Source organism: Acinetobacter sp. YH12201 (genome assembly GCF_013418145.1).
GTDB lineage: Bacteria > Pseudomonadota > Gammaproteobacteria > Pseudomonadales > Moraxellaceae > Acinetobacter.
Genome location: NZ_VPCP01000011.1, coordinates 1 through 56,474 on the forward strand (window position 1 = coordinate 1; position 56,474 = coordinate 56,474).

The 56,474-nt window shown below is 42.1% G+C and carries 49 protein-coding genes and 4 pseudogenes; 30 read left to right on the forward strand and 23 right to left on the reverse strand.

Annotated features, from left to right (window positions below; all coding sequences use genetic code 11):
- From FTU91_RS03845 to ychF, 8 genes and pseudogenes are all read left to right on the forward strand, one after another.
- Nucleotides 1-521: pseudogene (locus FTU91_RS03845) on the forward strand (IS4-like element ISAba33 family transposase); the annotation flags it as partial.
- Nucleotides 522-633: 112 nt separating this feature from the next.
- Nucleotides 634-1,836, forward strand: a complete 1,203-nt coding sequence (locus tag FTU91_RS03850; protein ID WP_180081035.1) for an SfnB family sulfur acquisition oxidoreductase — start codon at nt 634-636, stop codon at nt 1,834-1,836.
- 11 nt (nt 1,837-1,847) lie between these two features.
- Nucleotides 1,848-3,071, forward strand: coding sequence for an SfnB family sulfur acquisition oxidoreductase (locus FTU91_RS03855; protein ID WP_180043501.1), 1,224 nt, complete (start codon nt 1,848-1,850; stop codon nt 3,069-3,071).
- Nucleotides 3,071-4,492, forward strand: coding sequence for an LLM class flavin-dependent oxidoreductase (locus FTU91_RS03860; protein WP_180043503.1), 1,422 nt, complete (start codon nt 3,071-3,073; stop codon nt 4,490-4,492). Before FTU91_RS03855 ends, FTU91_RS03860 begins: the two co-directional genes overlap by 1 nt.
- Nucleotides 4,493-4,507: 15 nt before the next feature.
- On the forward strand, nt 4,508-5,338 hold the full coding sequence (locus FTU91_RS03865) for a MetQ/NlpA family ABC transporter substrate-binding protein (RefSeq protein ID WP_180081037.1): 831 nt from the start codon (nt 4,508-4,510) through the stop codon (nt 5,336-5,338).
- Nucleotides 5,339-5,348: 10 nt separating this feature from the next.
- Entirely contained in the window at nt 5,349-6,419 is a 1,071-nt protein-coding gene (locus tag FTU91_RS03870) for a methionine ABC transporter ATP-binding protein (RefSeq protein WP_180081039.1), read from the forward strand.
- On the forward strand, nt 6,400-7,059 hold the full coding sequence (locus tag FTU91_RS03875) for a methionine ABC transporter permease (RefSeq protein ID WP_180081041.1): 660 nt from the start codon (nt 6,400-6,402) through the stop codon (nt 7,057-7,059). The genes FTU91_RS03870 and FTU91_RS03875 overlap by 20 nt, the downstream gene beginning before the upstream one ends.
- Nucleotides 7,060-7,172: 113 nt before the next feature.
- A complete protein-coding gene (ychF, locus tag FTU91_RS03880; RefSeq protein WP_086195044.1) occupies nt 7,173-8,264 on the forward strand; it encodes a redox-regulated ATPase YchF in 1,092 nt (363 codons plus the stop codon).
- A gap of 66 nt (nt 8,265-8,330) precedes the next feature.
- Here ychF and FTU91_RS03885 read toward each other — a convergent pair whose 3' ends face one another.
- On the reverse strand, nt 8,331-8,864 hold the full coding sequence (locus FTU91_RS03885; protein WP_180043511.1) for a DUF962 domain-containing protein: 534 nt from the start codon (nt 8,862-8,864) through the stop codon (nt 8,331-8,333).
- Nucleotides 8,865-8,965: 101 nt separating this feature from the next.
- Between FTU91_RS03885 and FTU91_RS03890 the strand changes: the two genes are divergently transcribed.
- Complete coding sequence (locus tag FTU91_RS03890; RefSeq protein ID WP_180043513.1) at nt 8,966-9,667, forward strand: Crp/Fnr family transcriptional regulator; 702 nt, start codon at nt 8,966-8,968, stop codon at nt 9,665-9,667.
- A gap of 133 nt (nt 9,668-9,800) precedes the next feature.
- On the opposite strand, the gene FTU91_RS03895 is transcribed toward FTU91_RS03890, so the two are convergent.
- Both FTU91_RS03895 and FTU91_RS03900 read right to left on the reverse strand, forming a co-directional pair.
- On the reverse strand, nt 9,801-9,980 hold the full coding sequence (locus FTU91_RS03895; protein WP_180043495.1) for a hypothetical protein: 180 nt from the start codon (nt 9,978-9,980) through the stop codon (nt 9,801-9,803).
- A gap of 224 nt (nt 9,981-10,204) precedes the next feature.
- Nucleotides 10,205-10,684: a hypothetical protein gene (locus tag FTU91_RS03900; protein ID WP_180043515.1), complete on the reverse strand. Its 480-nt coding sequence runs from the start codon at nt 10,682-10,684 to the stop codon at nt 10,205-10,207.
- Between the two features lie 104 nt (nt 10,685-10,788).
- Between FTU91_RS03900 and FTU91_RS03905 the strand changes: the two genes are divergently transcribed.
- The 5 genes from FTU91_RS03905 to dapC all read left to right on the forward strand — a co-directional run bounded on the left by FTU91_RS03905 (nt 10,789) and on the right by dapC (nt 17,158).
- Nucleotides 10,789-11,544 (forward strand): AzlC family ABC transporter permease, encoded by a 756-nt coding sequence (locus FTU91_RS03905; protein WP_086195040.1) that lies wholly within the window; start codon nt 10,789-10,791, stop codon nt 11,542-11,544.
- Nucleotides 11,534-11,881, forward strand: coding sequence for an L-valine transporter subunit YgaH (gene ygaH, locus FTU91_RS03910; protein ID WP_180043517.1), 348 nt, complete (start codon nt 11,534-11,536; stop codon nt 11,879-11,881). The genes FTU91_RS03905 and ygaH overlap by 11 nt, the downstream gene beginning before the upstream one ends.
- Before the next feature lie 170 nt (nt 11,882-12,051).
- Complete coding sequence (purT, locus tag FTU91_RS03915; RefSeq protein WP_180043519.1) at nt 12,052-13,266, forward strand: formate-dependent phosphoribosylglycinamide formyltransferase; 1,215 nt, start codon at nt 12,052-12,054, stop codon at nt 13,264-13,266.
- 30 nt (nt 13,267-13,296) lie between these two features.
- Nucleotides 13,297-15,963, forward strand: coding sequence for a [protein-PII] uridylyltransferase (glnD, locus tag FTU91_RS03920; protein ID WP_180043521.1), 2,667 nt, complete (start codon nt 13,297-13,299; stop codon nt 15,961-15,963).
- Between the two features lie 25 nt (nt 15,964-15,988).
- Entirely contained in the window at nt 15,989-17,158 is a 1,170-nt protein-coding gene (gene dapC / locus FTU91_RS03925; RefSeq protein ID WP_180043523.1) for a succinyldiaminopimelate transaminase, read from the forward strand.
- A gap of 185 nt (nt 17,159-17,343) precedes the next feature.
- On the opposite strand, the gene FTU91_RS03930 is transcribed toward dapC, so the two are convergent.
- Together FTU91_RS03930 and msrB are read right to left on the reverse strand one after the other, a co-directional pair.
- The gene (locus FTU91_RS03930) at nt 17,344-17,826 is read right to left on the reverse strand and encodes a glutathione peroxidase (RefSeq protein ID WP_180081043.1); all 483 of its coding nucleotides are present in this window, start codon (nt 17,824-17,826) and stop codon (nt 17,344-17,346) included.
- Nucleotides 17,823-18,242 carry a peptide-methionine (R)-S-oxide reductase MsrB gene (gene msrB, locus FTU91_RS03935; RefSeq protein WP_180081045.1) on the reverse strand — a complete coding sequence of 140 codons (420 nt, stop codon included), beginning with the start codon at nt 18,240-18,242 and terminating at the stop codon, nt 17,823-17,825. Before msrB ends, FTU91_RS03930 begins: the two co-directional genes overlap by 4 nt.
- A 228-nt stretch (nt 18,243-18,470) precedes the next feature.
- Here msrB and FTU91_RS03940 point away from each other — a divergent pair, with 228 nt between their 5' ends.
- Nucleotides 18,471-19,901, forward strand: coding sequence for a pyridoxal phosphate-dependent aminotransferase (locus tag FTU91_RS03940; RefSeq protein WP_180043527.1), 1,431 nt, complete (start codon nt 18,471-18,473; stop codon nt 19,899-19,901).
- Nucleotides 19,902-19,976: 75 nt separating this feature from the next.
- On the opposite strand, the gene FTU91_RS03945 is transcribed toward FTU91_RS03940, so the two are convergent.
- Nucleotides 19,977-21,953: an acyltransferase family protein gene (locus FTU91_RS03945; RefSeq protein ID WP_180081047.1), complete on the reverse strand. Its 1,977-nt coding sequence runs from the start codon at nt 21,951-21,953 to the stop codon at nt 19,977-19,979.
- 230 nt (nt 21,954-22,183) lie between these two features.
- On the opposite strand from FTU91_RS03945, the gene FTU91_RS03950 reads away from it, so the two are divergent.
- Entirely contained in the window at nt 22,184-23,362 is a 1,179-nt protein-coding gene (locus tag FTU91_RS03950; protein WP_180081049.1) for a YbfB/YjiJ family MFS transporter, read from the forward strand.
- Between the two features lie 274 nt (nt 23,363-23,636).
- Here FTU91_RS03950 and icd read toward each other — a convergent pair whose 3' ends face one another.
- Entirely contained in the window at nt 23,637-24,890 is a 1,254-nt protein-coding gene (gene icd / locus FTU91_RS03955; RefSeq protein ID WP_166170251.1) for an NADP-dependent isocitrate dehydrogenase, read from the reverse strand.
- A gap of 194 nt (nt 24,891-25,084) precedes the next feature.
- Between icd and FTU91_RS03960 the strand changes: the two genes are divergently transcribed.
- Nucleotides 25,085-25,876 carry an rRNA large subunit pseudouridine synthase E gene (locus tag FTU91_RS03960; protein ID WP_166170249.1) on the forward strand — a complete coding sequence of 264 codons (792 nt, stop codon included), beginning with the start codon at nt 25,085-25,087 and terminating at the stop codon, nt 25,874-25,876.
- 249 nt (nt 25,877-26,125) lie between these two features.
- Here FTU91_RS03960 and FTU91_RS03965 read toward each other — a convergent pair whose 3' ends face one another.
- Complete coding sequence (locus tag FTU91_RS03965) at nt 26,126-27,829, reverse strand: M61 family metallopeptidase (protein ID WP_180043532.1); 1,704 nt, start codon at nt 27,827-27,829, stop codon at nt 26,126-26,128.
- Nucleotides 27,830-28,009: 180 nt separating this feature from the next.
- Between FTU91_RS03965 and FTU91_RS03970 the strand changes: the two genes are divergently transcribed.
- Nucleotides 28,010-29,320, forward strand: coding sequence for a D-alanyl-D-alanine carboxypeptidase PBP6B (locus FTU91_RS03970; protein WP_180043534.1), 1,311 nt, complete (start codon nt 28,010-28,012; stop codon nt 29,318-29,320).
- Between the two features lie 446 nt (nt 29,321-29,766).
- The gene (gene slyD / locus FTU91_RS03975; RefSeq protein WP_092819263.1) at nt 29,767-30,249 is read left to right on the forward strand and encodes a peptidylprolyl isomerase; all 483 of its coding nucleotides are present in this window, start codon (nt 29,767-29,769) and stop codon (nt 30,247-30,249) included.
- A 121-nt stretch (nt 30,250-30,370) separates the two neighbouring features.
- Here slyD and FTU91_RS03980 read toward each other — a convergent pair whose 3' ends face one another.
- From FTU91_RS03980 to rnk, 3 genes are all read right to left on the reverse strand, one after another.
- Nucleotides 30,371-31,069 carry a Crp/Fnr family transcriptional regulator gene (locus FTU91_RS03980; protein ID WP_180081051.1) on the reverse strand — a complete coding sequence of 233 codons (699 nt, stop codon included), beginning with the start codon at nt 31,067-31,069 and terminating at the stop codon, nt 30,371-30,373.
- Nucleotides 31,070-31,218: 149 nt separating this feature from the next.
- A complete protein-coding gene (locus FTU91_RS03985) occupies nt 31,219-32,190 on the reverse strand; it encodes a TauD/TfdA family dioxygenase (RefSeq protein ID WP_180081053.1) in 972 nt (323 codons plus the stop codon).
- Nucleotides 32,191-32,598: 408 nt separating this feature from the next.
- Entirely contained in the window at nt 32,599-33,003 is a 405-nt protein-coding gene (gene rnk / locus FTU91_RS03990; protein WP_180043788.1) for a nucleoside diphosphate kinase regulator, read from the reverse strand.
- 24 nt (nt 33,004-33,027) lie between these two features.
- Here rnk and FTU91_RS03995 point away from each other — a divergent pair, with 24 nt between their 5' ends.
- Nucleotides 33,028-33,195 (forward strand): hypothetical protein, encoded by a 168-nt coding sequence (locus tag FTU91_RS03995; RefSeq protein ID WP_171263132.1) that lies wholly within the window; start codon nt 33,028-33,030, stop codon nt 33,193-33,195.
- On the opposite strand, the gene glyA is transcribed toward FTU91_RS03995, so the two are convergent.
- The gene (glyA, locus tag FTU91_RS04000) at nt 33,170-34,423 is read right to left on the reverse strand and encodes a serine hydroxymethyltransferase (protein ID WP_086195022.1); all 1,254 of its coding nucleotides are present in this window, start codon (nt 34,421-34,423) and stop codon (nt 33,170-33,172) included. The two genes, FTU91_RS03995 and glyA, sit on opposite strands and share 26 nt — an antisense overlap.
- A gap of 154 nt (nt 34,424-34,577) precedes the next feature.
- Nucleotides 34,578-35,828: an alpha/beta fold hydrolase gene (locus FTU91_RS04005; RefSeq protein ID WP_180081054.1), complete on the reverse strand. Its 1,251-nt coding sequence runs from the start codon at nt 35,826-35,828 to the stop codon at nt 34,578-34,580.
- Between the two features lie 617 nt (nt 35,829-36,445).
- Here FTU91_RS04005 and FTU91_RS04010 point away from each other — a divergent pair.
- The 3 genes from FTU91_RS04010 (at nt 36,446) to FTU91_RS04020 (ending at nt 38,422) form a co-directional block, all read left to right on the forward strand.
- Entirely contained in the window at nt 36,446-37,144 is a 699-nt protein-coding gene (locus FTU91_RS04010) for a DUF3820 family protein (protein ID WP_180081056.1), read from the forward strand.
- A gap of 85 nt (nt 37,145-37,229) precedes the next feature.
- Nucleotides 37,230-37,856, forward strand: coding sequence for a hypothetical protein (locus FTU91_RS04015; protein WP_180043794.1), 627 nt, complete (start codon nt 37,230-37,232; stop codon nt 37,854-37,856).
- 212 nt (nt 37,857-38,068) lie between these two features.
- Nucleotides 38,069-38,422 carry a hypothetical protein gene (locus FTU91_RS04020; protein WP_257221646.1) on the forward strand — a complete coding sequence of 118 codons (354 nt, stop codon included), beginning with the start codon at nt 38,069-38,071 and terminating at the stop codon, nt 38,420-38,422.
- Nucleotides 38,423-38,519: 97 nt separating this feature from the next.
- Here the strand turns inward: FTU91_RS04020 and FTU91_RS04025 are convergent, their stop codons facing one another.
- The 5 genes from FTU91_RS04025 to FTU91_RS04045 all read right to left on the reverse strand — a co-directional run bounded on the left by FTU91_RS04025 (nt 38,520) and on the right by FTU91_RS04045 (nt 43,290).
- Entirely contained in the window at nt 38,520-38,738 is a 219-nt protein-coding gene (locus FTU91_RS04025) for a hypothetical protein (RefSeq protein WP_180043796.1), read from the reverse strand.
- Between the two features lie 1,072 nt (nt 38,739-39,810).
- On the reverse strand, nt 39,811-40,611 hold the full coding sequence (locus FTU91_RS04030; RefSeq protein WP_180043798.1) for a sulfite exporter TauE/SafE family protein: 801 nt from the start codon (nt 40,609-40,611) through the stop codon (nt 39,811-39,813).
- Between the two features lie 44 nt (nt 40,612-40,655).
- Nucleotides 40,656-41,150 (reverse strand): flavin reductase family protein, encoded by a 495-nt coding sequence (locus FTU91_RS04035; protein ID WP_086195015.1) that lies wholly within the window; start codon nt 41,148-41,150, stop codon nt 40,656-40,658.
- 97 nt (nt 41,151-41,247) lie between these two features.
- On the reverse strand, nt 41,248-42,276 hold the full coding sequence (locus tag FTU91_RS04040; RefSeq protein WP_180081058.1) for a methionine synthase: 1,029 nt from the start codon (nt 42,274-42,276) through the stop codon (nt 41,248-41,250).
- Between the two features lie 27 nt (nt 42,277-42,303).
- Nucleotides 42,304-43,290 (reverse strand): DUF1852 domain-containing protein, encoded by a 987-nt coding sequence (locus FTU91_RS04045; protein WP_180043802.1) that lies wholly within the window; start codon nt 43,288-43,290, stop codon nt 42,304-42,306.
- Between the two features lie 647 nt (nt 43,291-43,937).
- Here FTU91_RS04045 and FTU91_RS04050 point away from each other — a divergent pair.
- The 3 genes and pseudogenes from FTU91_RS04050 to FTU91_RS16535 form a co-directional block, all read left to right on the forward strand.
- Nucleotides 43,938-44,951, forward strand: a pseudogene (locus FTU91_RS04050) (transcriptional regulator); the annotation flags it as partial.
- 496 nt (nt 44,952-45,447) lie between these two features.
- Nucleotides 45,448-47,067, forward strand: coding sequence for an oleate hydratase (locus FTU91_RS04055; RefSeq protein WP_180043804.1), 1,620 nt, complete (start codon nt 45,448-45,450; stop codon nt 47,065-47,067).
- A gap of 109 nt (nt 47,068-47,176) precedes the next feature.
- Nucleotides 47,177-47,599 (forward strand): annotated as a pseudogene (locus FTU91_RS16535) (monooxygenase); the annotation flags it as partial.
- A gap of 149 nt (nt 47,600-47,748) precedes the next feature.
- On the opposite strand, the gene FTU91_RS04070 reads toward FTU91_RS16535, so the two are convergent.
- Nucleotides 47,749-49,005, reverse strand: a complete 1,257-nt coding sequence (locus tag FTU91_RS04070) for an acyl-CoA dehydrogenase family protein (RefSeq protein WP_180081059.1) — start codon at nt 49,003-49,005, stop codon at nt 47,749-47,751.
- A gap of 13 nt (nt 49,006-49,018) precedes the next feature.
- Nucleotides 49,019-50,269 carry an SfnB family sulfur acquisition oxidoreductase gene (locus FTU91_RS04075; protein ID WP_180081061.1) on the reverse strand — a complete coding sequence of 417 codons (1,251 nt, stop codon included), beginning with the start codon at nt 50,267-50,269 and terminating at the stop codon, nt 49,019-49,021.
- A gap of 638 nt (nt 50,270-50,907) precedes the next feature.
- Between FTU91_RS04075 and FTU91_RS04080 the strand changes: the two genes are divergently transcribed.
- Nucleotides 50,908-52,311 carry an LLM class flavin-dependent oxidoreductase gene (locus FTU91_RS04080; RefSeq protein ID WP_180081063.1) on the forward strand — a complete coding sequence of 468 codons (1,404 nt, stop codon included), beginning with the start codon at nt 50,908-50,910 and terminating at the stop codon, nt 52,309-52,311.
- A 229-nt stretch (nt 52,312-52,540) separates the two neighbouring features.
- Here FTU91_RS04080 and FTU91_RS16770 read toward each other — a convergent pair whose 3' ends face one another.
- Nucleotides 52,541-52,897, reverse strand: a complete 357-nt coding sequence (locus FTU91_RS16770) for a hypothetical protein (protein WP_306423187.1) — start codon at nt 52,895-52,897, stop codon at nt 52,541-52,543.
- Complete coding sequence (locus FTU91_RS16775; protein ID WP_306423186.1) at nt 52,875-53,201, reverse strand: SDR family oxidoreductase; 327 nt, start codon at nt 53,199-53,201, stop codon at nt 52,875-52,877. The genes FTU91_RS16770 and FTU91_RS16775 overlap by 23 nt, the downstream gene beginning before the upstream one ends.
- A 94-nt stretch (nt 53,202-53,295) precedes the next feature.
- Here FTU91_RS16775 and FTU91_RS04090 point away from each other — a divergent pair, with 94 nt between their 5' ends.
- The 3 genes and pseudogenes from FTU91_RS04090 to FTU91_RS04100 form a co-directional block, all read left to right on the forward strand.
- On the forward strand, nt 53,296-53,658 hold the full coding sequence (locus tag FTU91_RS04090) for a MerR family transcriptional regulator (RefSeq protein ID WP_180043817.1): 363 nt from the start codon (nt 53,296-53,298) through the stop codon (nt 53,656-53,658).
- A gap of 348 nt (nt 53,659-54,006) precedes the next feature.
- Nucleotides 54,007-55,749 (forward strand): gamma-glutamyltransferase, encoded by a 1,743-nt coding sequence (gene ggt, locus FTU91_RS04095; protein ID WP_180081065.1) that lies wholly within the window; start codon nt 54,007-54,009, stop codon nt 55,747-55,749.
- A gap of 101 nt (nt 55,750-55,850) precedes the next feature.
- Nucleotides 55,851-55,943 (forward strand): annotated as a pseudogene (locus FTU91_RS04100) (IS1 family transposase); the annotation flags it as partial.
- A 244-nt stretch (nt 55,944-56,187) separates the two neighbouring features.
- Here FTU91_RS04100 and FTU91_RS04105 read toward each other — a convergent pair.
- The coding region (locus FTU91_RS04105) for an IS256 family transposase (protein WP_033845313.1) at nt 56,188-56,474 on the reverse strand (287 nt) is incomplete at its 5' end.

Here is a 56,474-nt window from a genome sequence, read left to right on the forward strand (position 1 = left end):
CCAAGAATCATAAAATTAGTGATTTATTTCGTCATCTTCAAGTTGGTCAAACTGAATGTCGTAAACGACGTATTTGGGTTGGTCGAGTGAAACTGTATATTAGTGCGCTACGATTAGAAGATGGAGAGCTTTTACTTGTTGTTTCTCCTATGTTTAATGCTTCTGCTATTCGTGATTATGCATTACGCTGGGAAATCGAAACGTTATTTAGTTGTCTCAAAGGACGTGGATTCAATCTTGAAAATACTCGTTTAACAGACCCTAGACGAGTCAAGAAATTGATAGCAGTGCTAGCTATCGGTTTCTGTTGGTGCTATTTAACAGGTGAATGGCAACATGATCGGAAAAAAGCGATAAAAATAAAGAAGCATGGACGACTTTCAGTAAGTTTATTTCGCTACGGTTTGGACTATGTTCAAATGGCTATTCTACGTTTGATTGGTTTTGGAAAAAAAGAAGAATTTAAGAAAGTGCTAGCAATTTTAAGAAAGAAAAAGCCTGATAGGACAAGGATCCTATGAAATTTGTCGTGTACAGAGCTTAAACAGGATTTTTCATAAGCTTTGCAAAAGCAATTGCTTAATTTTGAACTGAATTACTTGTAGCGTTCTGATATCGATTTAAGGTGTCATTATGTTTCGTTTAATTTCTGAAAATGTTCATGTAATTGAAAACGATCTTGAAGCTATTCATGCTGCGTATCATGTCGCAGATTTTGCTTTGGAAGGTCGCAATGAACGTGATCAACAGCGTTTATTGCCTTTTGCTGAAATTGATCTATTCAGCCAGAAAGGCTTAGGTGGTATTCGTATTCCAAAGCAATTTGGTGGTGCTTTCGTTTCCAATAAAACATTGGCACATGTATTCCGCATTCTGAATAAGGCCGATTCCAGTGTAGGACAAATCCCACAAAATCAGATTGCGCTGTTGAATATGATCCAAATGATGGGTACAGAGCAGCAAAAACAGTTTATTTATCAAGAAATTTTACAAGGTAAACGCTTAGCCAATGGTGGGCCGGAACGTAATACCAAAGATACCAAAACCCTGGCAACCACATTAACTTTTGAAAATGGGCGTTATTTTGTCGACGGCGAAAAATTCTATTCAACGGGCAGCAGTTTTGCTCACTGGCTCGCGATTAAAGCTATTCATCCAGAAGGTTATGTAGTACTGACTATCGTCAATGCTCAGGCCAAAGGCGTGAAAGTGATTGATAACTGGAATGGCTTTGGGCAGCGTACCACTTCAAGTGGCACAGTTAGACTTGAGCATGTTGAAGTTGATCCGCTACTGATTTTTGATGAACGCCTGCTTTCCAGTCAGCCCAATTACCGCGGCGCGTATTCACAGTTATTACAGGTTGCCATTGATGTCGGTATTGCTGAAGCGGCCTTTGCTGATACCGTGACGGCGGTGCATAAAGCACGCCCGATTGTCGATGCACAAGTGGAAAAAGCCAGCTTTGAACACTATACCTTGCAGGAAGTCGGCAAGTCTGCGGTGCTATTGGATGCTGCCATTTTGCTGCTTGATGAAGCAGCTGAATATCTGGATGAACTGGATCGGCTTGAATCAGTCACTGATGAACAGGCGGCCAAAGCCTCTATTTTAGTCGCTGAAGCCAAGATTTATGCCAATGATGCTGCACTGCATATCTCGGAAAAATTACTGGAACTTGGCGGTAGCCGTTCCAGTCTGAGTCAGCACAACCTGGACCAGCACTGGCGCAATGCCCGTGTGCATACCCTGCATGATCCGGTGCGCTGGAAATTGCATGCGCTTGGGGATTATTACCTCAATCACACCCTCCCTGCCCGCCACGCCTGGATTTAAGGATATTTGTCATGACTTCATATCAAAACATTATTTCATTTCATCCCGAGCAATTGGCGCATGCACATATTATTCAATCCGATGCAGAAGCGCTGGAAATTGCACGCAATCTAGCGCAACAGTTCAAAGCTGGAGCCATTCAGCGCGATGCCGAGCGCATTCTGCCTTTTGAAGAAATCGAAGCCTATAGCCAGTCTGGGCTCTGGGCCATTACCGTCCCAAAACAGTATGGTGGTGCAGAGGTCTCTAGCTATACCGTAGCGCAAGTGATTGCACTGATGAGTGGTGTAGATGGTTCCATTGGCCAGATTCCGCAAAATCATTTTTATGGCCTGGAGATCCTGCGCAATAGCGGCACCGAACAGCAAAAACAAAAACTCTATAGCGAAGTGCTAAAAGGTGCGCGTTTTGGCAATGCCCTGGCCGAGTTTAAAACCAAAACTGCTGCACAGCGTCAAACCGCGATACGCAAAACTGATCAGGGCTATGTGATTAATGGCGAAAAGTTTTATTGCACCGGCAGTTTATTTGCCCATCGCATTCCAACACTGGTGGTCGATGAACAAGATCAGCAGTTCCTAGCTTTTGTTCCGCGTAATAGCCAAGGTTTGACTTTAATCGATGACTGGAGTGGTTTCGGGCAACGTACCACAGGCAGCGGCACAGTGAAATTCAATAATGTGCAAGTGCTGGCTGAAGATGTAGTGCCATTTGATATTGCCTATTCAGAGCCAACCATCTCCGGCCCGTTTGCGCAATTGCTGCATGCCTCTATTGAAACCGGTATTGCCCGTGCCGCCTTTGAAGAAACTTTAAACCGTGTGCGTCAGGCCCGTCCGTGGATTGATTCTGGCGTAGATCAAGCCACCGATGACCCACTGACAAAGTTCGAACTGGGACGGATTGTCGCCGATGTACGTGCCTCTGAAGTTTTACTGAAACAGGCCGCCCGTTCAATTGATGCCGCCAGACCCGCACCGACCGCAGAAAATATCGCCAAAGCATCATTAGATGTGGCCAAAGTACGTGCACACAGTACCGAAACTGCCTTAAAAGCATCATCCAAACTGATTGAACTGGCCGGTAGCCGTGGTAGCCAACGCGAAGATGGTCTGGACCGCTTCTGGCGCAATGCCCGCGTGCACACGCTGCATGATGCTTCGCGCTGGAAATATTATTTCATAGCCAATCATATTTTAAATGGCGTATTGCCACCGCGCCGAGGGACATTGTAATGACAACAGCATCACAATCTGTACCCAAGAAAATCTTGTTAAATGCTTTTGATATGAACTGTGTCGGCCATATCAATCACGGATTATGGACCCATCCGCGTGATGAGTCGCAGCGTTTTAATGAGCTGAGCTACTGGACAGATTTAGCCCAAACCCTGGAACACGGCCTGTTTGACGGCCTGTTCATTGCCGACATTACCGGGGTGTATGATGTCTATCAAAACAATATTGACCTGACTTTAAAAGAATCAATTCAGTTGCCGAGTCATGACCCCAGTACTCTGGTTTCTGCCATGGCAGCGGTGACCCAGCATCTCGGCTTTGGGGTCACAGTCAATTTAAGTTATGAGTCGCCTTATCAGTTTGCCCGCCGTTTCGCCAGTCTGGACCACCTGACTCAGGGCCGTATTGGCTGGAATATTGTCACTGGGTATCTGGACAGCGCACAGCGATTAATTGGTGAAAAAGGCTTAAAAGACCATGACCTGCGCTATGAGCAAGCCGAAGAGTTTGTACAACTTTGCTATAAATTCTGGGAAGGTTCCTGGGAAGATGAAGCCGTTGTAAAAGACAAGAAAAACCGGATATTTACCGACCCTGCCAAAGTACATCAGGTCAATCATCAGGGACAGTTTTACCAAAGCCAGGGCGTGTTTCAAGTTTCCCCTTCCATTCAGCGCACCCCGGTGTTATTTCAGGCAGGTGCTTCACCGCGTGGAATGGCATTTGCCACCCAACATGCGGAAGGCATGTTTATTGGCGGTGATCAGCCTGCAAAAATCAAAAAGCAGGTCGATCAGATTCGTCAGCAAGCTGCCGATCAAGGACGTCATCCTGAAGATATTAAAATCTTTGTCGGCATTACCGTGGTGACTGCGGAAACTGATGAACTGGCACAGCAAAAGCTGGATGAATATCGCGCTTATGCCAGTCCTGAAGCAGGTTTGGCGCACTTCTCCAGTTCTGTCGGCATTGACCTGTCCAAATTTGACGATGATGAAGCGATCCCTTACCAAAAGACCAACAGCATTGCATCAGTCAACAATAAATTTAAAGAACAGCACATCAGCAAAAATGATTTAAAAGCTCAGCATGTATTAGGTGGTCGTTATCCCCTGATTGTCGGGAGTGGTGCAACTGTGGCTGAAAAACTGATTCAGCTGATCGATGAAACCGGTATTGATGGCTTTAACCTGACCCGCACCGTTGCCCCTGAGTCACACCATGACTTTATCCGTCTGGTGATTCCTGAATTGCAGCAGCGTGGCCGTTATAAAACAGCCTACGAACACGGCAGTTTAAGACACAAACTGTTTAATCAAGGCAACCGACTGTCGACCTCACACCCAGTTCAGCAATTTCGATGTCCAAGCTCCGCCTCAACTTCGAACTCTAACTTAAAGCAAAAACAATCCGCATAAATTTTGAGGTGCAACATGGCACAAACAGCAAAAACCAAACTGACCATTATCGGGGTGATTATTGCCGCAGTCATTATTGGACTGGTGGTCTGGAATCAACAAAAAAAAGCCGCTTCGGATGAACTGGTGATTGGCATTAGCCCTTCATTTGCCAAGCCTTTACAGGTGGCAGCAGTCGAGGCCAAACAGCAAGGCCTGAATGTGAAACTGGTGGAATTTTCCGACTGGAATACGCCCAACATTACCCTGAATCACGGTGATATTGATGCCAATTTCTTCCAGCATCACCCCTTTTTGGATAATGCCAAAAAAGAAACCGACTTTAAAATCAAAGCCTTTGCCAAAGGTGCAGCCACGCATGTGGGTTTGTATTCCAAAAAAATCAAAAGCTTTGATGAGTTAAAAGATGGCGCGAAAGTTGTGGTTCCAAACGACCCTGTAAACCAAGGCCGTGCTCTACTTTTATTGCAACAGGCAAAACTGATCACCCTGAAAGACCCTAAAAACCATCTGTCTAACCTGAAAGACATCGCAAGCAATCCGAAAAACTTGCAGTTTGTTGAAGTCGAAGGTCCACAAACCGCACGTGCAATTGATGAGGTCGACCTGGCTTTTGGTTATCCGCACTACTTGCGTTTAGCCAAAACCGCTGATCCCGAACAGGCACTATTATTTGACTCTAACAAGGACAACCGTTATGCCATCCTGTTTGCCGTGCGTGAGGATTACCAAGATAAAAACGACAAGCTGAAAAAATTTGTCGAGATCTATCAAAACTCGCCAAAAGTGAAACAGGCTTTGGATGCAGATTTCGGTGCCAAACTCTGGTTCCCGGGCTGGAAATAAGGAGAATACGATGGTGAGTTTTGGTTCACAGGTGGACTTCTCTGTTCCCCATATCAAGATCAGAAACCTGAACAAATATTATGAAGTACAGGGTCAATCGGTACATGCCTTGAAAAACATCAACCTGGATATTCCGGAAGGCAAAATTTTTGGCATTATCGGCAAAAGTGGCGCAGGTAAATCTTCATTGCTCCGAACTTTAAATGGTCTGGAACAGATCAGTGAAGGTCATATTCACATTCACCAGCAAGATCTGGCTGAACTAAAACATGCTGAACTGATCCGGTTGCGTCAGCGTATTGGCATGATCTTCCAGCACTTTAATTTAATGTCGGCCAAGACCGTATGGGAAAATGTTGCCCTACCCCTCAAAGTCGCCAACTATAACAAAGATGAGATTGAAGCTCGGGTCAATGAAGTCTTGCAACTGGTCGGTTTGAGTGAAAAAGCACACAACTATCCGTCCCAATTATCGGGCGGACAAAAGCAGCGTGTCGGGATTGCCCGGGCGCTGGTTCACCATCCGGAAATTTTGCTGTGTGACGAAGCTACTTCGGCCTTGGACCCGGAAAGTACTTCTGTGGTGCTGTCCCTGCTCAAGGAAATCAATCAGAAACTCGGCATCACCATTGTGCTGATTACTCATGAAATGCAGGTCATTCGTGAAATTTGCGATCAGGTGGTGGTGATTGAACATGGTGAAATTGTTGAAGCGGGTGAAGTGTGGTCGGTCTTTTCTAATCCACAGCAGCAGATTACTCAGGAATTGCTAAATCTGGAACAGCTGGAATTGCCTTTTTCGCTAACGCCAGAGATTATTGCCGACAGTTCACATAGCATTTTAAAACTGCGTTATGCCTCCAGTGTTCAGCATTCACCAGATTTGAAAGTGATTTTCGAGCAGTTCGATCATCCAGTTCATCTCTATCAAAGTCATATCGATAGCATACAGAACCATCTGGTCGGCAGTTTTATTGTGGCAATCCCCGATCTGCATATAAATACCACACTACTCCAGCAGAAATTAAAACAGTACATTGCACAGATTGAGGTCATTGGCTATGCACGACCAGCTCATTGATTTATTACTTAGCGGCACTATTGACACTTTGTTGATGGTGGGAGTATCTGCCCTGGTTGCCTTTTTTATTGGCTTGCCCATCGCTGTCATTTTAGTCAGTACTGCCGAACATGGCATCTATCCTTCCAAAAGCGTCAATCACGCTTTAGGCTGGGTAGTTAACATTACCCGTTCAGTACCGTTTTTAATTTTAATGGTAGCACTCATTCCATTGACCCGCTGGATTGTCGGCACCAGTTATGGGGTCTGGGCTGCGGTAGTGCCTTTAACCTTGGCAGCCACACCTTTCTTTGCCCGCATTGCAGAAGTCAGTTTACGCGAGGTCGATCAGGGTCTGATTGAAGCCGCCCAAGCGATTGGCTGTAACCGCAAGCAGATCATCTGGCATGTGCTGCTACCTGAAGCGCTGCCCGGGATTGTGGCAGGCTTTACCGTGACTTTGGTGACCATGATCAACTCATCGGCGATTGCTGGTGCCATTGGCGCAGGTGGTTTAGGCGATATTGCCTACCGATATGGTTATCAGCGTTTTGATATGCAGATTATGCTTGCCGTGATTGTCGTGCTGGTGATTCTGGTCATGCTGGTTCAGGCCACGGGCGATTCCATCTCCAGCCAACTGGATAAACGCAAAATTTAAATCCCTATCCATTTTATGAGTTTTCAACAAAGCATCCAGCCATGACCTGACTTTGTCATGGCTTTCATGTAAAATCAGCGGCAATTTTTAAATAACACGTTGTGAGTCATTTCATGGGTTTTAATTGCGGTATTGTCGGCTTGCCGAACGTTGGTAAATCTACACTTTTCAATGCATTGACTAAAGCTGCTATTGCTGCAGAAAATTTCCCGTTCTGTACCATCGAACCAAACACCGGTATTGTTCCTGTACCTGACCTGCGCATGGACAAACTTGCGGAAATCGTTAAACCACAACGCGTGCTTCCAACCACGATGGAATTTGTGGATATTGCCGGTCTGGTTGCAGGTGCATCTAAAGGTGAAGGTTTGGGTAACCAGTTCCTCGCAAACATCCGTGAAACTGATGCGATTGCACACGTGGTTCGTTGTTTTGAAGATGAAAACGTGATTCATGTAAACGGTAAGATTGATCCTCTGGATGATATTGCAACCATCAATACCGAACTTGCACTGGCTGATCTGGAAACTGTGACCAAAGCCGTAACGCGTTTGGCTAAATCTGCAAAAGGGGGCGACAAAGATGCTGTTGCCACTAAAGCGGTACTAGACAAAATTTTGCCTTTACTGGATGAAGGTAAACCTGCCCGTGCAGCCAATCTGGATGATGATGAACGCAAACTGGTACGTGGTTTCGGTTTAATGACTTTAAAACCAACCATGTATATTGCCAACGTGGCTGAAGATGGTTTTGAAAACAACCCTCATCTGGAAGCGGTTAAAAAATTGGCCGCTGAAGAAAATGCCATTGTGGTTCCGCTGTGCAACCAGATTGAAGCTGAAATTTCATTGCTTGAAGATGAAGACCGCGCTGAATTTTTAGAAGCAATGGGCATGGAAGAACCAGGCCTGAACATCGTGATTCGTGCCGGTTACAGCCTGCTTGGCTTACAGACTTACTTTACTGCGGGTGTGCAGGAAGTTCGTGCCTGGACCGTCAAAGTCGGTGCTACTGCGCCTCAAGCAGCGGGTGTGATTCATACTGACTTCGAAAAAGGCTTTATCCGCGCTGAATGTATTGCTTATGATGACTTCGTGCAATACAACGGCGAAGCTGGCGCGAAAGAAGCCGGTAAATGGCGTTTGGAAGGTAAGACTTATGTGGTTCAGGACGGTGACGTGCTGCACTTCCGTTTTAACGTTTAAACCATTCTGACGTTTCAAAACAGTTTAAAGCCAGCATGATGCTGGCTTTTTTATTTAGAGCTGTTTTCAGTTCAGATTCACGGTCTTGGCATCCATTACAGCGCGTTGCTTACGAGCTTCTGCCAGCATACGTTGCTCCAGCTCTTTCCGAAACCCGAACATAAACACCATTTCAGCCAAGACAAATAAAGGGCCGATCGCCAGACCAATCACATCATCCATAAAAGCCGGTTTTTTCTTTTCATAAAAATGGCCCACAAACTGGAATACCCATCCCACCACAAAAATGCCAATACTCAAGCTTAACCAGACCGTCGTATCCAGCTGCGCAATCCTGTAAGCAGATGGATAAGCAAGCGCATAGATGAGCAACATGATCAGGCCAAAGATACGGTCCAGACTGAGATAATACACTATACTTGCCAGTAGTAATCCTAAAGCCAAAGTCAGCTCGACACCTGAAATGACCACACCGGCATGTGCAGTCAGACACATGATTGAAAATACAATCAATGGAATACCCACAAAATGGGTATAAATATTTTTCTGGTCCAGATGATAGGCGGCATACTGGCTCAGTAATTGTTCTAATTTGGTCATGACCGTCTTCCTTGTTAGACTTATATTTTCATTTCACTATATAAAAAAATACCAGGACAAGTTGTCAGCTAGCCGACAACTCAGATTAAAAAGGAATAAAAATGCTCGAACCCATTTATATTAAACATTTAGAGCAGAATATCTGGTTTGCACAATTGCCTGCGGTATTTAAGGATTTTATTGTGAACTGTGCTGTGCAGCAGCGTTTTGACAAGGAACAAAGCATCTTCCGTTCAGGAGATATATTTAATGGGATCTATGCCGTTTTAGAAGGTGCGGTTCGCCTAGGTTATATTGACATTCATGGCAAGGAATCGGTGGCTGCCATTGTTGAACCGGTTATGTGGTTTGGCGAAATCTCGCTGGTGGATGCCCAGCCCCGTTCGCACGATGCGATTGCAACGCAAAAAAGCCTGCTCCTGCATATACCGAGTACCGCACTACAATCCCTGCTGCAACAACATCCAGTTTTTTGGTATCACATTGCGCAACTGACCAGTCAAAAATTGCGCTTTGCTTTTTTAGAACTGATTTCCATTCAAACGCAAAGCATCAGCCAGCGTTTGGCACAACGCCTGATGTTTATTTTAAATGGCTATGGCAATCATTTAAGTATTGAAAACAATGTCATTCATTTATCCCAGGAACAACTGGCACAAATGCTGACCTGCTCCCGACAAACCATCAATCAGGAACTACAAGCGTTGGAACAGCAAAATATTTTGTGCGTATCTTTTAAGAAAATTGAAATTTTGGATGTAGCGGAACTGCATCGCATCGCGCATGCCTTTCCCAATACTTAAATCGGAAGATGAATGAAATTTTAAACTATGAAAATAATTCAGAGATGTATACCGTTGCAGCATAAGCCATTTTATGGCCAAGCATGACAGGTGAATAACTTGCCTGATGATGGATTTATTTTACACATCGTGCTTATGAACGTAATTGGCACACATTGACATCATCAAAACCATTGGTGCATGGCGCAACTTCATATTCATTGTCCGATGATGACTGGATGGCTTGTAGCGGCTCTGCAGCTGTGGCAACACTACTCAAAGCACTTATAACGACAGCTATACTTATAGATAAAAACACTTTATTTAACATCATTATTACTCCTGATCGTTACTAAAGTTAAATACATTTAGAATTAAATTGAATTTTTCATCATAAAAACACAAATTATTATACATAATTTATCATTTTAAGATAATTCTATATATTTATCAGATTATCGTTTTATTCTCTTACTCATTCTTTAAAACTATAACAAAAAGAAAATACCATGACATTTAAGGCATAAAAAAACGAGGCCTTTGCCCCGTTTTTATTTTTTAAACTCCGACCTTTTTCGGATCGGTATTGCCCAGCTGCGGATGCTCAATCGCATCCTTACATTGCTGTTTATCACGTTCGTAATCGGCCTGTTTCTGGGCCACTGAGCTAGATTGATCCATCGTCTCACGCGCCCAGATTTCCAGACTGGTCAGGGCTTTACGGCAGAGCGCATATTTACCTTCAGTCACGGAATCAGTCATTTTGACATTAATGCGCCAATCCGTGCTGAGCTTGCGTGCAGGTTTACGGACCTGTTCTTCCAATACATCCAGTTTTTTGGCATAGACCAAACCATCCACCTGATTAATGAATTTCCAGGCTTCGTTGGCATAAGTGGTGGCATCATTGGTCAGCTTGGGTGCCGGCTTAATTTCAGGTTTTTCAGTATTCTTACTGTCATTTCCACAAGCCTGTAGCAAAACACTACTGCATAATAAAGAAACAATCAGCATTCCACGCGTCTTCAACATCCTCATATCAGGCTCGCTTAGATAAACAATTCGGCACTATGCTAGTGAATTCGAGTACAATACTCAATCATCATTTGACCTGTTGTTCAACTCTCCCGCAAAGGTGTGTCGTGTCTGAGCACAAAATCCCTCCAGTTCAAGCTGCCGGCTTTTGGCAAGGTGCTAAAGACAGCCAAGCCATTATTTTTACTTATCTTCCTGTTTCATTTGCTTTTGGTGTTTCGGCCAGCCAGTTCGGTTTTAGCTCTTGGGAAGCACTATTTCTATCCTGCTCCATGTATGCCGGTGCCAGCCAGTTTCTGGTCGTGGCTTTACTGGGTAGTGGTACATCTATATGGATGACTGCCCTCACCGTGATTGCGTTAGATATTCGTCATGTACTTTACGGTCCGGCCTTGCAAAACCTGATTCAGGACAAGCTGAATTTAAAGAAAACTGCCGTCTGGGCTTGGGGCCTGACCGATGAAGTGTTTGCCTCGGGCATGATTAAACTGTCACAACGCCGTCAGGAATGGTCAGAGTCCTGGATGCTGGGCTTGAGCCTGTTTAGCTGGATGTCCTGGGCTTTAGGTTCTTTCCTGGGTGGATTGTTTGCCGACCAGGTCAGTGCCTTACCGCAGTTTTTACAAGCCGCGCTGGATTTCTTGCTGCCAGCCTTATTCCTCAGCTTCCTGCTCGCTGCCTTTGAAAAGAAACATACCTTTATTGTCACGGTCTGTTTAATTGTTTCCGCGATTGCCTGCTATTTCATTAATTTGTCAGCAGCCATTTTTATTGGCATCTTATCCGGTATTTTGGCTGGCCTATTTAAACACTATGTTTTAAAACAGCATGATGATGCATTGGGAGAAGCCCATGAATCTTGAAATTATTCTGGTCGGGATCATTGTCGGCATTGCCAATTTTGCTTCGCGTTTTGGTCCTTTTTATGTCATTCAAAAACATCAGCAAAATTCTCAAAAGCGTGGCTCAGTCTGGATCAGAATAGCTTTAGGCAGTATTGGCATTGCCGCGATCAGTTCCATGCTGGTGGTGGCAACTCTCCCCCCCTTGATGGAAAGCCCCAATAAAAGCTTCGCCATGCTTGTAGGTTTCCTGACCTTAACCGGGCTCTATTTTAAGTTTAAGAAGATTGTCCCGGCGACTTTAACCGCCGCCTTGACCTATGGTTTGATTTACACTTATCTGCCCGTTTCCTTCTAAGTGTTTTAAAAGTCTCCTCTTTTTAAAGGGGCGACTTAGCGGGAGTTAAAATTAAGGCTAGAGATCACTTTATAAATAAAATTGTTGGACAATATCATTATTTTATGTGAATCCGGGCTTAATTCACCAATCAGTTCTGCTATGCTAAAAGTCCATAAAATCAAGCATGGATGATTTACATGAGCGTGACTATTGGTACTCCCCTTCAAGCTTCTGCCTTTAAAGTTTTGTTATTAGGTTCAGGAGAGCTTGGTAAAGAAGTGGTGATTTCTCTGCAACGTTTAGGTGTAGAAGTTCATGCAGCAGACCGTTATGACCATGCTCCTGCCATGCAAGTTGCACATTATGCTTATACCTTGAATATGGCAGATGCCGAAGAACTCAAACAACTGATTGAAAAAATCAAACCCAATCTGATTGTGCCCGAAATTGAAGCCATCGCAACTCAGGTTCTGGTTGAAATCGAACAACAAAATATTGCCACCGTGATTCCTTCAGCAAAAGCCGTCAACCTGACCATGAACCGCGAAGGCATTCGCCGTCTGGCAGCAGAAGAACTGGGCTTGCCGAGCTCAGCTTACCGTTTTGCCGACTCGATTGAATCATTCCGTGCAGCCTGTGATGACATTGGCTATCCCAACTTTGTTAAACCGGTAATGTCTTCTTCCGGCAAGGGACAATCACGAGTTAAGAACTTTGATGAAGTCGATGAGGCCTGGGAATATGCGCAAACCGGTGGCCGGGTCAATCAGGGTAAAGTGATTGTGGAATCACAAATCGATTTTGACTTTGAAATTACCTTGCTCACAGTTCGTGCCAAAAATGCTGAAACAGGTGAAATCGAAACCCAATACTGCGACGCGATTGGACACCGTCAGGACTCTGGCGATTATGTCGAAAGCTGGCAACCTCAGGCCATGACTCCAGTGGCTTTAGAAGAAGCTAAGCGCATTGCACATAAAGTCACGGCTGCTTTAGGCGGCTGCGGTATTTTCGGCGTGGAACTGTTTGTCAAAGGCGATAAAGTATGGTTTAGTGAAGTATCTCCACGTCCGCATGACACAGGGCTTGTTACCCTTGCATCGCAATTCCAGAGCGAATTTGAATTACATGCACGTGCCATTTTAGGTCTGCCGGTAAATACATCTCGTCATAGTGTTGCAGCCAGTGCCGTCATTTATGCAGGCGTTGATGATCGCAATTTGTCTTTTTCTGGCTTAAATCTTGCTTTAGCCAACCCAAACACCGATTTACGCCTTTTTGGTAAACCCGAAGGTTTTAAACGTCGTCGTATGGGGGTCGCAACTGCACGTGCTGAAACAACAGATCAGGCACGTAAACTTGCACTAGAGACTGCGTCTCAAGTCAGTGTTCAACAAAACTAAACTTGTAACCTTATTAACGGACCACTGTTCATGATCAATACTTCTCCACTGCTGAATTACGTTAAAAGTAACCATGACATTCAGGCGATCAATCAATGGCGCACCGATGTTGAAAATCAGCTTCAGGAAAGTTTTGAAAATGGACAGTCAATCCGGGAAATTATCCTGGCCCGCTCCCATTTGATTGATGAAGCCCTGGAGTTTCTCTGGAGACATGCTGAACTTGACCAGACCGATCTGGGCCTGTTTGCCGTGGGTGGTTATGGCCGTCGGGAAATGCTGCCTTATTCCGATGTCGATATCATGATTTTATCGGAAAATGATATTACTGCCGAGCAGGAAAAACTGATTTCTACTTTTATCTCCTCGCTTTGGGATGTCGGTAATTTCAAACCCGGTATTAGTGTACGCACCATTTACGAATGTGTGGAACAGGCCACCAATGATTTGACCGTCGCGACTGCGCTGATTGAATCGCGTTTAATTAGTGGTAACCGGCATTTGGCCAAATGGCCACGCCGTATTGTTTCGCAAACCTGGACCGATAAAACCTTTTTTGATGCCAAAATGGATGAGCAGGCAAAGCGCTATGCTCAGCACAACAATACCGAAAGCAATCTGGAACCGGACATTAAAAATGCGCCGGGAGGCATCCGCGATATCAACCAGATTGGCTGGATTGCCAAACGTCACTTCCGGGTCAACCGTATTTATGACCTAGTGCATTTAGGCTTTATTTCAGAGTTCGAACTGGGTGTGCTAGAAGAAGCTGAAAGCTTTTTATGGGAAATCCGTCATCATCTGCACCGCCTCACCAAACGCGATGAAAACCGCTTATTGTTCGATTATCAGCGTGATATTGCGGCCCTGTTTGGCTATACACGTGAAGAAGATAAATCGCCGAATTATCCGATTGAACAATTCATGAAGCGTTATTATCGTAGCGCACAGCAGGTATCCACCTTAAATGAAATGCTGCTGGCTTACTTTAATGAATCTGTGATTACCCCACGTTTGCCCAACTACGAACGTAAAATTGAAGAAATTAACGAAAATTTCAAACTGGTCGATGGCAAACTAGCGGTACAGCATCATAAAATTTTCTCGGAACGTCCCAGTGCAATCCTGGAAATCTTCTATTTATTGGCAAATCGCCCTGAAATTGAAGGCATCCGTGCCCGCACTTTACGTCTGCTCACCCTTGCAGCCAAACGCATTAATCAAGATTATCGCGATAATCCCGAACACCAAGCCCTGTTTATGGCGATCATCCGTTCACCGCATCGCCTGTATGATACGCTGGTGGCGATGAAACGTTATGGCGTGCTCGGCAATTATATTCCGGCCTTTGGGCAAATTATGGGGCTGATGCAATATGACCTGTTCCACATCTATACCGTAGATGCCCATACCCTGTTATTGCTGCGTAATTTAAACCGCTTTAAAGAACCTGAATTTGCCAAAGATTTCCCGGTGGTCAGTTCAGTGTTCCAACGTCTTCGCCGTCGCGACATTGTTTATCTGGCGGCCTTGTTCCATGACATTGCCAAAGGCCGTGGCGGTGACCATAGTGAACTGGGTGCAGAAGATGCGATTGCATTCTGCCGGAAACATGGCTTTACCGAACGTGAATGCAATCTGGTGGCCTGGCTGATTCAAAGTCATTTACTGATGTCGATGACTGCACAGAAAAAAGATATTTCCGATCCGGATGTAGTTCAAGATTTTGCTGAAAAACTCGGTGATATGGAGCATCTGGATTATCTGTATACCTTAACTGTTGCAGATATTAACGCGACCAATCCCAAACTCTGGAATACCTGGCGTGCTTCCTTAATGCGTCAGCTTTATACCCATGCACGGGATGTGATTCGTACCGGTCTTGGACATCCGGTGGATTATCAAATGCTGATTGAAGACACCAAATTTGCTGCCAGTGAATTATTGGTCAATGACTTCTCTCTGGCCAATGTCGAAAAAGTCTGGCAAGAACTGGGCGATGAATATTTTATTAAAGAATCAGCCGATGAAATTGCCTGGCATACCCGTGCCATATTGCAGCATGGCAACAACACCGAACCTCTGGTCTTGATGCGTGCCCATCGCCAGTCGGCACAAGATGCGGTACAGATCTTTATTTACACTCAGGATCAACCGAATCTATTTGCCACCACCGTTGCCATTTTGGACCGGATGAATCTGGACGTTCAGGATGCACGGATTATCACCGCATCAACGGCCTTTAGTCTGGACACCTATGTGGTGTTAGATCGTTTTGGTACCTTGCTGACCGACCCTGAGCGTGAACAGACGGTTATTGATGCTTTGGTCAAGGCGTTAAGCGAGTCAGATAAATACCCGGGCTTAATGCAACGTCGTATTCCACGCCAATTACGCCATTTTGATATTGAAAATACCGTGGATATCACCCTGAATGCCGCTTTACAGCAAAACATGGTTGAAATTGCAACGCTCGACCATCCGGGTTTACTTGCTAAAGTAGGTGGTTTATTTATGATGCAGGGTTTAGATATTCATTCTGCTAGAATTGCTACCTTGGGTGAGCGTGCAGAAGATATTTTCTTTGTCACCAAAAAAGATGGTAAGCCAATGACTGATTCAGAAGCTGAAATTTTTGCTGCCCAATTGAAGTCAGCTCTGGATGAAGCCTCAAGTCTAGTCTCTGGTCACCACTAACTTAAATTTACGCGGTATCGATTTCATGAACTCAAGTTTGTCATTATTGCATCCTTATCCTTTTGAAAAGTTAAATAAGCTTTTTCAGGATATCCAAACTGCAGATTTACCCCTTATTGCCTTATCAATTGGTGAGCCAAAGCATCCGGCACCCGAGTTTGTAAAACAGGCCATTATTGACAACTTCCAGCATTTATCGACTTACCCGAACAGCAAAGGCTTACCTGAATTACGTCAAAGCATTGCCAACTGGCTCACACGTCGCTTCAAGCTCAATAGCATCAGTGCAGAGAGCAATGTATTGCCAGTTTCTGGAACTCGTGAAGCCATTTTTTCTTTTGTTCAGGCTTTAGTGAACCGTGAAGATACCCCTTATGTGGTGATGCCAAATCCTTTCTATCAAATTTATGAAGGTGCAACCTTGCTTGCGGGTGCCAAACCTTACTTCATTAATTGCACAGAAGAAAATAACTATCTGGGTGATTTTGATGCGGTTCCTGCAGAAGTGTGGGAAAAAACTGCATTGCTATTTGTCTGTACCCCAGGCAACCCGACTGGTGCAGTATTGTCAAAAGAGCAATTTAAAAAACTGATCGCACTTTCAGACCAGTACAATTTTGTCATTGCCTCAGATGAATGCTATTCAGAACTCTGGTTTGATGAGGCACCAGTAGGCTTGCTTGAAGTCTGTGCTGAAATCGGCCGTGATGATTACAAAAACTGTGTGGTGTTCCACTCCCTGTCTAAGCGTTCAAACCTGCCGGGTATGCGTTCCGGCTTTGTTGCCGGTGATGCCACTTTACTGAAACCATATTTACAATACCGTACCTATCATGGTGCTGCCATGCCGGTTCAGCACCAGCTGGCGTCAATCGCGGCATGGGATGATGAAGTGCATGTAGAAGAAAACCGTAAGTTGTACCGTGCCAAATTTGAATTATTCCAAAATGAACTGGGGCATTTACTGCCACTGAAAAAACCGGATGCAGGTTTCTATTACTGGTTAAAAGTAGACAATGATGAAACTTTTGCCAAAATGTTGATGGAAAAAGCCCATATTAAAGTCCTGCCTGGCCGTTATCTGTCACGTGATACTGAGCAAGGCAATCCAGGTGAAAATCATGTTCGTATGGCATTGGTCGCCGATATCGCACAATGTGAACAAGCCATTCAGCGTCTTAAAGCCATTCTTTAATGAATTAAAGGGACAATAAGATCAAGCATCATCCACTGTTTCACCAGTGGATGATTGGCTTATAGCGTATGGATTAAATGACCTGTTGATTGCATTTGTGAAAATGAAATAGATTTCTAAGTCTGTAAAATAAAATAGGGCGATTCATGAATCGCCCTATTTTATTTATTTTCTATTATTCCAGCTTACTGCGCTAAAGCTGCTTCAATTTCACTTTCCAGCTCTTCAGGTTTAGTGGTGGGTGCGAAACGATTGAGCACCTTGCCATCTTTGCCAATCAAGAATTTGGTAAAATTCCATTTAATGCCATTGCCTAAAATTCCTTTACTGTTATTGGTCAAATAGCGAAATAAAATGTGCGCTTCAGGCCCTTTTACATCCACTTTGGCAAACATCGGGAAACTCACGCCGTAATTTTTTTGGCAGAATGCACCAATCTGTTCATTGGAACCCGGATCTTGCCCACCAAACTGATTACAGGGAAATCCCAATACCTCAAACCCCTGATCTTTGTATTTTGCATACAACTTTTCAAGACCAGCAAACTGGGGAGTAAAACCGCATTTACTTGCGGTATTTACAATTAATAAAACTTTACCTTGATAATCGGTAAATGATTTATTTTTTCCATCTAACAACTCAGCCTCAAACTGATAAATGTTGGTCATGGATAGGTTTCCTCGTCACTTTTTTCTTGTGTTTTTAATTCTAAAGAAGCTGAATTTACGCAATAGCGCAATCCTGTAGGTTGTGGACCATCTTCAAAAACATGGCCTAAATGTGCGCCACAATGATGGCAAACAATTTCAGTTCTGACCATACCATGCGTCGAATCCTGATGTTCTTCAATGACCGAACTATTTACAGGGCGATAAAAACTTGGCCAGCCACTACCACTGTCATATTTAGTTTCGGAAGAGAATAATTCTGTCCCACAGCAACGGCAAAGATAAGTCCCTGCCTGCTTGGTATTCCAGTATTTACCGGTAAATGCTGGCTCCGTCCCCTTTTGTCGCGTAATGCGAAACTCTTCTGGTGATAACTCTCTTTGCCATTCTCTTTCTGTTTTATTGAGTTTTCCCATGATGACGTCCCTTTATATCGTGCTATTTAAAATAGGATAATCGTATATTTACGTCATTCAATCTTAAATTTCTAGTCTTTATTCAACAATTTACAAAATCAATATAATGACTCAAAAAGCAAAAAGTAAGCAAATATAAAATCATGGTAAGCAATTCTGAAAATTAAATGCTTTTTTGTAAGCAAATTTAGTGTTAGGCTTAATCCTACTCTTGCTCAGGATTAAAAAATGTCGCAGAAAAAGAGCGTAATTTTTAAAAATCTGCTGCCTGTGATTAAACAATATCAACAGACAGGTTTTACGCATGAAAAAATTGTTGCTTTACTCAGAGATGAACATCATCTCGATCTGGTAACAACCGAGACATTTAAAAGCTATTTATACCGTTATGCAAAAGTGACCTCCACTCTTTCCGAGAACATAAAAATGCCGAACACTTTCCACACCCCACGCGAAATTAAAAAATCGTCTAAGCTCGAGCATGTATGCTACGACATTCGCGGACCTGTGTTACGAGCGGCCAACGAAATGGAAGAAGCCGGGCATAAGATTATTAAACTGAATATCGGTAACCCTGCCCCATTCGGTTTCGAAGCGCCGCAAGAAATTATTAATGATGTCGCTTTAAACCTGCCCAATGCGGTAGGTTATACCGATTCAAAAGGGATTTTCCCTGCGCGTAAGGCAATCTGCCAGTATTACCAGCAAAAAGGCATTCTCAACATGCATGTGAATGATGTGTATGTAGGTAATGGGGTGTCTGAACTGATCGTAATGGCGATGCAGGGCTTGCTGGATGACGGCGATGAAATGCTGGTGCCTATGCCGGATTATCCATTATGGACAGCTGCCGTAAACCTGTCTGGTGGTACCGCAATTCACTATAAATGTGATGAGGAAAACTTCTGGTATCCAGACATTGCGGATATGGAAAGTAAAATCACACCCAATACCCGTGGTATTGTGATTATCAATCCAAACAACCCGACGGGTGCAGTATATCCACGTCATGTATTGCAACAAATTGTTGATCTGGCAAAAAAATATGACCTGATTTTGTTCGCTGACGAAATTTACGACAAAATTATTTATGATGGCATTGAGCATGTTGCTGTTGCTGCACTTGCCGGTGACCAGCTCTGCATCTCGTTTAATGGTCTGTCTAAAGCGTATCGTATTGCAGGTTTCCGTTCAGGCTGGATGGCCATTACCGGTGATAAATCACGTGCCTTAGACTATATTGAAGGCTTGGACATGTTGGCATCGATGCGCCTATGTGCCAACCATCAGGCGCAATATGCCATTCAAACTGCTTTAGGCGGTTATCAGTCGATTAATGACCTGATCCGTCCGGGTGGCCGTTTATATGAGCAACGCAATATTGCCTGGGAAATGCTAAATGACATTCCGGGTGTCTCTTGCGTAAAACCGGAAGGTGCCATGTACTGTTTTCCTAAACTGGATCCGGAAATTTACCCAATTGAAGATGATGAAAAATTCATGCTCGACTTATTGCGTGCGGAAAAAGTGTTACTGGTTCAAGGAACCGGTTTTAACTGGCCGACTCCAGACCATTTCCGCGTGGTATTCTTGCCGGCCGAAAATGAATTACGTGAAGCGATTACCCGTTTAGGTCGCTTCCTGTCAAAAATGCGCTAATGTCCTGATTTCGGAGATTGCTAAAAAAACCGCGTTTGATCACGCGGTTTTTTTTGTGCCTGCTGTTAGCCAGTGCTAGTCTTTGAGCGGATTGCCAAACTGTTTTAAATATTCAGCACCTAATTCTCTAGAACCCTGATTATTAATATGATTACTGTCTTTATTCCGATATAAAGGCACATGATTAATCATAATTTTACACGCCTGCTGATCACACATTGCCTTGGTTGGATCAATAATTTTCAGGTCAGGGTATTGCCGTTTTGCCTCTGCAACAATTCGGTTAAATTGTAGTAACTGTGTCTCATAATTCTTTCTTGAGATACTACATGGCGCATGGGTATGTAAAATTTCATTGCGAAGGTTACAGTCTGCCGGCACCCCGTCTCTATCTAGCCGAGGGACATCATTCAGCAGAATGACCTGATCACTGGACTGAGAAGCAATCCTCAAGGCTTTCATAAAACCGGTTTTAAATATCTCTGCATTGGAATGATGAACACCATCTTGCAGTTTCACTTCACCATCAAAATATGGCACATAAGAACCGGCTAAAATAATGGTGCGGTAATGTGTTTTTGCAAGATGGGCAGTAATCGCATCATTTCTTAATTTAAATTCGCTCAGCTCTTCCCAGCGATTAAAATTAGATTCAAAACGCCGCACTCCAGGTAAATAGAAGGTTGAACTTTGTGTGACATCATAACCGCGTAAATTGGCATCTTTGGCCCAGACATCCAGCATTGCGCTATAAGCGTTGGCATGCGAATCACCAATCAACAAAAAATCGATAGCCGTTTTCCGCTTGCCCAATACACAGTCATCCTGTTGTGGTAAAGCTTTCGGGTCCTCAATATCCATACATTTATTTCGGATGATATGGGCAAATGAGTTGAGTGCTTCCTGTTTAAGATAAACAGAATGTGGAAACCGGTCTGGAAAACCCTGATTGATATTGACGGTCTTGGCAATGGCGATAAAACTAAGGGCTGGCAGCAGAAAACCAATAATGATCACCTTGTAATTCGCCGCCATCACAAAACGTTTGCTGGGTTTTTCGATGAGCTGATAGGTTAAAAATGCCAACAGGATGGACAATAATACAACCACCACCTGATTTTCGACATTTAATGGCTGCATATAAATGCCGAATAACACGATAATCGGCCAGTGCCATAAATACAAGGGATAAGAAATTCTTCCGATCCAGGTGCTTAAACGATTGCTCAGTAACACATTACTTGAGGGTGAACATTGCCCGAGATAAATGATAAATGCAGTTGCCAAACACGGGATCAGCGCCATTGCGCCAGGAAAAGGTGTCTGTTGGTTAAAATATACTGCTGTGGCAAACAACGTGATTAAGCTACCCCAAACCAGACTTTGTCGTAATTTTTCCGGAATTTTGAGCTGAGGCAGGAAGCCAATCAATGCACCAATCAGCAACTCAAAGGCACGTACCGGCATACTGTAATAGGCCTTCTCTGCATTTTGCATTAACGTGTGCTGGGCATAAAATAGTAAAGTCACGATTAATGTCGTGATGATGGCCCAGGTATATTTACGCGACACCTTTCCAACAAACAGCAACAACAATAACGGCCAGAAAATATAAAACTGCTCTTCAACCCCAAGCGACCATAAATGCAATAAAGGAATACCTTCGGCATCCTGACTAAAGTAATCTCCCACCTCATTGCGCATATAGATATTCGCTATGAGCAGAGTGGCATACATCACACTGTCAAAATATTGCGTCAGATCCCCAGGTAGCATCACCTGCCAGGCAATAATACTGACAACGCTGAGTACGGTAAAATAAGCAGGTGCCAGGCGTACCACACGTTTCTTGTAAAACCGTGCAATAGAAAACCGTTTGCACTGAATATCGTGGGTTAAAATGAGGGTAATTAAATAACCTGAAATGACAAAAAAGATATCCACACCAATATATCCTCCTGAAAAGAAAGATAATCCGACATGGTTAAAAATCACCAATAAAACGGCGATTGCCCTTAAGCCATCGATATCAGCACGATAGGAGAAATTCATCATTTCACAAAGTATAATAAAGAAGCAAAATTGTATGCCTTTATTCAGAAAACTCAATTTACAAAATAAAAGATTTATATCTTGGCCAATTTTATAGAACCACTCTTAAAGATTACTTAATCACGTATGCATGCGTGTTTTTATAGTGTTTATTTGTTCTGATCCTGTTTATTGTTCGGTACACATGCTATTTATATGATGAATGAATAATAAATACTGTGAGTACATGGATGTCCTCAACCAATATCAAGCTTAGTCTTTTTTTATGCCTCAGTATGTGCTTGGGGATTGGTATTTTACGTTTCTCCTATACCGCCTTGTTACCCAGCACGCGTGAAGCGTTTGATTGGTCAACAGGTTTTGCCAGTCTTTTAGGTAGTGCCAATTTACTCGGTTATCTGATGGGTGCTTTTGCAGCCATGCGACTACCTCAAAACAAAAGCATGACCCTATATATTCAGATAGCTGCAATTGCCGGAATGTTCAGTTTAATGTGCTGTGCATTTTCCGGTTTTCCGCAAGCCTGGTATATTTTTTGGCGTGTAATTTCGGGAATCAGTGGCGGCCTGCTGATGATTTTATCCCCGAGTGTGGTGGCACAATGCTGTGAGATTCAGGACCGTTTTAAAATCAATTTTATTGGTTTTAGCGGAATTGGTCTGGGAGTTTTATTGGCGACCCTGTTCCTGCCTTATCTGGACCAAATTTCCATACAGACTGCCTGGCTGATTTTATGTGGTTTCGCGCTGATTATTTGTGCCTGCTTAAGTATTTTACTGCAACAATTTAAGCATCATCTGTCTGCACAAACAGTGCAGGCTCAATCTAAAACTCCACTCAACACAATCTTTTATAGTTTGCTGGTTGTGTATGCCTGCAGTGCATTTGCCTATATTCCACATTCATTATTCTGGATTGACTACCTGAGCCATGAACTGGGTCTGAACCTGTTCTGGATCAATTTCAACTGGATTCTGTATGGCTTAGGAAGTGCTTTCGGGGCTTTTACTGCCTATTCACTGGCAAGAAAATTTGGCAATTTTTTCGCCCTGAAAATTCTTTACAGTCTGTATATAGTAGCCATTTTTATTGCAACCTTAAACACCAGTTCAGTGCTGACTTTTGCTTCTTCCTTTTTTACCGGCATGCTCAATCCGGCAGTGGTGTTTTTAACCTCCTATACCATTCTGCAACTCTATGGTCTGGCGTATAAAAAGCTCTGGAGTATTGCCACACTATGCTTTGCATCTGTGCAGCTGATTGGCGGATTAAGTTTTAGCACTCTGCAACATTTTGGCGTGACTTATCATCAACAGTTTGTCTTGGCTGCGATAGTTTTATTATTGGGAACATTACAACTGGTCTGGCATACTCGTACAGCTAAATTCAAAACCAGTGAGCCAGCATAACCTGTTTCGATTCAGGCAGATGGCATACATATGCCTGCTGCACCACCAGATACCGGGACTGACCTCCAAAAATGAGCATAACGGTCGCAATAAGATGCATACTGACTTTCTTGCTCGCGTTTGTTCGATGCTAGAACATACCGCTTAACTATTCATGCTATTGTGCAGATTGCATGATAAATTTCGCTCCTGATCTATAAAACATCGTGTACCGTAACCATAAAAAACCCGCGACATGCGCAGGTTTTTTTCATACAGATTCAGGTCAAATGACTTATTCCATATTGTTAATGACCGCCTGACCAAATTCCGAACAACGTAACAAAGTCGCGTCCGGCATTAAACGTTCAAAGTCATAGGTCACTGTTTTATTGGCAATCGCACCGGAAATACCCTTGATGATCAAGTCAGCCGCTTCAGTCCAGCCCATGTCACGCAGCATCATTTCAGCAGAAAGAATAATTGAACCCGGATTGACTTTGTCCTGACCGGCATATTTAGGAGCAGTCCCGTGAGTCGCCTCATACATCTGGATGGCTCCGCCGATATTGGCACCCGGTGCAATCCCGATACCGCCCACTTCGGCAGCAAGCGCGTCAGAAATATAGTCACCGTTTAGGTTCAGCGTGGCAATCACCGAGTAATCGGCAGGACGCATCAAAATTTGTTGCAGGAAGGCATCCGCAATCACATCTTTAATGATAATGTCTTTACCAGTTTTAGGGTTTCTGATTTTAACCCATGGCCCACCATCCAGAAGTTCGCCACCAAAACGCTCAAGCGCAACTTCATAGCCCCATTCCTTGAATGCACCTTCGGTGTACTTCATGATGTTGCCTTTGTGAACCAGCGTCACGCTTGGCTTGTCATTATCAATCGCAAACTGGATCGCTTTACGAACCAGACGCTGAGTACCTTCTTTAGATACCGGTTTAATCCCGATCCCGCAATTCTCTTCGAAACGGATTTTTGTCACACCCATTTCTTCTTTCAGGAATCGAATGATTTTTTTGGCTTCTGGTGAATCTGCTTTCCATTCAATACCTGCATAGATATCTTCAGAGTTTTCACGGAAAATCACCATGTCCGTCAGTTCAGGATGTTGAACCGGAGAAGGTACGCCTTCAAACCAGCGCACTGGACGTACACATACGTACAGGTCTAATTCCTGACGTAATGCAACGTTTAGAGAACGGATACCGCCGCCAACCGGGGTTGTTAACGGGCCTTTAATAGAAACAACAAATTCACGAAGAGCTTCAAAGGTTTCTTCCGGCATGTAAGTGCCGTAGATTTTGTCTGCTTTTTCGCCGCAGTATACTTCCATCCACTCGATCGAACGTTTACCAGCGTAAGCTTTTAGAACCGCAGCATCAACCACTGCTTTCATGGCCGGTGTAATATCTACACCAATACCGTCACCTTCAATAAAAGGAATAATAGGATTGTTTGGAACATTGAGTGACAAGTCTGCATTTACGGTAATTTTGCTACCATCCGCAGGAACAACGATCTTCTGATAACCCATTGTCTAGGTTCTCCCTTTGTATCTAGCGATATCTAAAAATAATTGCCGATTAGGCAATACTTTCGTCCTTTCTTAACGCATAATAGTTTAATTGAATTCCATTGTGTTTAAGATTTATACGGGAAATAACAACATTTCCCCATTGAATAAAACTTAACCTTTTTAGTCTTATGTAATTAAAGAAGTTATTTGCTATGAAAATCGTCATTCTCAATAAACCTTATGACGTCCTCTCCCAATTCCGTAAAGACGAAGCACACATGACCATGGCTGACTTCGTAGACGATCCGACTTTGCGTTTGGCGGGTCGCTTAGATATGGACTCTGAAGGTTTAGTTTTTTTAACCGACCACGGCGGTTTAAACCAATTTATTACCAACCCGGCCAACAAGAAGTTTAAAACCTATCTGGTACAGGTTGAAGGTGATGTCACTGAAGAAGCGCTTGAACAGCTGCGTAAAGGGGTTGAACTGAAAGATGGTATGACCCTTCCGGGCAAAGCCATTAAAGTGCAACAGCCAGAATGGTTATGGGACCGTGATCCACCAGTTCGTTTCCGTGCATCTGTGCCCACCTCTTGGATTGAAATTTCAATCTGTGAAGGTCGTAACCGCCAGGTTCGCCGTATGACTGCTGCGGTAGGTTTTCCAACTTTACGTTTGATTCGTACGAAAATTGGTTCTATTGATCTTGTTCAATTGGGTTTACAACCAGGTGAAACCAAAGAAATCGAGCCTTTGTTATACCCGGACTTTAAAGATGTACCTGCGGAAGAACCTTACCGTTCACGTTCTTATGTGAAAAAACCGGGTGGTACAGGCGGTAAGCCAATGGTTCGCAAGAACAAAGATGGTTCCGTGAAGAAGTCATCTGGTACGAAACGTATCTGGCAAATGGATGAAAGCGAGAAACCGCGTCGTAAGACCAATGGTACAACGCGTCCGAATACCAAAGCACCGCGTGGGCGTGGGCGTGGTCGCGGTTAATTTTTAGTATTCAAATTAAAGCTCACGAAAGTGGGCTTTTTTCTTTAATAAGTATTATAGATTTAACTTGTCATATGCTTCATCAACTTGGCTCAATATATAGTACGTCTTAATCTGATGCCAATTATTTTCTTCCTTGAAAAATCCTGCAAAATAACTGGTTCTTCTCTTTTTATTGATTTTTCTTTAGATAAATAAAAAACCGACGCCTAAGCATCGGTTTTACATGAAGTTTAAAGAGTATACAAATTAAGCCTTTAACCACTTCTCAGCTTTGGCCTGATCTTCAACTTTGAGTTCAACTTCCGTCAATTCAGAACCACCCGCCTGAACTTCAAAAGTCATTAACTCATCACGGCGGAAAGCTAGTACAGTGTACGTTCCCTCTTGTTTTGCATATTTTTCAACAAGTTTAGTCGTTGCTTTCAAGCCATCAATCGCGATAACAACATCTTGGGCAGAAAGACCTGCTTTCCCCCCTGAACCTTCTCGACGTGCAGTTTGAATCACCACACCTTCAGGTTTATCGGCAAGCTTTAAGCCAAATGGCAAAGACTTGTCATTTTTAACGTCAAAACTTAAACCAAATTCGGGAAGCAACTGATCTAACGGCAATTCATCTGTGGTATTGATCAAATGATTGATCTGTTCAAGCCAGTTATCACCGGTCAACTCATTACACAATTCGAAGATGGTACGTTCATTAACTTGAACACCATTTTGCGCATTTTTATACAATTTACGCATTAAGGCATCCAGGCTTGAACCGCGCAAACGCAAGCCCAAGTCCAGACACAGCGCTACTAAACAACCCTTGTTGTAGTAGCTGGTGCCGGCGTTATTGGAGTTTTCATCCTGACGGTAGAATTTAACCCAAGCATCAAAACTTGAATCTGCAACGGTTTGAATCGCGCGTCCCGGATTTTGTAAATAGCGGTCAATCTGTGCTTTTAACAATTTCAGATATGATTCTTGAGAAATCACCCCACTACGTAGCAATATCAAATCGTCATAATACGAAGTGAAACCTTCAAAAATCCAAAGCAGCGAAGTGTAGCCTTCTTTGTTTAAATCATAATTGACGAAATTTTCAGGACGAATAAATTTTACCAACCAAGAGTGGAAATATTCATGACTGCATAAACCCAGGAAACGCTGATAATCCGCTGATGGTTCAGCAGGTTCATCTGCTTTAGGCAAGTCATCACGCGGGGTAATCAGACTGGTACTGTTCGGATGCTCCAAGCCTCCATAGCTATTGCCTGTCGCCATAGTCATAAAGGTATAATCGCTAAATGGTGCAGAACCAAACATTGAAATTTCAGTGCTACATATTTTTTCAATGTCTTGCTGCATACGCGCCGCATTCATGGCATGTTTGCCAGACACCACAAATTCATGCGGGATACCATTAGCTTCAAAGCTAAAACGTGTTTGTTCTGCCAGCTCAAAGGGTGAATCAATCAACTGGGCATAGTTATCCGCCTTTAAGGTATAACGACCTTTAACCAGACTTTTAGCCATTAAACCGGTTGCCAGCTGGAAATGTTTCAGTTCATCTGGAAGGAACACTTCAACTTCAACCGCTTTATCTTCCTGCCCTTCTAGTCCCAAACATGCACAGGCCGGATTCACATAGAGACGTGTTTGGTCCACATAGGCACCGCGTACAGACAAGTCATAGGCATAGACATCATATTCCACCGTAATCAGTTCATGATCGGTATTAAATAAACGCCATTTATTCTTCTCAAATTTCTGAATTTGTAAAATGCGCCCATCTTCATCATAAGCACGAACTGACTCAATATGCTTTGAAAATTCGCGAATCAGATAGCTACCCGGAATCCAGGTCGGTAGAGAAAGGACTTGAGTTGGATCAGCTAAAAAGCGAAGTGTCACGTGAATAAGATGCTGACGATAATCGTCAAATTCGATTTGATAATGCAACATAATGGGCAATATAAAATATAAAAAAGTTAACTTAACAATTAGCTTAGCATTTTTTGTCCGGCAATGCTGAACTGTCGCAATTGTCTGCAATTCCGACTAGCCATTCTTAAAAAAAAGGCATAGCATTCCTCATATTTTTTGCATTTCTACCACCAATGGATTGGTAAATAAGGAAGATCATTGAAAGCTGTCATCTATCTCCTCGCATCCTTAAGTTTATTGTGTTCCACGATAGTCAATGCTGCATTACTCAACCTTGTTCCTGAAAGCGTTGAAGCCCAGGCATGGACCATTCTTGATACCCAATCAGGTCAAGTCATTGCAGAGCACAATAGCCATGAGCAACGTGCACCGGCATCCATGACCAAAATGATGGTTGCGTATATTGCATTGAAAGAAATTGAAGCCGGTCATTTAAAAAAGGATGAAATCATCACGGCGACACCAGTGGTAAAAATGGTGCAGTGGGATGAGTCGCAAATGTATCTTAAACAAGGTGATCAGATTACTGTAGATCAGCTTCTGGCAGGTTTGATCGTGATGTCAGCCAATGATGCGGCAGTGACCTTGGCAGAACGTATTTCAGGTACTGTACCAGCTTTCATCCAACGCATGAATAAAGAAGCCAAAGCCTTAGGAATGAAGGATACGCATTTTGCCAATGCACCAGGCGTGACCATGCCGGACCATTACTCATCTGCTCATGACATGGCCCTGCTGGGTCAAGCACTGACCGTTCAGACGCCTGAATATCTGCATTATTCAGTCATGCCAAGTTTCAGCTATAACCAGCGTTTTCACCGCGCAACCAATCTGGCACTCAAGTTTGACCCAAGTGTGGATGGTTTAAAAACAGGTTTCACTAAAGCGGCAGGTTATAACCTGGCTTTGACTGCACACCGCCCTACTGGTAATCCTGCACTACCTGAACGTCGCCTGATTGTGGTGGTGATGGGTACAAAAAATGCATTAAAACGTGCAGAAGTTGCCCACACCCTGATGGATATGGCCTATACCTATACCCGTAATGAGGTCGCGATTAAAGACAAGCAGCTGATTGCTGAATTGCCGGTGGTGAAATCTACTTTAAAAATGTTTAAACTGGAAACCAGCAAACCGCAAATTGTGACGACGTCTTTATATGATCAGCCTTATGCGATTGATCTGCAAACTTATGATACGGTCAATCAGCGTGTTATGCTGAATACAGGCAATGGTACGATTCAAGCCATTGAGCCCTTACAAGAAACCAAGACCCACTTAAATGTTGAAATCACGGAAAAATACCTGACTGCTCCTTTAGCCAAAGTTATGCAACTGGCCACCGTGCAGGTTTATCAAAATAACCAGTTGATCCGCACCATTGCCATTGAAAATGATGTGCAAATTGAAGAAGCCAATTTTTTCCAGAAAATTGCCCTCTGGTTTAAACAGCTTTTTAGTTTTTTCTCAAGCGATGACATTCGGGTCAAAATTTATCCTCTACGCTAAAGGATGAATAGTTTTGACTTGAGTCAGATGACAGAACAATCTTATTCATAAAATAATCATTTGGATAAAAGTAATAAAAAGAAGATGGTAAGTATATATCATCTTCTTTTTACTGACCAATAATGACTGCTAAATGCCTGACAGCTCAAATTCAACTTTCCTCCCTGTCCCCGTATAGTATGCTCAAATTTCCCACTCAAAGTCTTGTCGTGTTGTTAAACCATTATCAAACTACTGGCGTATGACTGGACAAATCAAGAGCTCTGGATTTTGTCACAAGAAAAACAGCTAAAAAGATTAAAATTTCATTGAAATTAAAAAAACCATCCCCACTATTAAAAAAACACCATAAGAGTGGGAAAAATGCAGATTTTTGCTAAATCTAGTCTACAAAACCTACTTTTCACTTTATGATGTACCCTTAAAAAATTGAATGGATCAATAACATGACTGCTATTGCAAATGACCTCGTGGTTTCTTTCCACTACACGTTGACTAACGCAGAGGGCGAAACTCTCGACCAATCACAAGGTGAACCACTTGCATATTTGCACGGTGCGGGCAACATCATCCCTGGTTTAGAAAACGCTTTAGAAGGCAAAACTGTTGGTGAAAAATTCACTGTAAACGTTCCTGCTGCTGAAGGTTATGGTGAATACAACCCTGACCTCGTACAAGAAGTTCCAGCTCAAATGTTCCAAGGTGTAGACAACATCCAACCTGGTATGCAATTCCAAGCTCAAACTGATGATGGCGTTCAAATCGTGACTGTTAAAGCAGTTGAAGGCGACAACGTTGTTGTAGATGCTAACTTCCCACTTGCTGGCCAAGATTTAACTTTCGAAGTTGAAATCGTTGAAATTCGTGCAGCTTCTGCTGAAGAATTAGAACACGGTCACGTACACGGTGCTGGTGGTCATCACCACTAAGATCGCCCGCGATCATAAAAGGCAAAGTTTTGACTTTGCCTTTTTTATTGCCTTGAATTTTTTATCCCATTCAATTATCCGCAATCATTTCAGTGAGCAGGGCAATTTTTCAGCCATCTCTTTAGAACTGGCTAAGCTGTTTTAGGCGCTGCATATCGATAATCCTGATCTGGCTATAATTCCACTCTACAATGCGTTGCTGGATAAAATATTGTAGTTGCTTGTTTAAGGTTTGCCGGGACACATGCAGTAATTCGGCAAATTCCTGCTGGCTCATTTTAAATTGAATGGTTGATTTTTCCTGACCTACTGGTCTTGCCTGTTGACCCAAGGTTATTAAATGACGTGCAATTTTTTGCGTCATATTCGCAGTTTGCAGATAACGGTTTTTCTCCATCAAACCATACATCCGTTCACTCAGTAATTGAATGATCTGCCACATGGCTTGCGGCTGCTGTTGTAATTGTTCCAGAAAAACCTGACCTGAAATTACAGCCACTTCAACTACTTCTACTGCATAAAAATCAAAATTCAGCGGTTTTTTCTGTAAAAATGGCACCAGATTAAATACCGAATACATTTTCACATAATCACTGACTTTAAACTCGCCATCACTGAGCAGCCAGCCAATCTGCATCCGTCCGGACAACAGTACATAGATATCGTTCATTTTTTGCTGATAATGCAAGATCTGTTGCTGTGGTAAAAAACGCAGATATTTCACATGCTGCAATAAGGTTTGATGGGATTGTGCATTGAATGCAGAAAACACTGCATCCTGCCCAAAAATCTGCTGTAATTTTTCTGCGCGACTGAGCATATGAAATTTATGATCTCATTCAAAATAAAAAACCTAATATATAAATACTAGGTTTTTTATATGCTTAAACCAACCAACTTTTAGCGCTATGTATATCTCGAATTCAGATCACTACGAGTCCATACAGCCTAAATCAATACATCTAACCATTAAGATGCTTTTTCTAAAATTTGACCATTTTCAAAGGTAAAATTGGAAATGTCCTGTTTAACCACTTTCTTCAGGTTCACACTTGGGCGACCATCTACACCAACTGGAATATCCCCTTCAATGGTAACACGACGCACAACACGCAGCTCATCCCCATAATCATTAATCGCACGGTGCTGTGTGGCACGGTTATCCCAGATGGCAACATCACCTACACTCCAGCGCCAACGCACAATGTTTTCTAAATTCACGGCGTAATCCTGGAATAAATCAAACAGGCGGCGTGAATCCTGGCTGTTATAACCTACAAAGCGTTTAAAGAAGTGACCCAATAACAGGGTCTTTTCCCCACTTTCAGGATGCACGCGCACCAATGGATGCTCTGTTTCATATTCGGTTGAATTGAATAGCGCACGATATTTTTCTGCATCAATACGCGGGCTTGTGGTTACTTTAGAAGCATAGTCATAGTCGTTGCTATGTACTGCCCGTAAACTGTCTGCCAAAACTTTCAGTTCTTCTGGCAGATCGTTATAAGCTGCTGTGGTATTTGCCCAAACCGTATCACCCCCTGCTGTAGGCGCAACTATACTGCGTAAAATGGAAGCCTTTGGATAATCTTCAATAAAGCTGATGTCGGTATGCCAGGTATCTGCCCGCCCACCACGTGAATCCAGCTCAAGCACATGTGCTGTTCCACTTTTGACCGGAACGGTTGGATGATTCAAGGGCTTGCCCAATAAAGCGGCAAAGCCTTCCTGTTCATCATCAGTTAAATGCTGTTGGTTTTTAAAGAAAATAGCTTTGTACTTGATTAGAGCATGGTTAATTTCATGGACCGTGTCTTGATCTAGAGTTGAAGACAATTTAACCCCTTCAATTTCAGCACCAATACACCCGGTAATCGGTTTTACCTGAATATGTTGATATTGATAGTTCGGATCATAGGGTTTGGTTTGATTTTGGCTCATGGCGATTCCTTATATTTCAATTTTTATTGCAACGTTATGTTGTTGAAATACAGTCTGCCCTGAATAGGCCATAAACACTGTCAAAGCGTTGACAGTGATCAGCATAATACCTGCTGAAGTTTTGAACTTTCCTGATTTAGAATTTTGAGATTAGATTTCTCAACCCTAAAATTATTCAGACAATTAAAAAATACAAGCTATTAAAAAACATAAAAATGTCAAATTTTTAAAGCGATTTATTGATGATCAAGTCAAAACATTAAGAAAATAATCTGGAGAATAACATGCACCAGAGCTTTGTCGTTTCAGCATTGATGATGTGTTGTCTCGATAAAATCATTAAGCCTTAATTATTTTTATCTGTACATCAAAATAGCCCCTAAATCGGGGGCTATTTATTTTAAAAAATTATAGATAATTGCCTTCACGTTCTGGCTGATACAACACTTTTTCAATTTTCACTTTCATTAAATGACCATCTGGCTGCGGCCATTCAATTTCCTGACCCTCAGCCAATCCTAAAATTGCTGCACCGATTGGTGCAAGTACATTCACCTGTCCTTTCTCACCCAGAAAATCATGTGGGTAAACCAGGGTTATCGTAGTTGGTTCATTCGCAGGGGCAATGGTAATTGATACCCGTGCATTCATTGTCACCACATTTGCCGGCATATCCTGCGGGGCAACTACTTGAGCACGTGCAAGCTCATCTTCCAGATGCTGCATGGTTGGCGTCAGTTTAGACTGATGCTCAAGCATCGTTTCTAAACGTTCCAGATCTTGTTGTGAAATAATAATAGTGGGTTTAGCCATTTATCTGATTCCTTTGGACGAACAATGTCATTACAGCAACAGCAAAATATTTATAGCTTTTATAGGGGGATTTATTCTGTTATAGCAGAAATACCAGCTTTGAAAAATATGACTTTTAATATATATAAAAAAAGCCCCCTTGAGGGGGCTTTTCTCAAGTCAGAACTTATTTTGCGTAAACAGGGAATTTAGCGCATACAGTTTCAACTTTCGCTTTTACAGCGTTAATTACAGCTTCGTCGCCTTTGCTGTCCAGGATGTCTGCGATCCAGCCAGCAAGTTCACGTACTTCAGTTTCACCGAAACCACGAGTTGTAACAGCTGGGGTACCGATACGGATACCAGAAGTCACGAATGGAGAACGCGGGTCGTTAGGTACAGAGTTTTTGTTCACAGTGATGTGAGCAGCACCTAACCAAGCGTCAGCGTCTTTACCAGTGATGTCTTGCTTGATTAAAGACAACAAGAACAAGTGGTTTTTAGTACCGCCAGAAACTACGTCATAACCACGAGCGATTAATACTTCAGCCATTGCTTGAGCGTTCTTAACCACTTGTTGTTGGTAAGTTTTGTATTCAGGAGCCATTGCTTCTTTAAAGCAGATTGCTTTCGCTGCAACAGCGTGAACAAGTGGACCACCCTGGTTACCCGGGAATACAGCTGACTGTAATTTTTTCTCGATTTCTTCGTTTGCTTTAGCAAGGATTAAACCTGAACGCGGACCACGAAGTGTTTTATGCGTAGTCGTAGTCGTTACGTCAGCAATTTGCACTGGGCTTGGGTAAACACCAGCAGCAACCAGACCAGCTACGTGAGCCATGTCTACAAAAAGGTAAGCGCCAACTTTGTCCGCGATATCACGGAAACGCTGCCAGTCTACAACTTGGCTATAAGCAGAGAAACCAGCCACGATCATGCGTGGTTTGTGTTCTACAGCTAAACGTTCAACTTCTTCGTAATCGATTTCGCCAGTTTCCGGGTTTAAACCGTATTGAACTGCATTATAAGTTTTACCAGAGAAGCTTACTTTTGCACCGTGAGTCAAGTGACCACCGTGAGCAAGACTCATACCCAAAACTGTGTCGCCCGGGTTAAGAAGAGCTAAGTAAACAGCTGAGTTTGCTTGAGAACCAGCATGCGGTTGAACGTTAGCATAATCAGCACCAAAAAGTTCTTTAGCACGGTCAATTGCCAATTGTTCAATAACGTCTACATATTCACAACCGCCATAATAGCGTTTGCCTGGGTAGCCTTCTGCATATTTGTTAGTGAGTTTTGATCCTTGCGCTTCCATTACTGCTGGTGAGCAATAGTTTTCAGAAGCAATCAACTCGATGTGCGCTTCTTGGCGAGCATCTTCATTAGCGATTGCCTGAGCGATTTCTGGATCAAATTCGGCAATAGAGATATTGGCAAACATTAGCGAGGTCCTATTAAATTAGGGCTTTTAAGCCGTGCTAAGATTGGCGCGTATTGTAGCATGAAGTTTATAAATGTTGAGAATGAACTTTACTCAGTTTTAAATAAAAAAATGCTCATGATTAAAAAACATGAGCATATATAGTCAAAACAAATTACTGAATTGGCATCAGAGATTTTACATCTGCAATAATATTAGGAATATTTAAAGCATAGACCGTTCCATGATCCCATTTCGTTGCAGCTGATTCATCGGTCAAATAACGGATATTGGTGTTTTGTTGTATCGCTGAAGAATAAAGTACGTCAGTCACTTGTTTCGGAACGGTAGGGTCCAATGATCCCTGATAAATAATCACTGGCGTGGAGACTTTAACCTGAAGGGGCTGCGAATCTTTTTCCAAAAAGGTTTTAACTACAGGAATACCCATAAAATTCATTTGAGTACGCGGGTAATTATTTATATTGACTGAACCCTCTGTTGCCACGTAATCATCCATCCCTTTAACAAATTCCTGCTCTAACAGATCATAGCAATCAACTTCTGCATTTTTCGCAATATTATCCGTAGGAGACTTAAAAACCTGACTATATTGCAAATCAGGATGAGGATTACGCAGTCCTGCTGTAATTAATGCAGTAAATGCATCCAAAGATGACAACGTTTTAATTTTTTTATTCAGGTCGGTTTCTTTTCCCGCAGCACTTTCCCCTGCTGTCAAAATAAGCGCAAGGTTAGAAGCTGGAGCGAGGGCCACTGTTCCTTTATAGACCAAGTTAGAGGCGCGTGAAGCATATTGGGCCGCACCTAAGGCAGCTTGTCCACCTTGTGAATGTCCTACTGCCATCCATTGGTTGGATGCTTTTGTCCCCAAATAATGGCGCGCAGCGACAACCGCATCCGTAATAGAATAGGCCTCGCTTTTTACATTCAAGAAAGGATGGAGCTCATTACCATTTGGTTCTCCCAAACCTTCATAATCAGGAGCAACCACCACATAACCTGCAGTTAAAAGTTGAGCAATCATTGCTTGAATATAGATATTCAATGCATTTCGACTCGGTGCACATTGATCTGCCACACCCGTTGTACCATGCGCCCAAACCACAATTGGCCAACCTTTTGCAGGCACAGCCGTTTTCGGTGTAAAGACCAATGCAGTTGCCTGAACTTGTTTAGCATTAACCCCCAACATTTTATAAGTCATCACTACGCTTTCACCCGCCACGCTAGTCATATTTGTTTTGTTATAAACTGTGGGGGTAGAAACGACCGGGTTCTGAATATCATTGACCGGAATTCCATTATTTGGACTGTTGAAGACCGAATCACCATTTCCACTTCCACACGCTGTTAAAAGGATGACCGAACTACTGATAAACACCGTTAATAATGTTTTTTTCATTTTTGCATTTCCTTATATCTTTTTATTTTGATGATTTAAGTAATCATGAATACAAACTATTACCTTTATTTAATATTTGAACAATGCGATTTAACATCAAATAAAAAATTTAAAAAGAGACTGAATTCTTATTAATACAAATCAATGATTTTTATAAATTTTATTTTTTTACTTTTACAAATATCAAACACTATTAATTTAACAAAATATGTCTGCTTTTATTTGTCTGATTCCAGGCTTGCGTGGAGTTAGGCTATAGAAGTATTAAAAAAATCGTGAGCAAAGTGGTCTCTTCTTATGCGGCACCGATAACTAATCAACAAAACTGACCTATAAAAGCCGTCATCTAAGCGATAGCGTACAGATTAGTGAATTCATTAAACAGAAACCCAAAGGTATGCTTACGATTTCTCAAATAAACATTGATCAACATGACTGGCTATCCTGATATCCATCTCAAGCCTGTATTTCGAGTGATGCTTTCGAAGCAGTGTATTTAACCAGCAGTCCAGTACAAAAATCAGCATGAACAGGGAAAAGAGCCTATTTTCAGTTTGTATCGGTATCTTTGAAAATGGTAAATTGACTCAAACAATCGCAACAGTTATGGATCTGTCATGCAAGCAATTATTCTCGATACCGAAACCCATACTTTAAATGGACAGCCGATTGAGATTGCTTATGCACCGATCCAAATTCATGACAGCAAACTTTCCTTAGACAAGAGCAAAATTTTCGACCAGCTTTATAGTGTCGATGAACCGATTTCGTATGCAGCCATGGCAGTGCATCATATTCTGGAATCCGAGCTGGTGGGTCAGCCTCACTACACGACTTTCAGCCTTCCACAGGAAACCACGTACATTATTGGTCACAATATTGATTATGATATTCGTGCCATCGAGAAATGCGGTGTAGATACCAGCAATATAAAAGCCATTTGTACCCTTGCCCTGGCACGTTTAGTCTGGCCGGATGCTGAAGCGCACAATATTTCTGCCCTTATTTATATGATCAGCAAAGGCAGTGAAAAAGCCCGTGAAATGATTAAAAAAGCACATCGTGCCGATATGGATATTATCTTAACCGCCAATATTTTAATGCATGAAATCCATCATTTAAACATTCAAAATATTGAAGAGCTTTATCTGGCATCGGAAGACGCGCGTATTCCTCGAACCATTAATTTTGGCAAGCACCGAGGCACAGCAATAGCAGATTTACCTGCAGACTATATGCAATGGCTGCTTCGTCAGGAAGATCTGGACCCTTATTTGCGCAAGGCTCTAGAGAAAACCAGTATTGTTACACTGTAATATAATGATTTGTAATATTATTTAATATTCCTGTCATGATTGCCCCCTACAATCAGCCTTAATTTATTGCAACGTAAATTAAAGCATGACTCAATTTCATAAAACTGATTTAGGCATTGAAAGTTTAAAACAGCGTTCAATGAATCTGAATGCTCGTCAGCGCAGACTGTTACTATTGATTGGCACCGATGATTTTGATCTGCTTTCTGAACAATTCAGGCATCGTATCGCGCCACCCGAATTACTCGAACAGTTGCTGGAAATGGGACTGATCAGCCGTGCGGCTAACCCGTCCATTGAAACACCCCTGACATCCGACAACCTAGATACAGAAATTAAAACCAGCCCTGCGCTGCAAAGCACTCAACTTAAGGATCACTCTGCCGAAGAAATTTTTGTTCCCAGCATTTCCCCATCTTCAATCGCGGAGGAAAAAGCTGAGCAGGCATCCTGTCAAAATGAAGTGCAAACAACGCTAGAAATCCTTGATTTTGAACAGGTCAAGCAATTCATGGCTGAACTGCTGCAACGTCATTGCGGTTTAATGGCAAAACAGCTGATTAGCCGTATTCTGTCTGCTGACGATTTACGCAGTTTAAAACAGTGCCAGATGCAATGGATTACCACCCTACAGGAAAGCCGCATCACTCCACAGGAATTAAACCGCTACCTCAATCAGATCAATTTTTCTCTACAGAAGCTTCCAAGCTGATCAAGCTTAAGAGCTTTTTTATGTTTCATTATTTATTTAAGGTCTTAGCTATCTAAAACATATTTATTTTTATACTTATAAAACAATAAGATTTGATTTATTACACAATAACTAGATTAAATAAGAACCTATGGCGTGATTCTAAATACGACCTTAGCTGAATAGTAAAGTATTGCTAAAAACCGCATATATTAACTATTTCAGGGGAATTCATGATGACATCCTTACATTATTTAGAATTTCATCCGGCAGACCATCCCGTATACTTAAAAAAAATAGGTAATTGGGTAATAACATTTTTGAGTCCTAGAGAAGATCTGACCCATATCCAACTTGCGATTACCAGTGTGTTGCCACGCCAGGTCAGTGAAAACCTGCAACCTGTTCGAATCATTATTAATCAAACAGAAATTGAAAATCGCTGGTTAATCCAGCAAATCATCTGTTATAACAGTGCTCAAGGTAAGGATGAATTATTCAGTTGTAGTGATGCGATTGGAATCAAAGTTATTGAAAACCTGATAGAAGAGTTTAATAAATATGACGTTGAACTTAGTTTGATTTAAATATTGCTCCGTAACTCCATGTATTGATTATTTTTAATCATATTTTTATTTTTTTATAAAAACTCACCTTTAATGGTGAGTTTTTATCATATTTTCATTATTCAATAATACGATAAATACTCTTGGAAATACGGCTTTCAAAAAGCAGTTCAATACTTGGACGAATAATTTCACCTTTGACCACGATATGTTCGATCTTTTGAAATAATGAGAGTTTATGCAAAGCTGAATTTTCCGGAATTGTCTGTAATAATGCCTGTACTGCATGAATATTGCTAAATTGGTCTTTAACCTTTATCTCTATTAATTGGCTCATATTATTCCCTGCTCTCTTTATTTAAATAAACTTTTTATAGCATAAATTTTATTTATTCATAATTTAGAGATGTTAGATTTTTTGGCAATGTAATTTTTTATAAACAAATAGATGATATTTCTCTTAAACATGTTATTTAGAAAACGTTTAATTTTTATAATAAATCACCTCGATCAATTTCTTCAATTATCTAAAATAAATTCTAGAATATTGGTTCATTGGAAATTTTTTTTAGCCCTAAAAATAAGAAAGCCCGCATTACTGCGGGCTTTTATGTTGGAAGGCTAGTGCTGATTTTTTGCTTCAACCCGAAGGTTGCAAGCTCAACAAGCTGTCATTGATCCGTCCAACCACTTTGTAGCGTCTCTCGACCTACTGTATTTTTAATATAAAACTCGAAAATGAAATAGGCAACCCTGCTCAACATTTATACACAACAATTCAAAGAAACTATTATTGTATATTTTATAAATGCGTGGATAATAGATGCTGTTTTCATATTAGTTCGTATCTAATAGTTTATCTCTGCTATTTTTAGCTCAATGACAGTAAATACACTCACTGCAACGAATTCTGTACCCAATATTACCTGACAAGCTTTTCCATCTGTTGAAAAAATGCCTGCAGTTTTATCTGCAATACTGATTCTGGGAATCACAATGAGGTCTTGTCCTTTAGAATATTCCGGATATCCAAGCACAATAGTAAAGTCTGTAGAATCAATAAATATAAAATTTCCGGCTTTTCACTTTTAAAATTTCATCTAAATTTCCCCCATATTTCTTAGATTTGATTGGTCAAATTCATACAAAAATGGGTTAAATCATTCCGTATAAAGTACATAGCAATACAGTCTACTATTTTGTGAAATTATTTTTTTTCAGCACATTTCGTCCTTGTTTCAGCAAGTCAAATTTCAGTCTGGCTATTCAATGATTCTTAATGGCTCAACACCAAGTTATCTCAGTCATAATAAGACAACTGCGTCTCAGGCAATCATTCTAGCTATTGCAAAAAATACAGAAGCCCATATTCCATGAGCTTTTTCATCATACTGAAGAATAAATATGTTTCAACGCAGTCCTTTAAAAAGGAAAAAACATCCAACGATAATCAGCAATATGGCAAAACATTTTTTCAGCATTTGTGGTGATAATGCATGTGCTGCTTTTGCACCAAATTTTGCTGTAAAGAAACTCATCAGGCTAATGCCTAAAAAGGCATAAATATGTACAAAGCCAATACTATTGGGCACAGCGGTGTGGGCATTCATACCAAAAATCATAAATCCCAAAGCACCAGCAATTGCAATAGGTAAACCACATGCAGCTGAGGTTCCAACTGCTTTTTGCATGACTACACCATAATGATTTAAATAAGGCACAGTTAAGCTGCCACCGCCGATACCAAAAATTGCAGAAGCTACACCAATCCCAGCGCCTGCACCTAATTGTTTAGGCGATGAAGGCAGTACTTTATGGGTATCTACCACTTGTCTGGCACCGCTAAACATGGTGTAAGCCACCCAAAGCAAAAATACGCCAACAATCAGCTGAAGATGAATTCCAGAAAGTAATCCTGCAATTCCGGCCCCGACAAAGCCTCCTATCACCATTCCTGGTGCGAGATTTTTAAATATAGGCCATATGACTGCGCCATTCTTATGGTGAGCCATCAATGAGCTGATTGAGGTAACCACAATGGTTGCCAAAGAAGTGCCTAAGGCCAAATGCATAATGACATCAGGACGATAGTCCATTTGGGTAAAGACAATAAATAAGAGCGGGACAATAATTGTTCCACCCCCGACACCAAAGAGCCCTGCTGCAAATCCGGCAAGCGCCCCAATGGCTAAAAAAATAATAAGTTCCACAATATGCTGACTTTTAAAGAATGGAGTATTGAAGCAATGGACGTTTAAGCCGTTTCTAATTGACCGACTTGATGATAAGCGCGGTTAAAATAGACGAGGCTTTCCTCTTGCTGACTTTGTTTAATCGCTAAGACACGACATAAGAAAATGCTGTGTGTACCGACGTTTTGAATATCTTCAATCTGACAATCAAAACTCACCAAAGCATCTTCTAACACAGGTGATCCTGTTTCGAGTGTGGTCCAATCACCAAGTTTGAAACGATCTTCAGAATTGAATTTGCTTGAGGCAAATGCATTAGAGATGTGTTCATGCTGTGTGCTGAGCACATTGACTGATAGCACTTTATTTTCAATAAAATGTGCATGTGAGCGAGAAGATTGATTCATACAGACCAGCAATGAGGGCGGTGTATCGGTCACACTGCATACGGCTGATGCAGTAAAACCATGCATCCCTGCCGTACCTTGTGTTGTGATTACATTCACAGCAGTGGTTAACAAGGACATTGCATTTCTAAAGTCAGTTGCTTCAATCATCTCTTCTATCTCAAATGTATTTATGACGTACCTAGACTCAAGTATGGCAAATGATTTAGGGATCATTCGCCCTGCTCTGATTTAGCCACACTTCGTGTTAAGCACCAAGCTCTTGACGAACAATCGCAGCACCTGCGTTTAATGCTTCAAGTTTGCCGCGAGCGACTTGACGAGATAAAGGTGTCATACCGCAGTTGGTTGAAGGATACAGCTTGTCTGCATCAACAAATTGCAATGCTTTACGTAAGATCTCTGCTACTTGTTCTGGGGTTTCAATGGTATTGGTTGCCACATCAATCGCACCGACCATCACTTTTTTACCGCGAATCAGTTCAATCAGATCCATCGGCACACGTGAGTTTTGGCATTCAAGTGATACGATATCAATTTTAGACTGTTGTAATTTCGGGAAAATTTCTTCGTATTGACGCCATTCTGAACCTAAAGTCTTTTTCCAATCGGTATTGGCTTTAATGCCGTAACCGTAGCAAATGTGTACCGCAGTTTCACATTGCAACCCTTCAAGTGCACGCTCCAAAGTTGCAATGCCCCAATCATTCACTTCATCAAAGAACACATTAAAAGCAGGTTCATCAAACTGGATGATATTGACACCTGCAGCTTCTAATTCCAAAGCTTCTTGATTAAGAATTTTGGCAAATTCCCATGCCAGTTTTTCACGGCTTTTATAGTGCTCATCATACAGCGTATCAATCATGGTCATTGGACCAGGTAACGCCCATTTAATCGGCTGATGGGTTTGACTGCGTAAAAACTTTGCATCTTCCACGAACACCGGTTTTTTACGTGATACTGCTCCCACCACTGAAGGCACGCTTGCATCATAACGATTACGGATTCGAACCGTTTCACGTTTCTCAAAATCGACACCTTCAAGATGTTCAATAAACGTGGTCACAAAGTGCTGGCGGGTTTGTTCACCATCGCTGACAATATCAATGCCTGCTTGCAGTTGTTCATGCAACGACAAACTTAAAGCATCTCGCTTCGCTTCAAGCAGTTGTTCACCTTCCAGCTTCCAGGGTGACCAAAGTTTTTCAGGTTCTGCCAGCCAAGAGGGTTTCGGTAAGCTGCCCGCTGTTGAAGTCGGTAATAAAATTTTCATAATCAGTAATCATCTATATTGAATAAATTAAGCAGCTTGGCTTTCAACAGCATAGCTTGCAGCCCATTGCTCAAGAATGTCTTTGTAAGGCTTGATAAAATTTTCTTCAGTCCATTGACCTTGTTTGACTGCCAGTTGGCCGCGCTCAACACGGTCATAGACAATTTGCGTCAATGAATAATCCTGATAGTTCAAACTTGGCTGATAGACTAAACCTGCGTTCGAGTTGGCATTGTAAATTTCAGGACGGTAAATCTTTTGGAAAGTTTCCATGGTGCTAATCGCACTGATGAGCTCAAAATCGGTGTAGTCACGCAGTAAATCACCGCTAAAGTAAAACGCCAAAGGTGCAACTGCATGAGCAGGCATGAAATAACGCACTCGCAAGCCCATTTTTTTGAAATAGTCATCTGTGCGTGAATATTCATCATTTTTATATTCCACCCCTAATACAGGATGCACATTGGCGGTACGATAATAGGTTTTAGTGGTTGAAACACTGAGGCAAATCACAGGCTGTTTTTTAAACTCTGCTTTAAAGACCTCTGAATTGACTAAGTGTTGATAAAGCTTGCCATGCAAATCACCAAAGTTCTCCGGCTTCTCATCTGTTTTACAGCCCAATGCCGGTAATACAACGCTAAAGTCATAATCACGTACATAAGATGAAAAACTGTTACCAATCATGCCTTCAATACGTTCATGGGTTTTATGGTCGGTAATCGTACTTTTCAGCATTTCAATGAATGGAAAAGTCTTGCCGTTGCCTTCAACGTCTAGTTCTGCAGAGATGATATCGATTTCAAGTGAATAGCGATCTCCTGTCGGATTATCAATAGCTGCCAAGCTATTAAAACGGTTGTTGATCATCACTAAAGTTCTGCGCAGATTCTCTTGACGGCTTTCACCGCGTGCTAAATTGGCAAAATTCGTAGTCAGACGTGTGCTATCTGCTGGCTGATAGTTTTCGTCAAAACGAATGCGTTTAATTGAACATGCAAACTCTTTACTCATGGTGATCCGCTACCCTAATCTTTGAGATAAAATCAAAATTTATGAATGGGATAATTTATACGCGAATCATTAGATGAATAAAAATGATTTAGTCTAATCAAAAGATGAGTAAAATTCATGTTTATATATTCTTTGCCCGTCTTTAGTTTGATGAGGATGAACCTGCTCTAATTCATCGTTTAAAAATTGAATATTTTAAACCTAATAAATCTATAAATAATAAATACTTATTTATTTTTATTATTAAATTTTTGAGTAAAAATGCTGAATGAGATGCAGAAAATCTCCAAAACCAAATATGATATAAAAATATGTCTTCCAAGCGTTATGTGAATTTATCTCATCTTAAAATTAGAAAATATCAAGATATTCACTTTTCCTAATTCTATCTAAATAGCTTGATATCAGGGTTAAATACTCACCCTATCGCTATATTAAACAAACTTGGATATCCAAGACTGACTCTCGCAAAAAGTCATGAACAAGATGCAACACCATTAATTTCAAAGCTTAAACAGTTAACTATCGAATATTAGGCTGATTAAGCCGTTTTCATCGTCGAAAATTTTGGTTCAGTGAGTAAGTTCATAAAACTTATGAATGGGCTTTAGCTGAACATGTGTTAAATCGTATATCCAAGACTGTGACCTATATAGACTTTACCCCAGGAATCCCAGCCCTCCTTGTTCCGCCGTTCCATTCAGCATAATTATGCCGATTTGCTGAAAATTGCGGATGATTCCGGCATGGCAATAGGCTTGACTGACCATCAGGGTACCTTGTTATGGACATGGAGCAGTTCGGCCATGCTCTCTTCGGCTGAACAGGTTCATTTTGTTGAAGGCGGACATTGGTCCACTCAGGCCGTTGGAACCAATGCCATCGGGCTGACATTAAACAGCCATACTTCCAACTGTGTTTACTCGCATGAAAATCAAATGGATAGCGTCCGTGACTGGGTATGCTATGCAGCCCCCATTTTAGATCCGTACTCTGGCCAGTTTCATGGCATTATTAACCTTTCAACCAAATATAAAAAACATACGCCGCTTGGCTTGCTTGCGGTAGAGCGCTGTGCAGATTTGGTACAGCGTGCCATCCAGTTTGAACAAAAAAATGTCCTGTATATTCAAGCGCTGGGCACGCCGTGGATTCAGTTTAATCAGCATGTTTTAAGCCTGACTCACCGGCAGATTGAGATTCTGTGTATTTTGGTCCTGCATCCATACGGCATCAGTCTAGACGAACTGCATTATGCCTTGTATGGCGAACGTGATGTCAGTATCAAGACCCTTAAAGCTGAACTTTCCCAACTGCGTAACCTGCTGCCCAACTGTATTGAACCGCGTATTTACAAATTGAGCTGTGAAATTCAATACGACTTTTTACGGGCAGAACAATCGTTGAATGCGGGTCTTCTTGCCAGTACTTTCAATTTGTATAAAGGAAGTTTTTTAAGCAAATCCGAAAGTCCATTTTTAACTATCTGGCGCAATAGTTTTGATGCGCGACTGAGCCAGTTAATTTATCAAATGCAGGATATTGATCAGCTGCTGCGGATTATTGGTCGTGCCCCTGAACGGATAGATGCCGTACAGCGCCTGCTGGAACTGTTGCCGCAAGACAGCCCACATCGAAACCTGTTTTTAAAGTTTCTTTAGTCTGTGTACTGAATTATTAATGAAAAGTAAAACCGGCATCAGTGACTTTATTGCATATCCCCTGAAGCTGAATAATTTTATGACTCACTGATGTCGAGATACCATTCAAAGATGATATCTTCCTGATTTGATCTAATAATTCAGTGCGACAACAGCAGAGCCAGCTTTGAAAACCGTATAGACCAAGCCTTTCACATTAATGATAGATTTTTATTATAAATTTAAATACACTTGTGAATTATCTCAAAATCTTTATTTTGAAAAATAATATAGAGCAATAACCAAATAAGTATTTTAATTCAATAGTTTAATTATAAATTAAAATCATTTAATGTCCGTTAAGCATTCATAAAAACCATAATAAGTAAATCTTTAATTACAAAAATTGTGGATAAATAACTTTATATTCAATACATTTTTCATATATAAAAAAGCATACTAAATTTATGGTGTTAAAACCGTTTGCACATCATATTAATTAAACGAGGGGCTAATAATGCAAAATAACAAACGCTATGGGTTAGATGCACAGCAATCCCATCTTTGGATTATCGGGGGCGGTATTGCTGGTATGGCAGCAGCGGCCTTTGCAATCCGTGATGCCAAAGTACCTGCAAAAAATATTCATATTTTGGAAGAACTGGATATTTCAGGTGGATCAATGGACGGCGGCCCTACTCCCAATGCTGCACAGGCTTGGGTCACACGGGGTGGACGCATGCTGACCGATGAAACCTATTTATGCCTTTGGGATTTATTTTCCAGTATTCCCTCTTTGGAAAACCCTGAAATTTCCGTACGTGAAGAATGCCGTGAGTTTAATGAACAGGTGAAAACACATGCCCAAGCGCGTTTAATTGATGCGCAGCATGTCATTGCCGATGCCGCAAAACTAGGCCTCAATACCCTGCACCGTGCGCAAATGCTGCGCTTATTGGCATCTAAAGAAGAGAAAATCGGTAGTCGCCGTATTGATGAATTTTTTGATGAGACATTTTTTGAAACCAACTTCTGGCGCATGTGGCGCACGACATTCGCCTTTCAAAAATGGCATAGCGCCGCCGAACTACGCCGCTATTTTTTGCGCTTCATTCAAGAGCTGCCGCGCATTCATACACTCGCAGGGGTAAAGCGCACCAAATACAATCAGTATGATTCGATGATTCTGCCGCTACAACGCTGGCTGGTGGAGCAAGGTGTCGATGTGCGCTTTGGTAATTATGTAACAGATGCAGACTTCATGACCGATACAGACACACAAGAGCGCCGTGCTACACGCCTGTATGTCAAACTGCCTGAAGGCACGGAGCAGATTGAGCTGAAAGCGCATGACTTGGCTATTTTCACCCTAGGTTCGATTACTGCAGATTCTCGCTATGGCGGCAAGGATGATGTACCTGCATTAATTCGTGACCGTTTGGATCATGGCTGGACATTGTGGGATACATTGGCTAAAAAGGCACCGGATTTTGGCCGTCCCATGACCTTTTATGGCAATGTCGATGAACATAAATGGGAGTCTTTTACCCTGACCATGAAAGATGAGGTACTGTTAAAACGCATCATTGACTATACCGGTAATGAGCCGGGTACAGGTGCACTGATGACTTGGTTTGAGTCTGGCTGGCATTTATCTATTGTTGTTCCGGCACAGCCGCATTTTGCCGATTTGCCTGAAGGCGTGTACACCCTTTGGGGCTACGGTTTCCAAATTGACCATACAGGCGATTACATCAAAAAGCCCATGTCACAAGCGACAGGCAAAGAGATTTTAACGGAACTGGTCAAGCAGCTCGGTTTTGATGACATTTTAGACCATGTGCTGCAAAGCACCGACATTACCACGGCCATGATGCCCTATGCATCTGCCTTGTTCGCCTGCCGTAAACCTGGCGATCGCCCTTTAGTCATCCCTCAAGGCTCGCAAAACTTTGCATTCTTAGGCCAGTTTGTGGAAATTGAAGAGGATGTAGTGTTTACCGTGGAATATTCAGTACGTGGTGCCATGATTGCCATTTACGAGTTTTTTGGCGTAGAACGTGAAATCCCAGACATTTATAATGGCCTGCTCGACCCTAAAGTCGGCTTAAAGGCGTTGGAAACCGTTTTTCATTAATGTTCCATTCATTCTAAATGTGTGCGGAAGCATGCAGCATGAGAGCACTTTCGGGTGCTCTTTTTTGCTCCAGATAAATCATCAACATTCCGCTATCAGCGGCTGTATGCAGGCTTATCATGATTTTGATACCACCCTTCCAGAACTGTTTACCCTGCTGATTACTCGCACAGGCAGATGCCAATTTACCTCAGGCATTGCGTGTGCATTTTGGCTTTACTGAAGATCTGCTGCTGAGCCAGAATGAGGCTTTTAAAGCGTTATGGCTGCAATATATCGACAAAGGTGGAACAGTTGGCAGTGCCTGGTCGGAAGGCGGTAAAGAGTCCATTGAACAATTTAGCACGCATCTTGCACAATGAAAAAACGGGACTGTGGTGCTGAATGGCAAAAATACTATACCACCAGCAGCCTGTATGCTGACTGGGTGGATGTCAGGATGACCGATCTGAATGGCAACCCAGCCTGCATACTGATTCCGCATGATGCTGCAGGTGTAACCATCATTGACGACTGGAACGGCTTTGGTCAGGTTTAATTCTGGAAACTAAGATAGAAAATAAGATTTAAAAATATCTGAAATACATGAATTAAAATAAAGCTGAGATTATATTTTTCGAGCCTCTCAATAAAATAAAACCGCATATCAATGCGGTTTTATTTAAATCTTTTAAATCATATTTATGCTGCAATTTCCTGCTTTTTAGCTACCGGACTGTTGCCGATCTGCCAAACATAAGGCAAAGGTGCCTGATTCACTACCCAGTCACCAATGACTTTCTGTTTATAGATCAGTGGATTATGAGAAGACACAACACGGGCATTGCGCCAGAAGCGGTCCAGCTGCTTTTCGGTAGTGCTGGCAGAGGCACCCAGTGCATTGAACAGCTCTGTAGTCAAATTCAGTACCAGCTCTGAAATGACCACCTGCCCTTGTGAAGACTCCAGTTCAGCACGGTCATTTGTCTGCTGATCAGCCGCCGCATTATTCTGAAAATGACTGATATAGGCACCATCCAGTGCTTCAGCAGTACGCAAAGCAATCGCTTCAGCCGCATAAGCCTGTGCAGACGCTTTACCAATCACTTGCAGGATTTGTGCATCGTCGCGGACCAAATCCGCATTGCCATGACTGAAAATACGGGTGCGCTTGCGGACTTCTTGAGTAAATGCTTCTACAGCACTTTGTGCAATACCGACCAAGGTTGCTAAATGCACCACTTGATAGAAGGCAGTTTGGTATTTAAAGCGTTCTTCAAATGGCAAAATATGATCACGGTTGATGTCAACCTGCTGAATGGTCAAGGTACCACTGCCTGTGGTTTTTTGGCCAAAACCGTTCCAGTCATCCACCACTTGAATGCCTGGCACTTGAGTCGACACCGCAGCAATCACATGCTGATTCGTGGTTTCATCCCAGGCAAATAAGTCGATCCAATCGGCAAAGATGGTTCCAGTGGAATAGTATTTCTGACCATTCACCACCAGCTGGCCCTGTGGATTTTCAGTGACACGGGTCACCACATCGCCAATTTCAACTTTGCCGATTTCCGTCCAGGCATTTCCAACGATTTCACCCCGTACAAAGCGCTGAAACCAGAGGTTTTGAGATTGAGTTTTATTGGCAGTTAAGCGATCTTCGACAAAGGCAAAATGGCCGCGTAATGCTTGAGCCACATTGGAGTCGGCTTTTGCCAGTTCAATCAGCAGTTGAAACAGCTGTTTCTGCGATACACCGTCACCGCCAAAAGCAGTGGGTACGCGAATCGCACCAAAACCGGCTTGCTTCAGCCACTGAATTGGTTCATACGGGAGTGTGCGGGTCTTTTCACGCTCCAGCGCACCATCTGCAATTCGTTGAAAAATCGGGCGGAATTTAGCCGCAACCTGTTGGTAATCTGCACCCAGAGATAAGTTTTGATTGGCTTGAAGAGTCATAATATTTTTCCTTTTAGCTCCATGCATGACGCGGTGGTGGAACATCATTCAGGTAATAATTCCCGACGATATTAAATTTCCAGCGTACAGGGTCATGTAAAGTATGTGTGCGTGCATTGCGCCAGTGACGGTCTAGGTTCAATTCAGAAAGTGTTGAGCGTGTGCCAGACAGTTCAAACAGCTTATTGGCAGCCAACAGGGCAATTTCAGTGGTCAGTACCTTCGATTCGGCCGTAATTAACGTCGCTTTAGATACCGTATCTTCCGTCGGGTTTTCCAAAGCACGGTCAATCGCTTCACCGGCTAAAGCCAGAACTGCTTCGGCCGCACGCAGCTTGATTTTTAATTCACCGATATTGGCAATGGTGTACGGGTCTTGCACGGCCTGTTCCAGACCAGAGTCAATCCACGGACGTGCATGCTGGCGTACATAAGCAATGGTTTCGTTAATTGCACCGCGCGCAATACCCGCATCAATAGCAGACTGGATAAATTGTGAAATTGCTCCTGCTGCCGTAGGACGTTCAAATGCCTGATAGATCGGCACAACATATTTCAGATCGACTTGTACATTGTCTAGAAGTACTGAACCACTCACAGTGGTACGCTGGCCAAAACCACTCCAGTCATTCACAATGGTTAAACCCGGTGTATGCTGTGGCACCAGTGCTGCAAATGGCTTGCCTTCATCACTGACCGCAACCACAGGAATCCAGTGTGCCAGCAGTGCACCAGTAGCAAAGAATTTCTGGCCGTTAATCACCGCATGGTCATCCTTGAACTCGATTTTGGTGCTCAGATCTGCCACTGTTTTTGAGCCTTTTTCTGAAAAGGCATTGCCAAAACGCTGTCCTTTTAGCACCTGGTCAAAGAAGAATGCCTGCTGTTCTGAACTGGCATCCAGACGGATATGTTCCAAAAAGGCCCAATGGTTCTGTGCTATTTGACCCAATGAGGAATCTGCACTGGAAATAATTTTTACCACTTCTGCAAGAGTTTTATAGCTAACCCCTGCACCACCAAACTGCTTTGGAATCGTAATTCCCCATAAGCCTGAAGCTGAATACTGCTGCACTTCCTGCAAGGGTAGAAGGCGTTCATGATCACGTTTGGACGCCTCTTTGGCAAAAACAGCCGCCAGCTGCTGCGCCACTTCAATTGCTTCTTCATCTGACTGTATAACATGTGCCAATTGGTCATGTTGATAAAAATCTTTTGGAATATTGTCTGCATGTTTCAGATTTATTTCAATTTTGGATGTCATTATAAAATGCTCTAGTTACCCTATATATAATGGATAAAAGCTAACATTATTTTTAAAGACTATTTATAATTTAATAAGCGAAACAAATCATTTTAATTAAAATGTTATGTAGTATTTATTCTTAGAATTTCATATTTTCATATAAAGGATAACAAGAAAGAATAGACTGCTTTAATGGAGCATTTTTTACTCAGTTTCATGTTGTAAATTCCAGCGATTAAATTAAATCTAAAATCGAGTATTTTCCCTTTATTTCGATAACATTTAGCAAAGATAAAGAAAAACCTGATTGTCTAAGCTTCACTTGGGTGATCTGCCTTCAGATGGGATAGGCTTCTGTAATTGATCAAGTATTAAATAAAAAGCTGACCAGGAGATAACCATGTATCACTTGAACCGAGGGTCAGAAAAATTTTTATATCCATATATCATCCATAGATGATGTATAAATCCTACAAGACTTTCGGTACAGATAATTACCCCAAAGTTGTATGTTTTGGTTTATGAAAGAGGTCTCATTACTAAATACTTTATTTTCATAAACAGGCATTGTGATAAATATTGATATTTTTCTTATTAAAAGTCTCAATATTTTTTTATTAAAATTATTAAAAATTTTAATATTACTGTAGATAAGTATGAGCAAGAAAATTAGATTTAATGCCTTCGAAATGAACTGTATTGCCCACCAATCCCCGGGATTATGGCGGCACCCGCTCGATCGTTCGACTGAATACAAAGACTTGGAATACTGGACAAACTTAGCACAAATTTTGGAACGCGGTAAATTTGACGGTATCTTTATTGCCGATGTCCTGGGTATTTATGATGTCTATCACCAGTCAGCTGAACATGCGCTGACAGGTGCGGTTCAAGTTCCAGTGAATGACCCTCTACAAATCGTTCCTGCGATGGCTGCTGTAACCAAACACCTAGGCTTTGGGGTGACAACTTCCATCTCATTTGAGCACCCTTACCCCTTTGCGCGCCGCATGAGCACACTGGATCATTTAACCAAAGGCCGCGCCGGCTGGAACATCGTAACGTCCTATTTAGAAAGTGGTTCCAAAAACCTCGGGCTGAAAACACAGGTTAGCCATGACAACCGCTATGATATAGCCGATGAATACCTGGAAGTCCTGTATAAACTTTGGGAAGGTTCTTGGGAACAGGATGCGGTGCTGCGTGACAAGGAAAAAGGCATTTTTGCTGATCACACTAAAGTGCATCCCATTGAACATCAGGGTGAATATTTTACTGTGCCCGGCATTCATATCTGTGAACCGTCTCCACAGCGCACCCCCGTGCTTTATCAAGCTGGTGCCTCTAGTCGCGGTCAGAAGTTTGCCAGCCAAAATGCAGAATGTGTATTCATTTCTGCACCGACCAAAGCCGCAGTAAAAAAACTGGTTGAGGGAATCCGCAGTAAACTGGCCGATGAAGGCCGTGATCCTCATTCAATTCTGATCTATACCATGCTTTCAATTGTGGTCGATGAAACCGATGAAAAAGCACAATTAAAATTTAAAGAATACCAGCAATATGGCAGCTATCATGGTGGACTAACACTGGCTTCAGGCTGGTCAGGTGTAGACTTTTCACAATTCCAGGCAGAAGATCAAGTGGAATATATCCATACCAATGCCATTCAGTCCATGCTGGATTCCTATGTCAAAGCCGACCCAGATAAAGTTTGGACGATTGAAGAGATTGCTAAATTTATCAGTGTCGGTGGCAATGGTCCGGTAATTGTCGGTTCAGCCTCAACAGTGGCAGACCGTTTGCAAGAATGGGTACAAGATACCGATATTGACGGTTTCAATCTGGCCTACATCCTGGCACATCAAACCTTTGAAGATGTGGTTGAGTTTGTAGTCCCGGAACTTCAGCACCGTGGCGTATATCAAACTGAATATACGGAAGGGACATTACGTGAAAAACTGTTTGGCCACGGGCCGTTGCTTCCAGAGAAGCACCGTGGTGCCAGCTTCCGTTATCCAGCTAAACACCTTCAACCGACAGAAGCTTTAAAAAGAGCTTAATGTCTTTATTCGCATACAGGCAAAGTTCACGTTCTATACTCCGGGCATGAAAATAGAAAATCCATCTGGCGTCTCAGGTTGATTGTCTATTGCTTTAATATTGAATATCAACAGGATGGATGTTCCAAAATGCCCAGAATGAACACATTATAAAACTTCGATTCAATAACCCGACCGCAACATGGATATAGGTCTACACATTGCAGTGAGATAGTGGATGATACTCTACTTAAACCTGGTGTTGGCTTACCCATATTGCGTTATTTTCAATGGTTTTTTTCAGATCGGTTGCTGGAGTATTCCAAGTCCGATCTAGCTGTTTAAATGTATTTAAATCCAGTGTTTCGGTTCTTAAAAAATTTAACATTTCTGTTGATAAATCTATTTTTTTTGCCAACCACTTCCATTGCAGTAGACATTTTAGCAACCGGATAGAAATAAAATGTCGAGGACTATTGACGTGTAATTGCGCTGAAATAATTTCAACGAGTTTTTGAAAACAAATTTGCTCTTGGCTAGCAATCAAGATTTCCTGACCTGTCGTTTGGTCATCCTTGTATGCTTTAATCATTGAATTTACCAACATGTTGACAGACACCAAAGGTAAATAAAGCAGCAGTATTAAACAGATAATCGACGGTTTTTAATTGCTGCCAGTCATGCTCAGAAATCCCTAAATCAGTTTGTGTAACATTACCTTGAATACAGATTAATTTTTTACAGTCAGCACCGGATGAATTTAACCAGTCCCGTAATTGAGCTTCTTGTTGACGGAGATTACGGCACATGGCAAACACTTGATAATTTTCTTTGAGTAATTGTGCCGTTAAAAATTTACCGATAAATCCTGTTGCCCAAATCACCCATGCTGTTTGGTTTAAGCCTTGCATAGAATGGCACTCTGTTGATTGATTCATGCTTAAGATAAAGTATGGACTACACTCTAGAGTCAAGTGTTTTTATACAGAAGATGTGGAGATTATGATGCTAGTCGGAGAATTAGCACAACACACCAATCTCAGTCGGGATACCATCCGATTTTATGAAAAACTGGAATTAATTAAACCACTTATTAGGAGCAATAGTTATAAAGATTATACTGAACAAAACTTACAGCAACTCAAACTGATTCAAAGCACTAAAAAATTAGGCTTTACCCTGACGGAAATTAAACAAAGATACCCTATAGCATACAAATCCAATTACATTCCATCGCTATTAAGGCTATCACCAGCTGAATACACTAAAGCTAAATTACGGTCTGATTTAGAATCAGCTCCGGATTACTATAAAAATAGTTTTGAGATTAGACTCTCGGACTTAAGACCACCGATTACTTACAGGTGAACCTATGGAAAGATATGTAATAGTTGTGATACTGATCATAGTCGCGGTATTACTGGTCGTATTTTACAATCAGAAAAAATGAAATTAAAAATTCGGTAGTGCTTCAAAAACTATGCTGAAAAAACAGGCTGAACTGCTGAATGCTGATTGAAAAATTCGCTTGTGAGAAAATCATCACTGAGCGATCTGATGATTTCATGGTCTTTTACGGCATTGTCCTGACCTGCTTTTTCTTTCAAGCCTCAACCGGATATGAATTTCAGCATATACTAAGGCGCCCCAAAACGGCGCGCGGATAGTGTGCTGAATGCTGTGTGGCTTCGACTGTTCGTATGCTTGAGAAATATTATGTTGATCCGTTTTGCCCTGAAACTCAGCTTGGCCACACTTTGTTGTCTTTCCACTGAACTTTATGCAAATACGGCACTCAATCAGGCAACGCTCAGCAGTTATGATTATGACAATGACATTTTCCATCCGGTTCGGGCACAAAATGGCATGGTGGCCTCCGAACATGAAATCGCCAGTCAGGTCGGTCTGGACATTCTGAAACGCGGTGGCAATGCGGTTGATGCCGCCGTTGCCGTTGGATTTACCTTGGCAGTGGTTTTACCGCATGCCGGTAATCTGGGCGGTGGCGGTTTTCTGATTGTACATGATACCCAGTCTGGTAAAAATATTGCGCTGGATTTTCGTGAGATGGCTCCACGTCGTGCGTCACGGGATATGTATCTGGATGAAAATGGCAATATTATTGCTGGCAAATCACTGTATTCACATGATGCCATCGGGGTTCCTGGCACAGTCGCAGGTCTGGAATATGCCCTAAAAAAATGGGGAAGCTTACCCCTTTCAGAGGTGATTGCCCCTGCAATTCAGCTGGCAGAAAATGGCATTCCAGTCAGCCATTCTTTGGCCAAAATGCTGAATGCAGCTGAAGATAAATTAGGCAAATGGCCCAGTTCACGTGCTATTTTCTTTCAAGAGAATCGCCCCTTACGCTATGGTGAACGATTGGTTCAGCAGGATTTGGCACATTCCTTGCGATTAATTAGCCAACAGGGTAGCCTCGTGTTTTACCGTGGTGAAATCGGCGACAAAATTATTGCAGAAATTCAGCAGCATCAGGGCATCATGCAAAAAAGTGATCTGCATGCTTATAAAGTGATCGAACGTCAGCCCATCATGGGCAATTATAAAGGCTATCAGATTGTCACCATGCCACCGCCAAGTTCCGGCGGTGTACATCTAGTACAAATGCTGAATATTTTGGAACAATTCCCCTTGCAACAGTGGGGAGCAAATAGTGCCCAGACCCTGCATTATCTGGCCGAAAGCATGAAACTGGCCTATGCCGACCGGTCTAAATATCTGGGAGACCCTGATTTTGTGCATGTGCCTGTGGCAGGTCTTAGTTCAAAGCCATATGCGAAAATGCTGGCTCAGCAGATTTCAGCTACCACAGCCCGTCCTTCGGCCTCCATTCAGCCCAACAACCCAATCCCCTATGAAAGTGACCAAACCACACATTATTCAGTAACCGATCAACACGGCAATGCGGTTTCGGTGACCTATACCCTGAATTTCAACTTTGGCAGTGGCATTGTCGCAGCAGGTACCGGCATTTTACTCAACAATGAAATGGATGATTTTTCAGCCAAACACGGTGTAGAGAATGCTTTTGGTTTAATTGGCGGAGATGCCAATGCCATTGCTCCCTATAAACGTCCACTGTCTTCAATGACACCCACAATTGTATTAAAAAATCAGAAAGCTTGGCTGGTCACTGGCAGCCCGGGAGGTTCCCGAATTATCAGTACCGTGCTACAAACCCTGATCAATAGCATCGATTTTCAGATGAACCCAGCTGAAGTGGCAGCGGTACCACGAATTCATCACCAGTGGTTACCGGACGAAATCCGTGTAGAAAAAGGCATCAGTGCAGATACCCTCGAATTATTAAAGCAAAAAGGTCATAAAATTGTGCAGAAATCTACCATGGGCAGAACCCAAACCATCCAAATTCTGCCAGATGGCATCTATGGCTATTCTGATCCACGTAATCCGGATGGCGCAACACGTGGATATTAAGGGTTACACATCATAGGCTTTTACTGAGCCAAAATATATTCACAGAAAGTGACGGATGCCTTTCTAAGATGCAAGCCTGTATAAAAGTGGATGAGCTAGATTCTAGTGATCATTGAGATAGTTTTGTCACAGCATTTACATGTTACAAGCAAGTAATAGGTAAGTTTTTTACCGCCGATATTGAAGGCAACAATAATTAAAATAATTGGTATCACGTATGCTGAAATAGTGAGAACATCAACCAATTTATCTGATCCAGCAAAACAGTAACTCTCAGGTACTAGGCAACCGATTAAATTTGAAATTACTGATAAAAGCAGATATAGAACTACTGGAGTTCCCATAATATAGTAAAAGATTTTTTCTTTAAGAATTCTGGAATTTTAAATTTCATAAAATTATATGAGCCTGTAAATTATTTTGTGTAAGTTCCATTTTTTATAAATGATCTTTTAATCGATCATCGAACTGAATCGTAAACCAATTCATCGCTAAACGCCAATTTTGAATTGGCATGGTCCATTTTTTAGCAGCATTTGAAGTTGCTAAATAAATGACCTTTTTCACTGAATCATCAGAAGAGAAGATCTTTCTCTTTTTAGTTGAATGGCGAATCACGCTATTCAATGATTCAATTGCATTTGTTGTATAAATCGCATGACGTATTTCAGCAGGATAGCTAAAGATCGTTCGGATATTTTCCCAATTTGCCCGCCAGGATTCTC

Coding starts and splice junctions, on each gene's coding strand:
- FTU91_RS03875 (WP_180081041.1), top strand. CDS start 6,400: ATGCACGACCAGCTCATTGATTTATTACTTAGCGGCACTATTGACACT.
- FTU91_RS03865 (WP_180081037.1), top strand. CDS start 4,508: ATGGCACAAACAGCAAAAACCAAACTGACCATTATCGGGGTGATTATT.
- FTU91_RS04055 (WP_180043804.1), top strand. CDS start 45,448: ATGCAAAATAACAAACGCTATGGGTTAGATGCACAGCAATCCCATCTT.
- FTU91_RS03850 (WP_180081035.1), top strand. CDS start 634: ATGTTTCGTTTAATTTCTGAAAATGTTCATGTAATTGAAAACGATCTT.
- FTU91_RS04035 (WP_086195015.1), bottom strand. CDS start 41,150: ATGATTGAAGCAACTGACTTTAGAAATGCAATGTCCTTGTTAACCACT.
- FTU91_RS03985 (WP_180081053.1), bottom strand. CDS start 32,190: ATGAGCCAAAATCAAACCAAACCCTATGATCCGAACTATCAATATCAA.
- ygaH (WP_180043517.1), top strand. CDS start 11,534: ATGAATCTTGAAATTATTCTGGTCGGGATCATTGTCGGCATTGCCAAT.
- FTU91_RS04075 (WP_180081061.1), bottom strand. CDS start 50,269: ATGACATCCAAAATTGAAATAAATCTGAAACATGCAGACAATATTCCA.
- FTU91_RS16775 (WP_306423186.1), bottom strand. CDS start 53,201: ATGCAAGGCTTAAACCAAACAGCATGGGTGATTTGGGCAACAGGATTT.
- FTU91_RS04010 (WP_180081056.1), top strand. CDS start 36,446: ATGCAAGCAATTATTCTCGATACCGAAACCCATACTTTAAATGGACAG.
- dapC (WP_180043523.1), top strand. CDS start 15,989: ATGAACTCAAGTTTGTCATTATTGCATCCTTATCCTTTTGAAAAGTTA.
- FTU91_RS04005 (WP_180081054.1), bottom strand. CDS start 35,828: ATGAAAAAAACATTATTAACGGTGTTTATCAGTAGTTCGGTCATCCTT.
- FTU91_RS04025 (WP_180043796.1), bottom strand. CDS start 38,738: ATGAGCCAATTAATAGAGATAAAGGTTAAAGACCAATTTAGCAATATT.
- FTU91_RS03930 (WP_180081043.1), bottom strand. CDS start 17,826: ATGACCAACATTTATCAGTTTGAGGCTGAGTTGTTAGATGGAAAAAAT.
- glyA (WP_086195022.1), bottom strand. CDS start 34,423: ATGTTTGCCAATATCTCTATTGCCGAATTTGATCCAGAAATCGCTCAG.
- purT (WP_180043519.1), top strand. CDS start 12,052: ATGATTTACATGAGCGTGACTATTGGTACTCCCCTTCAAGCTTCTGCC.
- FTU91_RS03980 (WP_180081051.1), bottom strand. CDS start 31,069: ATGCTCAGTCGCGCAGAAAAATTACAGCAGATTTTTGGGCAGGATGCA.
- FTU91_RS16770 (WP_306423187.1), bottom strand. CDS start 52,897: ATGTTGGTAAATTCAATGATTAAAGCATACAAGGATGACCAAACGACA.
- ychF (WP_086195044.1), top strand. CDS start 7,173: ATGGGTTTTAATTGCGGTATTGTCGGCTTGCCGAACGTTGGTAAATCT.
- FTU91_RS03940 (WP_180043527.1), top strand. CDS start 18,471: ATGTCGCAGAAAAAGAGCGTAATTTTTAAAAATCTGCTGCCTGTGATT.
- FTU91_RS03855 (WP_180043501.1), top strand. CDS start 1,848: ATGACTTCATATCAAAACATTATTTCATTTCATCCCGAGCAATTGGCG.
- FTU91_RS03965 (WP_180043532.1), bottom strand. CDS start 27,829: ATGTTGCATTATCAAATCGAATTTGACGATTATCGTCAGCATCTTATT.
- FTU91_RS04015 (WP_180043794.1), top strand. CDS start 37,230: ATGACTCAATTTCATAAAACTGATTTAGGCATTGAAAGTTTAAAACAG.
- icd (WP_166170251.1), bottom strand. CDS start 24,890: ATGGGTTATCAGAAGATCGTTGTTCCTGCGGATGGTAGCAAAATTACC.
- FTU91_RS04045 (WP_180043802.1), bottom strand. CDS start 43,290: ATGAGTAAAGAGTTTGCATGTTCAATTAAACGCATTCGTTTTGACGAA.
- FTU91_RS03945 (WP_180081047.1), bottom strand. CDS start 21,953: ATGAATTTCTCCTATCGTGCTGATATCGATGGCTTAAGGGCAATCGCC.
- ggt (WP_180081065.1), top strand. CDS start 54,007: ATGTTGATCCGTTTTGCCCTGAAACTCAGCTTGGCCACACTTTGTTGT.
- FTU91_RS03950 (WP_180081049.1), top strand. CDS start 22,184: ATGTCCTCAACCAATATCAAGCTTAGTCTTTTTTTATGCCTCAGTATG.
- FTU91_RS03895 (WP_180043495.1), bottom strand. CDS start 9,980: ATGATGTTAAATAAAGTGTTTTTATCTATAAGTATAGCTGTCGTTATA.
- FTU91_RS03885 (WP_180043511.1), bottom strand. CDS start 8,864: ATGACCAAATTAGAACAATTACTGAGCCAGTATGCCGCCTATCATCTG.
- FTU91_RS04070 (WP_180081059.1), bottom strand. CDS start 49,005: ATGACTCTTCAAGCCAATCAAAACTTATCTCTGGGTGCAGATTACCAA.
- FTU91_RS03860 (WP_180043503.1), top strand. CDS start 3,071: ATGACAACAGCATCACAATCTGTACCCAAGAAAATCTTGTTAAATGCT.
- FTU91_RS04020 (WP_257221646.1), top strand. CDS start 38,069: ATGATGACATCCTTACATTATTTAGAATTTCATCCGGCAGACCATCCC.
- FTU91_RS03960 (WP_166170249.1), top strand. CDS start 25,085: ATGAAAATCGTCATTCTCAATAAACCTTATGACGTCCTCTCCCAATTC.
- FTU91_RS04040 (WP_180081058.1), bottom strand. CDS start 42,276: ATGAAAATTTTATTACCGACTTCAACAGCGGGCAGCTTACCGAAACCC.
- FTU91_RS03870 (WP_180081039.1), top strand. CDS start 5,349: ATGGTGAGTTTTGGTTCACAGGTGGACTTCTCTGTTCCCCATATCAAG.
- slyD (WP_092819263.1), top strand. CDS start 29,767: ATGACTGCTATTGCAAATGACCTCGTGGTTTCTTTCCACTACACGTTG.
- glnD (WP_180043521.1), top strand. CDS start 13,297: ATGATCAATACTTCTCCACTGCTGAATTACGTTAAAAGTAACCATGAC.
- FTU91_RS03995 (WP_171263132.1), top strand. CDS start 33,028: ATGTCATTACAGCAACAGCAAAATATTTATAGCTTTTATAGGGGGATT.
- FTU91_RS04090 (WP_180043817.1), top strand. CDS start 53,296: ATGCTAGTCGGAGAATTAGCACAACACACCAATCTCAGTCGGGATACC.
- FTU91_RS03890 (WP_180043513.1), top strand. CDS start 8,966: ATGCTCGAACCCATTTATATTAAACATTTAGAGCAGAATATCTGGTTT.
- FTU91_RS03900 (WP_180043515.1), bottom strand. CDS start 10,684: ATGAGGATGTTGAAGACGCGTGGAATGCTGATTGTTTCTTTATTATGC.
- msrB (WP_180081045.1), bottom strand. CDS start 18,242: ATGGGAAAACTCAATAAAACAGAAAGAGAATGGCAAAGAGAGTTATCA.
- FTU91_RS04080 (WP_180081063.1), top strand. CDS start 50,908: ATGAGCAAGAAAATTAGATTTAATGCCTTCGAAATGAACTGTATTGCC.
- rnk (WP_180043788.1), bottom strand. CDS start 33,003: ATGGCTAAACCCACTATTATTATTTCACAACAAGATCTGGAACGTTTA.